53 protein-coding genes (2 of these 53 cut by a window edge) are annotated in these 56,274 nt (G+C 60.9%); 29 read left to right on the top strand and 24 right to left on the bottom strand.

Going from position 1 to position 56,274, the window contains the following annotated elements:
* The 5 genes from F7R20_RS06305 to F7R20_RS06325 all read right to left on the bottom strand — a co-directional run.
* Positions 1–1,062, bottom strand: partial view of a nucleoside recognition domain-containing protein gene (locus F7R20_RS06305; RefSeq protein WP_003196256.1) — the 5' portion only. The gene continues 168 nt to the left of window position 1, outside the view; 1,062 of the gene's 1,230 nt are visible here — the first part of the coding sequence; its start codon is at positions 1,060–1,062; its stop codon lies off the left edge, out of view.
* Positions 1,063–1,378: 316 nt separating this feature from the next.
* Positions 1,379–2,710, bottom strand: coding sequence for a glutamate/aspartate:proton symporter GltP (gltP, locus tag F7R20_RS06310; RefSeq protein WP_003196253.1), 1,332 nt, complete (start codon positions 2,708–2,710; stop codon positions 1,379–1,381).
* A 701-nt stretch (positions 2,711–3,411) separates the two neighbouring features.
* Positions 3,412–3,876: an inhibitor of vertebrate lysozyme family protein gene (locus F7R20_RS06315; RefSeq protein ID WP_003196251.1), complete on the bottom strand. Its 465-nt coding sequence runs from the start codon at positions 3,874–3,876 to the stop codon at positions 3,412–3,414.
* 2 nt (positions 3,877–3,878) lie between these two features.
* The gene (locus tag F7R20_RS06320) at positions 3,879–4,043 is read right to left on the bottom strand and encodes a DUF1328 domain-containing protein (RefSeq protein WP_003177151.1); all 165 of its coding nucleotides are present in this window, start codon (positions 4,041–4,043) and stop codon (positions 3,879–3,881) included.
* 81 nt (positions 4,044–4,124) lie between these two features.
* Positions 4,125–4,445, bottom strand: a complete 321-nt coding sequence (locus tag F7R20_RS06325) for a hypothetical protein (RefSeq protein ID WP_003196249.1) — start codon at positions 4,443–4,445, stop codon at positions 4,125–4,127.
* A 438-nt stretch (positions 4,446–4,883) separates the two neighbouring features.
* Here F7R20_RS06325 and algB point away from each other — a divergent pair, with 438 nt between their 5' ends.
* Positions 4,884–6,230, top strand: coding sequence for a sigma-54-dependent response regulator transcription factor AlgB (gene algB / locus F7R20_RS06330; RefSeq protein ID WP_003196247.1), 1,347 nt, complete (start codon positions 4,884–4,886; stop codon positions 6,228–6,230).
* Positions 6,231–6,240: 10 nt separating this feature from the next.
* Positions 6,241–8,031 (top strand): ATP-binding protein, encoded by a 1,791-nt coding sequence (locus F7R20_RS06335; protein ID WP_003196245.1) that lies wholly within the window; start codon positions 6,241–6,243, stop codon positions 8,029–8,031.
* Positions 8,032–8,050: 19 nt separating this feature from the next.
* Here the strand turns inward: F7R20_RS06335 and F7R20_RS06340 are convergent, their stop codons facing one another.
* The 7 genes from F7R20_RS06340 to F7R20_RS06370 form a co-directional block, all read right to left on the bottom strand.
* Positions 8,051–9,664: an EAL domain-containing protein gene (locus F7R20_RS06340; protein ID WP_003196243.1), complete on the bottom strand. Its 1,614-nt coding sequence runs from the start codon at positions 9,662–9,664 to the stop codon at positions 8,051–8,053.
* A gap of 75 nt (positions 9,665–9,739) precedes the next feature.
* A complete protein-coding gene (locus F7R20_RS06345; protein ID WP_003196241.1) occupies positions 9,740–10,519 on the bottom strand; it encodes an N-acetylmuramoyl-L-alanine amidase in 780 nt (259 codons plus the stop codon).
* Positions 10,520–10,622: 103 nt separating this feature from the next.
* Complete coding sequence (locus tag F7R20_RS06350) at positions 10,623–12,713, bottom strand: GGDEF domain-containing protein (protein ID WP_003196239.1); 2,091 nt, start codon at positions 12,711–12,713, stop codon at positions 10,623–10,625.
* Entirely contained in the window at positions 12,710–13,588 is an 879-nt protein-coding gene (locus F7R20_RS06355) for an endonuclease/exonuclease/phosphatase family protein (RefSeq protein WP_003196237.1), read from the bottom strand. The genes F7R20_RS06350 and F7R20_RS06355 overlap by 4 nt, the downstream gene beginning before the upstream one ends.
* 15 nt (positions 13,589–13,603) lie before the next feature.
* Positions 13,604–14,245 carry a thiol:disulfide interchange protein DsbA/DsbL gene (locus tag F7R20_RS06360; protein WP_003196235.1) on the bottom strand — a complete coding sequence of 214 codons (642 nt, stop codon included), beginning with the start codon at positions 14,243–14,245 and terminating at the stop codon, positions 13,604–13,606.
* 198 nt (positions 14,246–14,443) lie between these two features.
* Entirely contained in the window at positions 14,444–15,055 is a 612-nt protein-coding gene (locus F7R20_RS06365) for a c-type cytochrome (RefSeq protein WP_003196233.1), read from the bottom strand.
* 46 nt (positions 15,056–15,101) lie between these two features.
* Positions 15,102–15,392: a c-type cytochrome gene (locus tag F7R20_RS06370; RefSeq protein ID WP_003196231.1), complete on the bottom strand. Its 291-nt coding sequence runs from the start codon at positions 15,390–15,392 to the stop codon at positions 15,102–15,104.
* A 191-nt stretch (positions 15,393–15,583) separates the two neighbouring features.
* On the opposite strand from F7R20_RS06370, the gene yihA reads away from it, so the two are divergent.
* The gene (gene yihA, locus F7R20_RS06375; RefSeq protein WP_003196227.1) at positions 15,584–16,225 is read left to right on the top strand and encodes a ribosome biogenesis GTP-binding protein YihA/YsxC; all 642 of its coding nucleotides are present in this window, start codon (positions 15,584–15,586) and stop codon (positions 16,223–16,225) included.
* Between the two features lie 423 nt (positions 16,226–16,648).
* On the opposite strand, the gene polA is transcribed toward yihA, so the two are convergent.
* A complete protein-coding gene (gene polA, locus F7R20_RS06380; protein ID WP_003196225.1) occupies positions 16,649–19,417 on the bottom strand; it encodes a DNA polymerase I in 2,769 nt (922 codons plus the stop codon).
* A gap of 74 nt (positions 19,418–19,491) precedes the next feature.
* On the opposite strand from polA, the gene F7R20_RS06385 reads away from it, so the two are divergent.
* Together F7R20_RS06385 and F7R20_RS06390 are read left to right on the top strand one after the other, a co-directional pair.
* Positions 19,492–19,779 (top strand): DUF2782 domain-containing protein, encoded by a 288-nt coding sequence (locus F7R20_RS06385; protein WP_013691951.1) that lies wholly within the window; start codon positions 19,492–19,494, stop codon positions 19,777–19,779.
* 59 nt (positions 19,780–19,838) lie between these two features.
* Positions 19,839–20,789, top strand: a complete 951-nt coding sequence (locus F7R20_RS06390; protein ID WP_003196221.1) for a homoserine kinase — start codon at positions 19,839–19,841, stop codon at positions 20,787–20,789.
* Between the two features lie 138 nt (positions 20,790–20,927).
* Here F7R20_RS06390 and znuA read toward each other — a convergent pair whose 3' ends face one another.
* Positions 20,928–21,857 (bottom strand): zinc ABC transporter substrate-binding protein ZnuA, encoded by a 930-nt coding sequence (znuA, locus tag F7R20_RS06395; RefSeq protein WP_027912884.1) that lies wholly within the window; start codon positions 21,855–21,857, stop codon positions 20,928–20,930.
* Positions 21,858–21,923: 66 nt separating this feature from the next.
* Between znuA and zur the strand changes: the two genes are divergently transcribed.
* The 4 genes from zur to F7R20_RS06415 are packed head-to-tail and all read left to right on the top strand — an operon-like array spanning position 21,924 to position 24,720.
* A complete protein-coding gene (zur, locus tag F7R20_RS06400; RefSeq protein ID WP_003196217.1) occupies positions 21,924–22,406 on the top strand; it encodes a zinc uptake transcriptional repressor Zur in 483 nt (160 codons plus the stop codon).
* The gene (znuC, locus tag F7R20_RS06405) at positions 22,406–23,188 is read left to right on the top strand and encodes a zinc ABC transporter ATP-binding protein ZnuC (RefSeq protein WP_003196215.1); all 783 of its coding nucleotides are present in this window, start codon (positions 22,406–22,408) and stop codon (positions 23,186–23,188) included. The genes zur and znuC overlap by 1 nt, the downstream gene beginning before the upstream one ends.
* Positions 23,181–23,969: a zinc ABC transporter permease subunit ZnuB gene (gene znuB, locus F7R20_RS06410; protein ID WP_003196213.1), complete on the top strand. Its 789-nt coding sequence runs from the start codon at positions 23,181–23,183 to the stop codon at positions 23,967–23,969. Before znuC ends, znuB begins: the two co-directional genes overlap by 8 nt.
* 37 nt (positions 23,970–24,006) lie before the next feature.
* Entirely contained in the window at positions 24,007–24,720 is a 714-nt protein-coding gene (locus F7R20_RS06415; protein ID WP_003196211.1) for a PA5502 family lipoprotein, read from the top strand.
* 106 nt (positions 24,721–24,826) lie between these two features.
* Here the strand turns inward: F7R20_RS06415 and katE are convergent, their stop codons facing one another.
* Positions 24,827–27,031 (bottom strand): catalase HPII, encoded by a 2,205-nt coding sequence (gene katE, locus F7R20_RS06420; protein ID WP_223524051.1) that lies wholly within the window; start codon positions 27,029–27,031, stop codon positions 24,827–24,829.
* A gap of 197 nt (positions 27,032–27,228) precedes the next feature.
* Between katE and F7R20_RS06425 the strand changes: the two genes are divergently transcribed.
* The 3 genes from F7R20_RS06425 to F7R20_RS06435 all read left to right on the top strand — a co-directional run bounded on the left by F7R20_RS06425 (position 27,229) and on the right by F7R20_RS06435 (position 29,763).
* Positions 27,229–28,236, top strand: a complete 1,008-nt coding sequence (locus F7R20_RS06425) for a methionine ABC transporter ATP-binding protein (protein ID WP_003196206.1) — start codon at positions 27,229–27,231, stop codon at positions 28,234–28,236.
* The gene (locus tag F7R20_RS06430; RefSeq protein WP_003196204.1) at positions 28,236–28,910 is read left to right on the top strand and encodes a methionine ABC transporter permease; all 675 of its coding nucleotides are present in this window, start codon (positions 28,236–28,238) and stop codon (positions 28,908–28,910) included. Before F7R20_RS06425 ends, F7R20_RS06430 begins: the two co-directional genes overlap by 1 nt.
* Positions 28,911–28,989: 79 nt before the next feature.
* A complete protein-coding gene (locus F7R20_RS06435; protein ID WP_003196203.1) occupies positions 28,990–29,763 on the top strand; it encodes a MetQ/NlpA family ABC transporter substrate-binding protein in 774 nt (257 codons plus the stop codon).
* A 102-nt stretch (positions 29,764–29,865) separates the two neighbouring features.
* Here F7R20_RS06435 and F7R20_RS06440 read toward each other — a convergent pair whose 3' ends face one another.
* Positions 29,866–30,225 carry a DUF6124 family protein gene (locus F7R20_RS06440; RefSeq protein WP_003196201.1) on the bottom strand — a complete coding sequence of 120 codons (360 nt, stop codon included), beginning with the start codon at positions 30,223–30,225 and terminating at the stop codon, positions 29,866–29,868.
* A gap of 528 nt (positions 30,226–30,753) precedes the next feature.
* On the opposite strand from F7R20_RS06440, the gene F7R20_RS06445 reads away from it, so the two are divergent.
* The 11 genes from F7R20_RS06445 (at position 30,754) to F7R20_RS06495 (ending at position 41,665) form a co-directional block, all read left to right on the top strand.
* On the top strand, positions 30,754–31,620 hold the full coding sequence (locus F7R20_RS06445; RefSeq protein WP_003196199.1) for a LysR family transcriptional regulator: 867 nt from the start codon (positions 30,754–30,756) through the stop codon (positions 31,618–31,620).
* Between the two features lie 147 nt (positions 31,621–31,767).
* The gene (locus tag F7R20_RS06450; protein ID WP_003196197.1) at positions 31,768–32,808 is read left to right on the top strand and encodes a putative 2-aminoethylphosphonate ABC transporter ATP-binding protein; all 1,041 of its coding nucleotides are present in this window, start codon (positions 31,768–31,770) and stop codon (positions 32,806–32,808) included.
* Positions 32,808–34,517, top strand: a complete 1,710-nt coding sequence (locus F7R20_RS06455; protein WP_003196195.1) for a putative 2-aminoethylphosphonate ABC transporter permease subunit — start codon at positions 32,808–32,810, stop codon at positions 34,515–34,517. Before F7R20_RS06450 ends, F7R20_RS06455 begins: the two co-directional genes overlap by 1 nt.
* Positions 34,518–34,534: 17 nt before the next feature.
* On the top strand, positions 34,535–35,362 hold the full coding sequence (gene phnX, locus F7R20_RS06460; protein WP_003196193.1) for a phosphonoacetaldehyde hydrolase: 828 nt from the start codon (positions 34,535–34,537) through the stop codon (positions 35,360–35,362).
* Between the two features lie 44 nt (positions 35,363–35,406).
* Positions 35,407–36,426 carry a putative 2-aminoethylphosphonate ABC transporter substrate-binding protein gene (locus F7R20_RS06465; RefSeq protein ID WP_003196191.1) on the top strand — a complete coding sequence of 340 codons (1,020 nt, stop codon included), beginning with the start codon at positions 35,407–35,409 and terminating at the stop codon, positions 36,424–36,426.
* 150 nt (positions 36,427–36,576) lie between these two features.
* The gene (locus F7R20_RS06470; RefSeq protein WP_003196189.1) at positions 36,577–37,734 is read left to right on the top strand and encodes a TIGR03364 family FAD-dependent oxidoreductase; all 1,158 of its coding nucleotides are present in this window, start codon (positions 36,577–36,579) and stop codon (positions 37,732–37,734) included.
* Positions 37,731–38,300: an HD domain-containing protein gene (locus F7R20_RS06475; protein ID WP_003196187.1), complete on the top strand. Its 570-nt coding sequence runs from the start codon at positions 37,731–37,733 to the stop codon at positions 38,298–38,300. The genes F7R20_RS06470 and F7R20_RS06475 overlap by 4 nt, the downstream gene beginning before the upstream one ends.
* A 297-nt stretch (positions 38,301–38,597) precedes the next feature.
* The gene (locus F7R20_RS06480) at positions 38,598–38,972 is read left to right on the top strand and encodes a lysozyme inhibitor LprI family protein (protein ID WP_003196186.1); all 375 of its coding nucleotides are present in this window, start codon (positions 38,598–38,600) and stop codon (positions 38,970–38,972) included.
* Between the two features lie 322 nt (positions 38,973–39,294).
* The gene (locus F7R20_RS06485) at positions 39,295–40,419 is read left to right on the top strand and encodes a GGDEF domain-containing protein (RefSeq protein WP_003196184.1); all 1,125 of its coding nucleotides are present in this window, start codon (positions 39,295–39,297) and stop codon (positions 40,417–40,419) included.
* Positions 40,420–40,921: 502 nt separating this feature from the next.
* Positions 40,922–41,341, top strand: coding sequence for an organic hydroperoxide resistance protein (locus F7R20_RS06490; RefSeq protein WP_003196182.1), 420 nt, complete (start codon positions 40,922–40,924; stop codon positions 41,339–41,341).
* Between the two features lie 33 nt (positions 41,342–41,374).
* Positions 41,375–41,665, top strand: coding sequence for a hypothetical protein (locus tag F7R20_RS06495; RefSeq protein WP_003196180.1), 291 nt, complete (start codon positions 41,375–41,377; stop codon positions 41,663–41,665).
* A 116-nt stretch (positions 41,666–41,781) separates the two neighbouring features.
* Here F7R20_RS06495 and F7R20_RS06500 read toward each other — a convergent pair whose 3' ends face one another.
* The 3 genes from F7R20_RS06500 to F7R20_RS06510 all read right to left on the bottom strand — a co-directional run bounded on the left by F7R20_RS06500 (position 41,782) and on the right by F7R20_RS06510 (position 44,820).
* Positions 41,782–42,570 carry an SDR family NAD(P)-dependent oxidoreductase gene (locus tag F7R20_RS06500; protein ID WP_003196178.1) on the bottom strand — a complete coding sequence of 263 codons (789 nt, stop codon included), beginning with the start codon at positions 42,568–42,570 and terminating at the stop codon, positions 41,782–41,784.
* A gap of 164 nt (positions 42,571–42,734) precedes the next feature.
* Positions 42,735–43,088: a VOC family protein gene (locus F7R20_RS06505; RefSeq protein ID WP_003196176.1), complete on the bottom strand. Its 354-nt coding sequence runs from the start codon at positions 43,086–43,088 to the stop codon at positions 42,735–42,737.
* A gap of 175 nt (positions 43,089–43,263) precedes the next feature.
* Entirely contained in the window at positions 43,264–44,820 is a 1,557-nt protein-coding gene (locus tag F7R20_RS06510) for a methyl-accepting chemotaxis protein (RefSeq protein WP_028237747.1), read from the bottom strand.
* A 754-nt stretch (positions 44,821–45,574) separates the two neighbouring features.
* Between F7R20_RS06510 and F7R20_RS32255 the strand changes: the two genes are divergently transcribed.
* Entirely contained in the window at positions 45,575–45,799 is a 225-nt protein-coding gene (locus F7R20_RS32255; protein WP_149632578.1) for a helix-turn-helix domain-containing protein, read from the top strand.
* Between the two features lie 22 nt (positions 45,800–45,821).
* Here the strand turns inward: F7R20_RS32255 and F7R20_RS06525 are convergent, their stop codons facing one another.
* The 3 genes from F7R20_RS06525 to F7R20_RS06535 all read right to left on the bottom strand — a co-directional run bounded on the left by F7R20_RS06525 (position 45,822) and on the right by F7R20_RS06535 (position 48,643).
* On the bottom strand, positions 45,822–46,871 hold the full coding sequence (locus F7R20_RS06525) for an NAD(P)/FAD-dependent oxidoreductase (protein WP_003196171.1): 1,050 nt from the start codon (positions 46,869–46,871) through the stop codon (positions 45,822–45,824).
* Positions 46,872–47,154: 283 nt separating this feature from the next.
* Entirely contained in the window at positions 47,155–48,042 is an 888-nt protein-coding gene (locus tag F7R20_RS06530) for a lysophospholipid acyltransferase (RefSeq protein WP_003196168.1), read from the bottom strand.
* 43 nt (positions 48,043–48,085) lie between these two features.
* Entirely contained in the window at positions 48,086–48,643 is a 558-nt protein-coding gene (locus F7R20_RS06535) for a DNA-3-methyladenine glycosylase I (RefSeq protein WP_003196165.1), read from the bottom strand.
* Positions 48,644–48,724: 81 nt separating this feature from the next.
* Between F7R20_RS06535 and glyQ the strand changes: the two genes are divergently transcribed.
* From glyQ to F7R20_RS06555, 4 genes are all read left to right on the top strand, one after another.
* Positions 48,725–49,678 (top strand): glycine--tRNA ligase subunit alpha, encoded by a 954-nt coding sequence (gene glyQ / locus F7R20_RS06540; protein ID WP_003177094.1) that lies wholly within the window; start codon positions 48,725–48,727, stop codon positions 49,676–49,678.
* Complete coding sequence (glyS, locus tag F7R20_RS06545) at positions 49,675–51,726, top strand: glycine--tRNA ligase subunit beta (protein WP_003196162.1); 2,052 nt, start codon at positions 49,675–49,677, stop codon at positions 51,724–51,726. The genes glyQ and glyS overlap by 4 nt, the downstream gene beginning before the upstream one ends.
* A 4-nt stretch (positions 51,727–51,730) precedes the next feature.
* Positions 51,731–52,270: a D-glycero-beta-D-manno-heptose 1,7-bisphosphate 7-phosphatase gene (gene gmhB, locus F7R20_RS06550; RefSeq protein ID WP_161796653.1), complete on the top strand. Its 540-nt coding sequence runs from the start codon at positions 51,731–51,733 to the stop codon at positions 52,268–52,270.
* 80 nt (positions 52,271–52,350) lie between these two features.
* Complete coding sequence (locus F7R20_RS06555) at positions 52,351–53,130, top strand: lysophospholipid acyltransferase family protein (protein ID WP_003196158.1); 780 nt, start codon at positions 52,351–52,353, stop codon at positions 53,128–53,130.
* 177 nt (positions 53,131–53,307) lie between these two features.
* Here F7R20_RS06555 and F7R20_RS06560 read toward each other — a convergent pair whose 3' ends face one another.
* Positions 53,308–54,825, bottom strand: coding sequence for a sensor histidine kinase (locus F7R20_RS06560; protein ID WP_003196157.1), 1,518 nt, complete (start codon positions 54,823–54,825; stop codon positions 53,308–53,310).
* A gap of 222 nt (positions 54,826–55,047) precedes the next feature.
* Here F7R20_RS06560 and F7R20_RS06565 point away from each other — a divergent pair, with 222 nt between their 5' ends.
* Entirely contained in the window at positions 55,048–55,782 is a 735-nt protein-coding gene (locus F7R20_RS06565; RefSeq protein ID WP_003196155.1) for a response regulator transcription factor, read from the top strand.
* A 65-nt stretch (positions 55,783–55,847) separates the two neighbouring features.
* Here the strand turns inward: F7R20_RS06565 and gabP are convergent, their stop codons facing one another.
* Positions 55,848–56,274, bottom strand: partial view of a GABA permease gene (gabP, locus tag F7R20_RS06570; protein WP_003196152.1) — the 3' portion only. Its footprint extends 968 nt past the window's final position; 427 of the gene's 1,395 nt are visible here — the last part of the coding sequence; the start codon falls outside the window, past its right edge; it ends in the stop codon at positions 55,848–55,850.

Raw genomic sequence — 56,274 nt, forward strand, 5'->3', positions numbered from 1 at the left:
CAGGGCCGGGAAGCTGTCCACGCCAGAGGTCTTCATGGTCTCGATCAGCATCGCCCGGGCGGCGCTGCCGGAGAACGGCTTGACCATGGCGGTCGGCAAGGCATCGACGAAGCGCGTGTCCCAGCCGGCCCACTGCACCAGGTGCCGGATGCCGTCCAGGCCGAAATCAAGCGCTCCCGAAGCCCGCAGCACGCCCACGGCGCAAAGCATGGCTACCAGGTATGGCAGCAACGTCTTGGCGACGTCGAAGCCCTCCTTGGCGCCCTCGATGAAGGCTTCATACACCTTGACCTTGCGCAGGGCACCCACCACCAGGAACACAATGATCAAGCCGAACAACGTCAGGTTGCCCAGGATCGATGACAACCCCGCCAGCGCCGTGGCCGAGAGCGTCGCCAGCAGCGCCATGAAACCGCCCAGCGCCAGCGCGCCCGGGATCAGATAAGCCAGCACCACCGGATCCCACAACCGCAGGCGCTGCATGAACGCCACCGACAGCAGCCCCATCAGGGTCGAGGCGCTGGTGGCGAGCAGGATCGGCAGGAACACAAGGGTCGGGTCGGGCGCGCCTTGCTGCGCGCGGTACATGAAGATGGTCACCGGCAGCAGCGTCAGCGACGAGGCGTTGAGCACCAGGAACAGAATCTGCGCATTGCTGGCGATGGTCGGGCTGGGGTTGAGGTCTTGCAGGGCGCGCATGGCCTTGAGGCCGATGGGGGTGGCCGCGTTGTCCAGTCCCAGGCCGTTGGCGGCGAAGTTGAGGGTGATCAGGCCGATCGCCGGGTGGCCGGCAGGCACTTCCGGCATCAAGCGCAGGAACAGCGGCCCTAGGGCCTTGGCCAGCCAGTCGACGATGCCGGCTTTTTCAGCGATGCGCAGGAAGCCCAGCCACAGGGTCAGGGTGCCGAACAGCAGGACCATCACCTCCACCGACAGCTTGGCCATGGCGAAAATGCTTTCCACCATGGCCGCGAAGATCCCGGCATTGCCGCCGATCAACCACTGCGCCAGCGCCGACACGGCAGCCACGATAAAGAAGCCAAGCCACAGGCCATTGAGCATCGGTCAAATCCCCCGGAAGATGCCGCGAATGATAGCGGGGCTGGCAGAAACGACAAACCCCGGATTTCTCCGGGGTTTGCTTGGCACTGCGCAGATGATCAACGAACACCCTGTGGAAGACCCTGTGGGAGCCGGGGTTGTTCAGAATCTTTGCGCCTGACAAAAATTCCTGTGGGAGCCGAGCTTGCTCGCGATGACGTCGGATCAGTCAGCATTGATGTTGGCAGACACACCGCAATCGCGAGCAAGCTCGGCTCCCACAATGGCCGGGGTTGTTCAGGCTCTTTGCTGCTGGCCCGAACTCCCACAATGGATCTCAACGGCTGGAAGTTTCCCCCGCCGGCAGCGGCTCTTTGCTGCGCCAGTGCGGCAGGGAGTTCCAGTAGCGCTGGCCCTTGGCATCGTCGTACATGCCTTCCCAGCGGGAGATGACCAGCACGGCCAGGGCGTTGCCGATGACGTTCAGGGCGGTACGGGCCATGTCCATGATGCGGTCGACACCGGCGATGAAGGCCAGCCCTTCCAGCGGAATGCCCACGCTGCCCAAGGTCGCCAGCAGCACCACGAACGACACGCCCGGCACGCCGGCGATGCCTTTGGAGGTGACCATCAAGGTCAACACCAACAGCAATTGCTGGCTGATGGACAGATCGATGCCGTACAACTGGGCGATGAAAATCGCCGCGATGCTCTGGTACAGGGTCGAACCGTCGAGGTTGAACGAATAACCGGTGGGCACCACGAAGCTGCAGATGGCTTTCGGCGCGCCGTAGGCTTCCATCTTCTCGATCACGCGCGGCAGCACGGTTTCGGAACTGGCGGTGGAATAGGCCAGCACCAGCTCATCCTTGAAGATGCGCATCAGCTTGAGCACCGAGAAGCCGAACAGGCGGGCGATCAGGCCCAGCACCACGAAGGCGAAGAAGGCGATGGCGACGTAAACCAGGATCACCAGTTTCGCCAGAGGCAGCAGCGACGCGAAGCCGAAGTTGGCGACTGTCACCGCGATCAGGGCGAACACGCCGATCGGGGCGTATTGCATGATCATGTGGGTGACCTTGAACATGCTTTCCGACACGCCCTGGAACATTTTCACCAGCGGATCGCGCAGGTCCGATTGCAGGCTGGACAGGCCCAGGCCGAACAATACGGAGAAGAAAATGATCGGCAGCATCTCGCCACGCGCAACGGCGGCGAAGATGTTCGACGGGATCAGGTTGAGGATGGTCTGGATGAACGCATGCTCATGCTGGACTTCCGCGGCCGTGGCCTGGTACTTGGAAATATCCACAGTGCCCAGGGTGCTCATGTCGATACCGCTGCCCGGCTGGAAGAAGTTGGCCAGCAGCAGGCCGACGACGATGGCGATGGTGGTGACGACTTCGAAGTAAAGGATGGTCTTGAGACCGATGCGCCCGAGCTTCTTGGCATCACCGACCCCGGCAATGCCGACGATCAGCGAGGAAATCACGATCGGGATCACGATCATCTTGATCAGACGGATAAAGATATCGCCCGCCGGTTGCAGCACATTGCTGATCCACCAGGCCTTCTCGGCACTGAAATGGTTGAGCAGCGCGCCCAATGCAATCCCGAGCACCAGACCGATGAGGATCTGCCAGGCGAGGCTTAGTCGTGCCTTCTTCATATTGTTACCCTTACTTCAGTTGGACTCGGACAGTGGCGCGAACGGATCGTCGATGACGAAAAACATTCATGCCCCTGCCCCCGTATAAGGTCACCCCGAGCGCGTTAGCGGCTTACTGGCAGGCGAAAAAAGGCGCAACTATTGCGATGCAAGGGGGGCTCGTCTAATGCCGTAAACGCCTACCCTATGCCGAATCGGCATGAGATTTTTCAAACGAAACCCGCCTTTCACGCGGTTCGAATACGACATTTATGCAGGCATAAGTGCCGTGAACCGGCCATTTCAGCGTAGCTGGGCTTTCTCTCGCAAGTGTGGGGAACCGATGAAACGGCAGCGAATCGAGACGCGGCCCATGGGAGAAATTGCCTCGGCATTCTCCGATATACGGTCAACAAATGGGGGATAAATCGGCGGGAGGAGACAAAATGCCGCATCGCGGAGCGCATTGCAGCGGCCAATCGACCAACCGCTCTGACCCGCGTCTTTGCGTCACGAAGCTCTACGCAAGTTCGCCAAGCCGTGATGACTTTGCGAACTTGCGTCGCAGCTTTTACCTGACCCGGCCCTTTCGCAGGCACCCCTTGTGCCCGTAGGTCACTCCGACTTTCATCAGTCAGAACGTCCCAGCCCCCTGGTCATGCACTGGCCCTCCTCGGGCTGTGCAGCAGAGAAAAGCAGGGCTGCTTTTCCCATTTTCAGAATCAGTACCAGTTCGGATCTTTCTTGAGTTGTTCCATTAACAGTTTCTGCATACCTTCATCGGGCTTGCCGAGGAAACGGTAGTCGGCATGCCGCGTCGGAGACTTGTCGGCCGGCAGCCCGGCTGGGACTTCCACCAACATGGCATAGGCCTCGTCCTTGTCGAAACTGAAGGCAACGATCAGGCGCTTGCTGCGACACGTTGCCTGGGTTTCACACAGCGGTCCCACCAAATACTTGTCGCCATCTTCCTCGACAGCATTCATCTGGTCCGAATCGCCCGACAGGTTCATCACCCATTCGGGCAGGCGTTCTTCTTTTTTCACGACGTGCTGCCAGGTCTCGCGGTATTGCGGGTCGGCCTCCAGCAACTGGTTGACGCGCATCTGCCCGTCATTGGCAGCCATTGCCATGGCACTGCCGCCCAGCAACAGGGCGGCGGCCAGTCCTTTGAATGAAACGCTCATGGTCAGCCTCGGCCACGACGGCCAAAGAAGAAGGAAGCGATGAACATCACCAGGAACACAACAAAGAGAATCTTGGCGATGCCCGTGGCGGTGCCTGCGATACCACCGAAGCCCAGTACGGCGGCGATGATGGCAATGATCAGGAAGGTAATTGCCCAGCTCAACATGGTGATTCTCCTTACGCTTTTCTATTTAGTGAAGGTCTTGCGGTGATGGTTCCGGCGCAATGGACGACCGGTTCATCGGGGTTAAAACACCCAGCGCTCTTCACGCGGCATGGCGTTCAATGGCTGAGCCTGGTCGACATCCATCATGCGCATTGAAGCGGACGCTTCTTCAAGGCTGCTGACGGCGCTGAAATGGGTTTGAGGGGCACGGTGAATCGACACCTGCGGTGCTTCGGGCTGTTGGCTTTCATGCCAGAGCAACCATTGCTGGCCCGTTACGAGGGTAACCAGCAGCGCCAGGGCAGCCCATACGCCCTGCTGGAAATGCAGGGAAGAGAGGCGCAATTGGACGGCACTTTTAAAGTGGGCGGGGCCAAATTGAGCGACACTTTGACGATTCATCCTGGAATTCCTCCCCACCCGAGTGCGGTGATCTGGTTGAGGCGCACTAACGCCACGTTGACCAGAGCATTGCAGTCGCCGTGCCAGGATTTTTTATTAGATAAACACCTTTAAAATCAATAAGTTAATTAATGCATGCAACGTACCGGGAGCGCATCCTGCACGATGACGCAAGCGGCAGTCGTGCGTATTGCACGAATACCGGAGAAAAGGCGTAAGGTGGTTTTGGAATTTCCTGTCAGACACAGCCGTCGGAATCAGCGATGCGAACCGTCCGAACCGGACGAATCATAAAAAAAGGAACTCAAATCAGTCTTTTAGGAGTCAGACGTCCACAGGGCCATTCTCGGTGAGTAATATCCCCTCAGAATCGACCATGCAACTTGCCCGATTTTTCTGACACTAACCAACATCATTCATTAAAGGAGCGTAGGAAAAATGGAATCCGCCACTGAGCACCAAGGCCGCATTCTGCTGGTAGACGACGAGTCCGCCATCCTGCGTACGTTCCGATACTGCCTGGAAGACGAAGGCTATAGCGTCGCCACCGCCAACAGCGCCGCCCAGGCCGATGCACTGCTGCAACGCCAGGTGTTCGATCTGTGTTTCCTCGATCTGCGCCTGGGGGAGGACAACGGCCTGGATGTCCTGGCACAAATGCGTATCCAGGCACCCTGGATGCGCGTGGTCATCGTCACCGCCCACTCGGCAGTCGATACCGCGGTCGATGCGATCCAGGCCGGGGCGGCCGACTATCTGGTCAAGCCTTGCAGCCCCGATCAATTGCGCCTGGCGACCGCCAAGCAATTGGAAGTACGCCAGCTGTCGGCAAGGCTCGAAGCCCTTGAAGGGGAAGTGCGCAAACCCAAGGACGGCCTCGACTCTCACAGCCCGGCGATGAAAGTCGTCCTGGAAACCGCGCGTCAGGTCGCCAGTACCGACGCCAACATCCTGATCCTCGGCGAGTCCGGCACCGGTAAAGGCGAGCTGGCCCGGGCGATCCATGGCTGGAGCAAGCGGGCGAAAAAGTCCTGCGTCACCATCAATTGCCCGTCACTGACCGCTGAACTGATGGAAAGCGAATTGTTCGGCCATAGCCGTGGGGCTTTCACAGGCGCCAGCGAGAGTACGTTGGGTCGGGTCAACCAGGCCGACGGCGGTACGCTGTTTCTCGACGAGATCGGCGATTTTCCCCTGACGTTACAACCCAAGTTATTGCGTTTTATCCAGGACAAGGAATATGAGCGGGTAGGGGACCCAGTCACCCGTCGTGCCGACGTGCGGATTCTCGCAGCGACCAACCTCAACCTCGAAGACATGGTGCGCGACGGACGTTTTCGCGAAGACCTGCTATATCGCCTGAACGTCATCACCCTACACCTGCCGCCATTGCGAGAGCGCGCCGAAGACATCCTGACCCTGGCCGACCGCTTCCTGGCCCGCTTCGTCAAGGAATACGCGCGCCCGGCCCGGGGCTTCAGCGACGAAGCGCGCGAAGCGCTGCTAGGCTATCGCTGGCCGGGCAACATCCGGGAACTGCGCAACGTGGTCGAGCGCGCCAGCATCATCTGCCCGCAGGAAAAAGTCGAAATCAGTCATTTGGGCATGGCCGAGCAACCGGTCAACAATGCGCCGCGCATCGGCGCCGCACTGAGCCTCGACGAATTGGAAAAAGCCCACATCGGCGCGGTGCTGGCCACGGCCGACACCCTCGACCAGGCGGCCAAGACCCTGGGTATCGATGCCTCCACGCTGTACCGCAAACGCAAGCAGTACAACCTGTGAGCGAGACTTTATGAAACTGGCGATGAAGCTGCGCACACGACTGTTTCTCAGCATCTCGGCCCTGATCACCGTGGCCTTGCTGGGATTGGTGCTTGGCCTGGTCAGCGTGATGCAGATGGCCAACACCCAGGAACAATCGGTACGCGACAACTTCATCCTGCTGGACCTGGGCCTCAAGCTGCGCCAGACCCTCGGCGATCAGTTGATGATCATGCTCGACGACAAGCCCGACCTGGCGGCGCTGGAGGCCTCCAAGCAGCAATACCTGGCGCTGATCGACGAGGGCATCGCCCACGAACAGGGGCTGGACGATGCGGCAGTCAGCTTCAGCAAGGCCAAGGCCGACTACATTGATTTTTTTGACGCCTTCACCGCGTCTCGCCAGCAGCCGAACCAGCTCACGAACATCAAGGAGCTCACCGAAAAATTCAACGTGCTGCGTAATGGACTGATCGAGGGCTATCGCCAGGCCCTGACCAACATCAGTGAAACCCAGAATCGCGCCCGTGAACGCGCGATGTGGATTTCCGGACTGCTGGGGTTGGTGGGGTTTGCGGTGCTGATCATCGGGTTTATCACGGCCCATGGCATTGCCCGGCGTTTCGGCGCGCCGATCGAGGCACTGGCCGCAGCGGCGGACGACATCGGCCAAGGTAATTTCGAGGTCACGCTACCCGTTTCCTCGGCCGCTGAGTTGAATCTCCTGACCCGTCGCTTCGGGGTCATGGCCGAGGCCTTGCGTGAGCATCAGGCCACCAACGTCGATGAGCTGCTCGCCGGCCAGCAACGTTTGCAAGCGGTGCTCGACAGCATCGACGACGGCTTGCTGATGATCGACCGCCAAGGCCAGCTGGAGCACCTCAACCCGGTAGCCCAGCGTCAATTGGGCTGGGATGAGGAACGCCTGGGCCAAGGGCTGGGCGAGGCGCTGGGACGCCTTGAACTGGATGAAGAATTGCACCTGGTCCTGCGCGGTGGAAGCCTGGAGCGCGCGCCGGAAGATCTGAGCATCGAAGTGGATGGCGAGTCGCGGGTGCTCACCTACAGCCTCACCCCCGTCAGCCATACCCAGGGCCACATTCTCGGCGCGGTCATGGTGCTGCATGACGTCACCGAACAACGCGCCTTCGAACGGGTGCGCAGCGAGTTCGTCTTGCGTGCTTCCCATGAGCTGCGCACGCCCGTGACGGGCATGCACATGGCCTTCGGCCTGTTACAGGAGCGCCTGCATTTTTCAGAGGAGTCGCGCGAGGCCGACCTGCTCAACACCGTCACCGAAGAAATGCAGCGGCTGATGCAGCTCATCAATGACCTGCTGAACTTCTCTCGCTACCAGAACGGCCTGCAGAAGCTGACCCTGGCGCCTTGTTCCATCGACGAGCTACTGGAAGCGGCCCGGCTGCGGTTTGCCGAGCAGGCCCAAACCAAGGGTATCGAGCTGCTCGTGGCGATCCAGGGCCCGCTCCCGCGCCTGCATGCCGACGCAGCGCAACTGGATCGCGTGCTCGATAACCTGATCGATAACGCCATGCGCCACACCGCCGAAAACGGCCAGATCCGCTTGCAGGCCCGGCGCCATGGCGAGCGGGTGATCATCAGCGTCGAAGACAACGGTGAAGGCATTGCCTACGGCCAGCAGGGACGAATCTTCGAGCCTTTCGTCCAGGTCGGACGCAAGAAGGGTGGTGCTGGCCTCGGCCTGGCGCTGTGCAAGGAGATCGTCCAGCTCCACGGCGGGCGCATGGGCGTTTATTCAAGGCCGGGGCAGGGCACACAGTTCTACATGGCGCTGGCAGTCTGAGCTCATGGCCTGAGCAGACTCAGGCTTCATCATCAAGACGGCGGCCACGCAGGCGCCGGCCACGGGTAATCAGTTCAATGAGCTGAACCGCGCTGAGGGCATGGGCGAACAGCCAGCCCTGGCCGAACCTCACCCCTTCGCTGCTCAAATAGGAAGCCTGGGCTTCATGCTCGATGCCTTCGGCTATCACCTTGAGTTGCAGCGCATGGGCCATGCGAATGATGTGCGGGGCCACACCGCTGCTGGCGGCATCGTGGCCCAAGGCATCGATGAAGGCCTTGTCGATTTTCAGGCAGTCCACCGGCAGGGTTTGCAGGTAGGCCAGGCTGCAATAACCGGTGCCGAAATCGTCGATCAACACTTGGTGCCCGACGTCGCGCAGCGATTGCAGGTTATCCCGGGCGACCAACACATCGACCAGCCCACGCTCGGTCACTTCGAAGGCAATCTGGTGCGCCGACACGCGATGCAGCGCCAGCAGGCGGGCGATCACTTCGCCAATACGCGGCACCATCACATCGCAGGCCGCCAGATTCACCGAGATATACAGCTGCGGATTGGCCCGCAACACCTGGCCCAATTGATCGAACAGCCGCTGCAGCACGAAATCGGTGATCTGGCGAATCTGCCCGGTGTTCTCGGCCATCGGGATAAACAAGTCCGGGCTGGTCAGGGTGCCGTCCGGTCGTCGCCAGCGCAGCAAGGCCTCCGCCCCGACACAGTTGCGGCTGCTCAGGTCGAAAATCGGCTGGTAAAGCACCTGCAATTCACCACGCCGGATGGCCCCGTGCAGTTCAGCGTCCATGGACTGGCGCTGGCGCGCCAGCAGAAACACCTGGAAACCAATCCCCAAGCCCAGCATCAGGCTGATGGGCAGCATCCACCAGGCATTGGCCGGAACCTGAAAACCCTTGCGCGGGGCGATCAGCACCAGTTGATAGACCGGGCTGTCGGTCGGCATCCGATAGATCAGCCGGTTCTGCGTCACTTGCAAGGCATTGTGGCTTTTCGGTGGCCAAGGCTCGACCGGCGGCCAGTGTTGGTCCGTCCCGAGCACGGGAATGGCCCGTTTACCGTTATCCAGGACCACCAGCAGGCTGCTGCCCGGTGGTAAATCGACCACATCGGTCAAATGCCCGCGGGACGTGGCCACCCGAAAGTTGCCGCGGCCCAGCATCAAGGCGGCGCGGTCTTCGTCGGGCTCTGTGGTGGTGTTGAGCCAGTAATTGTAGGTCGGCCCGCGGATGTCGGGCGGGCGGGTCACTGACAAGCCGCTCTGGCGTGGACGATTGGAGCAGACGCCGCTGCCATCGATATACACCGCCTCGTAGACAAAACGGTAGTTGAAGCTGACCTGTTGCAATGTAGCGATCATGTCGTCGTTGCATCCGCGCAACGGCTGGTTTTGCAGGTCGTCGAGGCTTTCACGCAGTTGCCCGAAAAGCTGTTCCAGGCGCTGCAGAAAGCGCTCGCCCTGGGCATTCATCTGGTCGCTTTCGCGCTGCTGGATCTGCTGCACGACCACGAGCAGACTCCCCGCCAGCAGCAGGACGGTACTTAGGGCAGTAGCCACCATCGCCAGGAAAACGGGGCGATGGAGCCAGCTGTGGAGGGTTTCGCGGGCAGCCGTCATCATGGGTAATCCGAAAGTTACCAATGAGTTATAGCTTCTGATTTGGATTTGGCCCGATTCGTCAGACGGGCGTCATTATTTTGTCTGGTTGAGCACCTGCAGGATCGCCGCGCTTTGCGCATCCGGCATGCCATCGAAGCGGGTCGGTCGGTAGTGCATCTGGAAGGCGGCCAGCACATGGTGGGTGGCCACGTCCCACTCGCCGGTCTGGGGCGTTGGGTAACCCAGGCGGGCCAGCTCGGCCTGGAACCAACTGGCAGGCGGCAGCTGTGGCGCGAAGACGGCCTGCTGGCGGGCGACGGCCTGTTCGTCTGGCCAGACTCCTAAACCAGCTTGCGCCAGGCGCTTCCAAGGGAACAGCGGGCCCGGATCGAGCTTGCGCAGGGGCGCGATGTCGCTGTGGCCGATGATGCTGCGCGGGTTGATGCCGTTGCGCTGGATGATGTCCTTGAGTAATACGATCAAGGCCTGGACCTGGGCTTCGCTGTAGGGATACCAGAGGCGGCCGGTGGGTGTGTCGACAAAACCCGGATTGACGATTTCGATGCCGATGGAGCTGGAATTGAGCCAGGTCCGGCCTTCCCACTCACTTTCCCCGGCGTGCCAGGCGCGTCTGCCTTCATCCACCAGTTTGTAGATGGTCGCGCCTTTATCGTCGCCGATCAGGTAATGGGCACTGACTTCGCCATGGGTCAGCAGGGCCAGTGAGCGCTCCAGGGAAGCCGAGGTGTAATGCACCACCACGAATTGGATGCGGTTGTCATGGTTGACGGAGGGGTGACTGGTGTCGAGCCGCGGGCCGCTGGTGCAGCCGGCCAGGATAAATAAAGACACAATGAGCGAGAAAAATTTCATGGCGGAAGGCAATACGCACTGGGAGTAATGCAACAGTGTAACGTATTGCCTCGCGATGATCCGGTGCGCGCGGCGATATTAAACAAATTGGAACAATTAGCCCTTAGCCCAATTCCACATGGTTGCGCCCGGAATTTTTTGCCCGATAAAGCGCCTGATCGGCTCTTTTAAGCACCAAATCGCTATGTTCGCCAGGTTTGAAGGCGGTCAGGCCAATGGATACCGTCACCGTCACCGGCTCGCCCTTGAAATGAAACGGACAGGCTTCGATGGCCAGGCGCAGCGCCTCGGCCAGCTTGGCGCCGGCCACCAGGGGAGTGTTGGGCACCAGCAGAACAAACTCCTCGCCACCAAAACGCGCAATGAAATCGCCGCCACGCAGGCGTTTACGCAGGACCGAGGCGATGAGTTTCAACACCCGGTCACCGGCCAGATGGCCATAGTTGTCATTGATGCGCTTGAAATGATCGAGATCGAGCATGGCCAGCAGCAAGCTGTTGCCGTGTTGCTGCCACTGGGCGACTTCATGCTCCAGGCGCTCGGACCAGGCGGCGCGGTTGGGCAGCCCGGTGAGCGGGTCGATCAGGGCTTTTTGCCGCTGCTCCTCGAGATTCTCCCGCACGACCTGGGCATCCTGCTCCATCAGCGCAACGCGATCGGCCAGGCTTTTCAGGCGGGTCGAAACCTCCTGCTCGCGTTGATCACGTTGCTGGCGGTGGTGGTCCATCGTACCGAGCAAGCCTTCGAGGTGATTCTCGAGCACCTGCTTGAGGCTTTCCAGGTCATCGGCTTCCTTCACGCTGCTTTGCAGGCCGTCCACCTGTTCACGAATCTGGGTGTCCATTTCCCTGGAGGCCGACAGGTTTTCGGCGTGGTCTTCACTGGCGGCCTGCAGGCTGCTCTGGAATGACTCGAGCCGATCGTTGAGGCGCTGCAGGTACGCTTCGAATTCATGCTGGCCGGTGTCCGTGATGGCCAGCATCAGCACGGCCAGATCATCGAGGATCGGCAGCAATTCGTACCAGTTCAAGCCATTGCGCAGACGCTCACACATGGCTTCGGCTTGTGGTCGATGACGCTCGGGCAAGGTCAGGTCGCCCAAGAGGCCCAACAGCGTGTCTTCGATATGCTTGGCGACCGAGCTGTAGGACGGCTCCGGCGAGTCGGGCAGGGCGTATTGGGCGTCAGCCACATCGACGCCTTCCAGGGGCTCGTCGAGCTCCGCAGGCGGCAACGAGGGGGCGGGCAGGGCCTGGGTAGGCTCCTCGGGCATCAGCTCGTCGGGATTCTCGAGTGCGGGTGCCACAACCGGGCGTTCTTCGGCGACCGGCGTCGGCGGCGGCGCGGGCTCGGTCGCCTGGTCGTCCGGTTCAATGGCGGGCTGAACCACTTCGGCTGCAGGTGTTGGAGCGGGTGCTGGAGCGATCTCGAGCTGCGGCGCAGTCAGGGCAACCGGTTCGGGCGTCGTCTCCAACGCTGGCGCTTGCTCCGCCACCGATGGCTGCGGTGCTGGTGCTGGTGCTGGTGCTGGTGCTGGTGCTGGTGCTGGTGCTGGTGCGACGGATTCTGCGGCCATGGCCGGCGCCACGGCTACGGGCAGGGCAGTTTCCGACGCAGGTGCCACGCTGGCCTGGGCAGGCTCGTGGGGCCGTGGCGCCGCGTCCTCATGGCCTAGGCCACCAAACAGCCGTTGCAGCAGGCCGGGGCGACTCGGTTCGACAGGGGCATCCAGGGCACTGAGTGCCTTGCCTTGCAAACCGCTCAATTCGCTGAGCAACAGCGGAATCTCCCGGGCCTGGCCGGCCCGATCCTCCAGTTGCTTGGCAAACTTCTTCAGCGACCGGCTGACTTCTTTGGGCAGCGGCAGGCTCTGCAACTGGGCAACCAGGGCGATCAACGCGGTGCTCGTCTGTTCGACCCGGGTTTCGCGGCGCTGTTCGGAATCGAGTACGGCTTTCTCCAGGCGCGGCAGCAGGGCAGCGAGGCCGGCATCCATGTCATTGGTGCGCACCACCTCGCGCATCTCTTTCATGCATTGATCGACAGCCCGGTCAGTGCCCTCGGCGGCCAGGGTGCTGCGCACCAGGCCACGACGCAGCAAGTCGAGCCGAGCCTCCCAACGGCGCTCAAGCTTTTCCTGCTGTTCGATACTCTTGAGGTACTTCTCTCTCCAGCGTTCAGCGTCGTCGCTCATTCATCGGATCCGCGAGGGGCAGGACTCAGCGCGGGGAATGCATCGGCCGTGAGCGAACCTGGCAAACGAATTTCTACCGCGACCGGCAGGTGATCGGAAATGGGTTGGGCCAGCACCTCGACGCGTTCGAGGGTCAGGGTCGGGCTCAACAGGATATGGTCCAGGCAGCGCTGGGGGCGCCAGCTGGGGAATGTCGCTTCCAGTTGTGGGGCGAGCAGGCCGAGATCGCGCAGGGGCGAAGTCTGCAGCAAATCGGTGGCATGGGTGTTCATGTCGCCCATCAGCACCTGGTGCTTGTAGCCGCCGATCAGCTCGCGAATGTACGCCAGTTGCATCGTCCGGGTACGCGCTCCGAGCGCCAGGTGCATCATGACCACGACCAGCGCCTCGGGACCTTCGCCGAAACGCGCGAGGATCGCCCCGCGGCCCTTGGGGCCCGGCAGCGGATGGTCTTCGATCGCCCACGGGCGCAAGCGGCTCAACACACCATTGCTGTGTTGGCCGAGACGTCCGAGGTTGCGATTGAGTTGCTGGTACCAGTAGGGAAAGGCGCCCAATTGGGCCAGGTGTTCCACCTGGTTGACGTAGCCTGAGCGCAAGCTTCCGCCGTCGGCCTCTTGCAGGGCCACCAGGTCGAAGTCCTTGAGCAGGTCGCCGATTTTCTGCAGGTTACCGGCACGCCCGGTGTGCGGCAGCAAATGTTGCCAGCCGCGAGTCAGGTAATGCCGGTAGCGCTCGGTGCTGATACCCACCTGGATATTGAAACTGAGCAGCCGCAAGCGGCTGTCGCCAGGCAAGCCCGTGGACATGACATGATGCTCGTTGACCCGCGGCTCATGCAGGCCAACGATGCGTTCGGTGCTCCAGCGGGCCATGGGCGTGGGCCGCGCTTAGTTGGCAGCAGCCTTGGTGGCCGCTCGCTCTTTGGCGATCAGCTGGTCGGCCAGCTGCAGCGCTTCATTTGCGCCACCGGCGGAGCCGATGTCAAAGCGGTACTTGCCGTTGACGATCATGGTCGGTACGCCAGTGATTTCGTATTTCTTCGCCAGTTCCTTGGCCTTGTTGATCTGGCCCTTGATGGCGAAGGAGTCGAAGGTCGCCAGGAACTTGTCCTTGTCGACACCCTGGGTGGCGAGGAAATCCGCCATCTCTTCTTTCTTGACCAGCTTCTTGCCTTCTTTCTGGATCGCGTTGAATACCGCCGCGTGAACCTTGTGCTCGACGCCCATGGATTCGAGGGTCAGGAACATCTGGCCGTGGGCGTCCCATGGGCCGCCGAACATGGCAGGAATGCGTACGAAGTTAACGTCTGACGGCAGCTTCTCGACCCATGGGTTGATGACCGGCTCGAAAGCGTAGCAATGCGGGCAGCCGTACCAGAACAGCTCCACGACTTCGATCTTGCCAGGTGCCGCCACCGGAACGGGGTTGGTCAATTCGACATAGGGTGCGGCGGGCTTTTCAGCGGCTTGGGCAGTTACGCCGAACAGGCTGGCGGCGACGAGCGCGGCGCTGATGATCAGATTACGCATGCTTTACTCCTGGACAATGAGGGGGCCTCGCAGGACCTGTTTCTAAGACAGACCGTGGCGGGTTCAAGTTCTCTAGTGTAACGGCAGCGGCCACAAAAAAGGGCGGCCAAAGCCACCCTTTTGATGCTCGCATCGACAGATTAATCGAGCGTTAACGTTGCAAGGGATGTACGCCCCTCGCAACGCCAGCCAAAGGCCTCAGTGCAGGCCCTGGATGTAGCTGGATACCGCGGCGATATCTTCGTCGCTCAGCTTTTTCGCAATGCTCTGCATCGGCTTGGTATCGCCGTCGTTGGTCCGGCCACCGTCTTCTTTGCGGAAGTCGGTCAGCTGCTTGCCTACGTACTGGGCATGCTGGCCGCCCAAGTGCGGGAAGCCGGCTGCAGCGTTGCCTTTGCCGTCAGGCGAGTGGCAGCCGGTGCAGGCTGGAAGCCCTTTGTCCAGGTTGCCACCGCGAAAGAGCGCTTCACCACGGGCCACGAGCTTGGGATCGGCGGCGCCAACGCTGCCTTTCTGGCTGGCGAAGTAGGCGGAGATATCAGCCAGGTCCTCATCGCTCAGGTTGGTCAGCAGGCCGGTCATTTCCAGCACCGTGCGCTTGCCGGACTTGATGTCGTGCAGTTGCTTGTTCAGGTAACGTTCGCCCTGGCCCGCCAGTTTCGGAAAGTTGGGCGCCATGCTATTGCCATCCGGGCCGTGGCAGGCTCCGCATACGGCCGCCTTCGCCTGACCGGCAGCGGCATCGCCAGCGGCGTGGGCTACGCCGGATATCCCCAAGGTCAACAGCAGACTCACGATCAGTTTGTTCATCAGCTAATCCAACTACGGCTAAGGGTTAAAGAGTTATGGACCGGGTTCACTCGCTCATCCACTGGATGATGGCTCGGTAATCCTCGGCACTGCAGTCCATGCACAAACCACGCGGCGGCATCGCCTTGAAACCCTGGGTCACGTGTTGCACCAGCGTCTCCATACCTTTCGCCAACCTCGGCGTCCAAGCTTCCTGATCGCCCTTGCGGGGCGCCATGGGGAGTTGGCCGGAATGACAGGCACCACAAACACGGTTGTACACAGCTTCCGGATCCTGTGTAGCCTGAGCGCTGTAAAGCGGCATCAAGACACCGGCAGCTAGCAGCCATTTCGTCATAAAACGACCTTTTCAGGGTTGGGAACGAGCTGCGTTCTAACGCGCAATTTCGGTCGGTCGCTCCCGTGAACTTCATCCTACGCTGGGACAAAGCGCACACAAAATCTGCGGCATTATATACTGGCGTCACTGAAACGGAAACGACACAGCTTGCCGCGTCCATTCCCGACGCCGCCCACATCGGAAATCCCATGCAACTGAAGAACCCCATCCTCGGCCTGTGCCAACAGTCCACCTTCATGCTCAGCGCCGCCAAAGTCGATCAATGCCCAGACGACGAAGGCTTCGAAGTGGCTTTTGCCGGGCGTTCCAATGCCGGCAAATCCAGCGCGCTGAACACCTTGACCCACGCAAGCCTGGCACGCACCTCGAAAACCCCCGGTCGCACGCAGCTCTTGAACTTCTTCAAGCTAGACGATGAACGGCGTTTGGTCGACCTGCCCGGCTACGGCTACGCCAAAGTACCGATCCCGCTCAAGCAACACTGGCAGCGTCACCTGGAAGCCTACCTGGGCAGCCGCGAAAGTTTGAAAGGCCTGATCCTGATGATGGACATTCGCCATCCGATGACCGACTTCGACCTGTTGATGCTCGATTGGGCGGTCGCCAGCGGCATGCCGATGCACATCCTGTTGACCAAGGCCGACAAGCTCACCTACGGCGCGGCCAAAAATACCTTGCTCAAGGTGCAGTCGGAAATTCGCAAGGGCTGGGGCGACGCGATCACCATCCAGCTGTTCTCGGCGCCCAAGCGCATGGGCCTGGAAGAAGCCTACACGGTGCTGGCCGACTGGATGGAATTGGCGGACAAGGGCAGCGAAGAGGCCGAATAAGCCAAATCGCAGGCAAAAAAAACCCCGGACTTCTTATGGGGAGGGGGAAGTTCGGGGTCCAAGTTCCGGACCGCTAGGGCGGGGTCCAGATATCTGCCAACACTTAACACAACATAGGAGCATTGAAGGGCTTCACCAGCCTTTCAAAATCTCTGAGTGGCAATTCACGGGTTTAGTTCAGATTATTTTTGGAAATAACTGTAGGAATCTTCAGAGCTAATGAAGCCGTGCCTGGATTTTCGGTGACTCGGTGTGGCATGGGTTGGCTGGGCTGACGCCATCGCGAGCAAGCTCGCCCCCACAGGGTGTTGAGCTCGATATCCGGCTCGACACAAAACCCGCGTGGGAGCGAGCTCGCTCGCGATGACAATCGTCCATTCCCCGCAGCCCTATCAGCCGACACCAATTCCCTGTGCTAGGGAATCAGTGCGCCTCGTCCCAGTTATTGCCCACGCCCACTTCCACCAGCAGCGGCACGTCCAGCGTGGCGGCGGCGCTCATGTGCTGGCGGATTTCGTCGCGTACCTGGTCGACCAGGTCTTCACGCACTTCCAGCACCAGTTCGTCGTGTACCTGCAGGATGACCTTCGCATCCAGCCCGGACGTTGTCAGCCAGCGGTCCACAGCCACCATGGCTTTCTTGATGATGTCAGCCGCCGTGCCCTGCATCGGCGCATTGATGGCCGTGCGCTCGGCGCCTTTGCGCAGGGCCGGATTTTTCGCGTTGATGTCCGGCAGGTACAACCGGCGACCGAAAATGGTTTCGACAAAACCTTGCTCGGCCGCCTGGGCGCGGGTGCGTTCCATGTACGCCAGCACACCCGGGTAGCGGGCGAAGTAGCGGTCGATGTAAGCCTGGGACTGCTTGCGATCGACGCCGATCTGCTTGGCCAGGCCGAACGCGCTCATGCCGTAGATCAAGCCGAAGTTGATCGCCTTGGCGCTGCGGCGCTGGTCCAGGGTGACGGCTTCCAGCTCAACGCCGAACACCTCGGCAGCGGTGGCCCGGTGCACATCCAGGTTATGGCGAAACGCATAAAGCAGGCCTTCGTCCTTGGCCAGGTGCGCCATGATCCGCAGTTCGATCTGCGAGTAGTCCGCCGCCAGCAGCTTGTAGCCTTTCGGCGCAACGAACGCCTGGCGGATACGTCGGCCTTCGGACGTGCGGATCGGAATGTTCTGCAGGTTCGGGTCGATGGACGACAGGCGCCCGGTCGCGGCGACGGCCTGTTGATAATTGGTATGGACGCGGCCCGTGCGGCTGTTGATCTGCTCCGGCAGGCGATCGGTGTAGGTGCTCTTGAGCTTGCTCAGCGAGCGGTACTGCATCAGCACCTTGGGCAGCGGGTAATCCTGCTCTGCCAGCTCGGCGAGCACCGCTTCGGCGGTGGACGCCTGGCCCTTGGCGGTTTTGCTGAGCACCGGCAAGCCGAGCTTTTCATACAGGATCACACCCAATTGCTTCGGCGAGCCCAGGTTGAATTCCTCGCCGGCGATGGCAAACGCCTCACGCTCCAGCGCCACCAGTTTCTCGCCCAACTCGACACTCTGCACACCCAGCAGGTTGGCATCGACCAAAGCCCCCTGGCGCTCGATGCGCGCCAGGACCGGCATCAGCGGCATTTCGATGTCGTTGAGCACCGTGCCCAGGCTTGGCGTGACGGCCAGCTTTTCCTGCAAAGCCTGATGCAGGCGGAAGGTCACGTCGGCGTCTTCGGCGGCGTAAGGGCCGGCCAGTTCCAGGGAGATCTGGTCGAAAGTCAGTTGCTTGACCCCTTTGCCCGCAATGTCCTGGAAATCGGTCTTGCTTTGGCCCAGGTACTTGAGCGCCAGGCTGTCCATGTCGTGGCGGGTCGCGGTGGAGTCCAGCACGTAGGATTCAAGCATCGTGTCGAAGGCGATGCCCTGGACCAGGATGCCGTTGTTCTGGTCGCCACCGATGGCGCAGTTGGCCAGGATGTTGGTTTCGAACTTGGCGTGCTGGCCGACCTTGAGCTTGTTCGGGTTTTCCAGCAGCGGCTTGAGCGCCTTGAGCACCGTGTCGCGGTCCAGTTGCTCCGGCACGCCCATGTAGGAGTGGGTCAGCGGGATGTAAGCCGCCTCGAAAGGGGCCACGGCGAACGACAAACCGACGAGTTGCGAATGCTGGGCATCGCCGCCGTTGGTTTCGGTGACGAAGGCAAACAGCGGCGCTTTGTCCAGTTTGGCCAGCCACGCGTCGAAGCGCGCCTGATCGAGGATGACCTCGTACTTGGCCTCGGCAGCGCCGGGCTGTTCTTCGGCAACTTCGACGATCTCCTGGCCGGCACGCTTGGCGTCCCGCTGGTTCTCTTCGAACCAGCTCTTGAATTCCAGCAGCGTGTACAGCTCGGCGAGTTTCTCGTGATCGGGCGTGCCCATTTGCAGGTCGTCGAGGCCGACATCCAGCGGTACGTCGGTCTTGATGGTCGCCAGCTCGTAGGAAAGCAACGCCATTTCCTTGTGCTCTTCGAGCTTGGCGGCCAGGGTCTTGGCGCCACGGATCGGCAAGGTGGCGACGATGTCCAGTTGCGCATACAGCTCGGTCAGGCCGCCATTGACGCCCACCAGCAGGCCGGAAGCGGTCTTCGGTCCGATACCCGGAACGCCCGGGATGTTGTCGGAAGAATCGCCCATCAACGCCAGGTAATCGATGATCTGCTCGGGAGCGACGCCAAACTTCTCCTTCACGCCAGCCACGTCCAGGGCGCTACCGGTCATGGTATTGACCAAGGTAATGTGCCCGTCGACCAACTGCGCCATGTCCTTGTCGCCAGTGGAGATCACCACCGGACGGTCGGCCGCCGCGCTGCTGCGGGCCAGGGTGCCGATCACGTCATCGGCTTCGACGTTGTCCACGCATAGCAGCGGGAAGCCCAGGGCCTTGACGCTGGCATGCAACGGCTCGATCTGCACGCGCATGTCGTCGGGCATGCTCGGGCGGTTGGCCTTGTATTCGGCGTACAGCGCATCGCGAAAAGTCCCACCCTTGGCGTCGAAGACCACGGCGAACGGACTGTCTGGATACTGCTTGCGCAGGCTCTTGAGCATGTTCAGTACGCCCTTGACCGCACCGGTCGGCAGGCCTTTGGACGTGGTCAGCGGTGGCAGCGCGTGAAAGGCGCGGTACAGATAAGAAGAACCGTCCACCAGGACGAGGGGGGCTTGGCTCATGAGCAGGATCAACCTTTTCGGCGGGTCCGGGGCTAGAATAGCGGGACCGTTGACGACAAAGGGACAAGGTTATCATGCGTACACTAAATCGCCTGTTACTGGCTGGCTTGTTTGCAATCACCCCGTTGGCCGTCATGGCGGCGGATGACGCCCCCTCGGCGGACCCGGACGTCACCATCCGGACCGAAGGAGATAAAACCATTCAGGAGTATCGGCAAAACGGATTTTTGTACGCGATCAAGGTCACGCCCAAGCACGGCAAGCCTTATTTCCTGGTACGCGCCGATGGCACTGATGCAAACTTCATCCGCTCGGACCAGCCGGATATGCTGATCCCTTCGTGGAAAATCTTTGAGTGGTAGTACCGCTCTGCACTTCAACCGGCGCCCGCTGAAGGGCGCCCGTACTGGCAGTTTTAACCATGTCTGTGTTCACGCCCCTGGCTCGGCCCGAGCTGGAAACCTTTCTCGCCCCTTATGGGCTTGGCCGCCTGCTTGATTTCCAGGGGATCGCCGCCGGCAGCGAAAACACCAATTTCTTTATCAGCCTGGAGCAGGGCGAATTCGTCCTGACCCTGGTCGAGCGCGGTCCGGTGCAGGAAATGCCGTTCTTCATCGAACTGCTGGACGTGTTGCATGACGCCGACCTGCCGGTGCCCTACGCCTTGCGCACCACCGACGGCGTCGCGCTGCGAGAACTGGCGGGCAAGCCGGCACTGCTGCAACCGCGCCTGGCCGGCAAGCACATCAAGCAGGCCAACGCCCAGCACTGCGCCCAGGTCGGCGAGTTGCTGGCGCATCTGCACCTGGCGACTCGCGACAACATGATCAAGCGCAAGACCGATCGCGGCCTGGACTGGATGCAGGAGGAGGGCGCCAAGCTGCTCTCGCACCTCGACGCCGAGCCGCGTCGGCTGCTCGAGGCGGCGCTGGATGAAATCGCCCTGCAGAAGGTCGGCATCCTGGCGCTGCCGCGCGCCAACATCCATGCCGATCTGTTCCGCGACAATGCGATGTTCGAAGGCACGCACCTGACCGGGCTGATCGACTTCTACAACGCCTGCTCCGGGCCGATGCTGTATGACGTGGCCATTGCCTTGAATGACTGGTGCTCGGACGACGACGGCATGCTCGATGGCCCCAGGGCGCGAGCGCTGCTGGGCGCCTATGCGGCGCTGCGACCGTTTACCGCCGCTGAGGCGCAACTGTGGCCGACCATGCTGCGCGTGGCGTGCGTGCGGTTCTGGCTGTCGCGGTTGATCGCCGCTGAATCCTTTGCCGGGCAGGATGTGTTGATTCACGATCCGATGGAGTTCCAGCAGCGCTTGGCGCAGCGGCAGACGGTTCACACGGTGTTGCCTTTCGCCCTTTAAACAGCATCGCGAACAAGTCTTGCTCCCACAGCAGTAAGCGACTGTTCCTGTGGGAGCAAGGCTTGCCCGCGATGAAGGCGATGAAATCTTTCAGAAATCGAGTCGCCTATGTCGCGAGCAAGCTTTGCTCCCACAGGGTTACAACGACTCCAGACACCCCGCCAGATCATTCCCCAATTTCTCCAACAACTGCTCATACCCCTGCGCCGTCGCCGGGGTATAGCCGCCCAGTGCATCGAGCTCCGCCAGCTTCACCGGCAACCCGGCCACCAGGGTTTCGGCCAGGCGCGGGCGCAGGGGCGGTTCGCTGAAGACGCAGGTCTTGCCCACGGCCTGCAAGCGCGTGCGCATTGCCGCCACATGCTGGGCACCGGGCTGGACTTCGGCGGCCACGGCGAACACCCCGGCGTGCTTGAGGCCGTAGTTGTCTTCGAAATAGTCGAACGCCTCGTGGAAGACGAAATACGGCTTGCCCGCGACCCCGGCCAGACGCGCCTTGAGGCGTGTGTCCAAGGCATCGAGGCGCTGGTTGAAGCCCTTGAGGTTGCTCTGATAGCGGGCCGCGTTGGCCGGATCCGCCGCGCTCAGGTCAGCCGCCATCTTGGCAGCAATCACCCGCGCATTGAACGGCGAGAGCCACAGGTGGGCATCCACCGTGCCGGGGCGATGGTCGTGATCGTGTTCATCGGCGTCATGGTCATCATCTTCGTGGGACGCGCTGTCCTGGGCGAAATGACGCAACTTGAGCCCCGGCAAATCCTGGATGGCGACGGAGGGCTGCGTGCGACCGTTCAACACGCGCGGCAGAAAGCCCTCCATATCGGGGCCGATCCAATACAGCAGGTCCACCGACTGCACCTTGCGAACATCCGATGGCCGCAACGCATAGTGATGCGGCGAAGCCCCTGGCGGCAGCAACACCTCTGGAACGGCCACGCCGTCCTGCACGGCGGCGGCAATCAGTTGCAGCGGCTTGACGCTGGTGAGCACCTTGACGTCGGCCTGGGCCGGGCCAATCAGTAGAAAACTTGCGACAAAAACGACAAAGAGCGAAAAAAATCGGGACACGATGACCACTCGTAGAGGCGAGAACGGGTAACATAATAACGTCTCTCACTAAACTCGTCGCTGCCCATGCCTATTACACCCCTTGCCAGTCGCCCTCACGATCACTCCCACTGCGTGCACAGCGCGCTGTCCGAGGCCGACGCCATCTGCGCGCGCCAAGGGGTGCGCCTGACCGCCCTGCGTCGGCGTGTGCTGGAATTGGTCTGGCAAAGCCACAAACCACTGGGTGCCTACGACATCCTCGCGGTGCTCAGCGAGCAGGACGGCCGCCGCGCCGCGCCGCCAACGGTCTACCGGGCACTGGATTTCCTCTTGGAAAACGGCCTGGTGCATCGCATTTCGTCACTGAACGCCTTCGTCGGTTGCAACCATCCGGAGCACGCCCACCAAGGCCAGTTCCTGATCTGCCGCGAATGCCACGCCGCCATCGAGCTGGAACAGAAGTCCATCAGCGATGCCATCATCGCCAGCGCCAAAGAGGTCGGTTTCGTGGTCGACACCCAGACCGTCGAAGTGGTCGGTCTCTGCTCCGGCTGCCAGGGGGCCTGATGAGCAATGCGTTGATCCGCCTCGAACAGGTGGCCGTGACGTTCGCCGGGCAGAGCGTGCTGGACAACATCCAGCTGAGCGTCGAGCCGGGGCAGATCGTGACCTTGATCGGACCCAACGGCGCCGGCAAGACCACCCTGGTGCGCGCCGTGCTGGGTTTGCTCAAGCCCGACAGCGGCAGCGTCTGGCGCAAGCCGAAGCTGCGGGTCGGCTACATGCCGCAAAAACTCCACGTAGACCCGACGCTGCCACTGTCGGTGCTGCGCTTCCTGCGCCTGGTGCCTGGCGTGGACCGCACCCGCGCCTTGGCCGCGCTCAAAGAAGTCGGCGCCGAACAGGTGATCGACAGCCCGGTGCAAAGTGTCTCCGGTGGCGAGATGCAGCGCGTATTGCTGGCTCGCGCCCTGCTGCGCGAGCCTGAGCTGCTGGTGCTCGACGAGCCGGTGCAAGGGGTCGATGTGGCGGGGCAGGCCGAGCTGTACAGCCTGATCACGCGCCTGCGCGACCGCCACGGTTGCGGCGTGCTGATGGTCTCCCACGATTTGCACCTGGTGATGAGCACCACCGATCAGGTGGTCTGCCTCAATCGCCATGTCTGCTGTTCCGGGCATCCCGAGCAGGTCAGTGGCGATCCGGCCTTCGTCGAATTGTTCGGAAAAAACGCACAAAGCCTGGCGATTTATCACCATCACCATGACCACGCCCATGACCTGCATGGTTCGGTGGTCAGCGCCCCTTCTGCTTCCAATCATGTTCATGGAGATGGCTGCAAGCATGGCTGATTTTCTGTTGTACGCCCTGCTCGCAGGCTTGGCACTCGCCCTGGTAGCCGGCCCCCTGGGTTCGTTCGTGGTCTGGCGGCGCATGGCCTATTTCGGCGACACCTTGTCCCACGCAGCGTTGCTCGGCGTGGCCTTGGGATTTCTGCTGGACGTCAGCCCGGCGGTGGCGGTGACCGTTGGCTGCCTGTTGCTGGCAGTGGTGCTGGTGACCTTGCAACACCGCCAGCCGCTGGCGTCCGACACACTGCTGGGTATTTTGGCGCCGAGCACCCTATCCCTCGGGCTGGTGGTACTAAGCTTCATGCATGACGTGCGGATTGACCTGATGGCCTATCTGTTCGGCGACCTGTTGGCGATCAGTCCGACGGACCTGTCGTGGATCCTCGGCGGTAGCGCGGCGGTGCTGCTGTTGCTGGTGGCGCTCTGGCGGCCCTTGCTGGCCGTCACCGTGCACGAGGAACTGGCCCGGGTCGAAGGCCTGCCCGTGCTGGGCTTGCGCCTGGCGCTGATGCTGCTGATTGCAGTGGTCATCGCGGTGGCGATGAAAATCGTCGGGGTGTTGCTGATCACTTCATTGCTGATCATTCCGGCGGCTGCGGCACAGCGTCACGCTCGCTCACCCGAGCAGATGGCCCTGGGCGCGAGCCTGCTGGGCATGCTCGCGGTGTGTGGCGGCCTGGCACTTTCCTGGTTCAAGGACACCCCGGCCGGCCCATCGATCGTGGTCAGCGCCGCCGCGCTGTTTCTGCTGAGTTTTGTCCTGCCTCGTCGAGGGGTGTAGACTTGCTCGCTTTTTGCGCAAATAGAGAGTCGCAGGAATGAAGCCGTTCGCCTCCCGTTATCTGCTCCTTGTCGCATTTTCCCTGCTGCTGGGCGCCTGCCAGAGTACACCGCCGGTCACCCAGGCCCCCGATACGCGGGGCCCGGCCATCGCGCAGCTCGAGCAAAGCCTTGCCAGCAATGAGCTGGCCACCGCCGAAGACCAGTTGGCCGCCTTGCAAGCCCAATCGCCCGAAGACCGCTCGCTGGAACCCTACCAGCGGCAACTGGCCGAGGCGTATTTGCGCCGCAGCCAGATCGATCTGCAAAAAGGCGACGTCAACGCCGCTGCCACCGCCCTGAGCCGTGCCCGAGCCTTGATGCCCAAGGCCCCGGCGCTCACCGGCGAGGTCAACAGCGCCATTGCCGAAGCCCGCAAGGCCGACCTGGATAAAGCCGAGGCCGACCTCAAGGCCGCCGAAGCCAAACCGGTCGCCAAAGTGATCGACCCGAGCGCACCCAGCACCACGGTTGCGCTCAACCTCGCCGATATCCAGCAAATGCGTCGACAACTGGACGCCATCGCCGCCGACGTGGTGAATTATCAGTGTGACGTCAGCATCCAGGCGCCGCGCACCGATGATTATCCGTGGCTGGCGACGTTGCTGACCAAACGGGTCAAGAAACTGGACCCGGGGTTTGATTTGAAGCTGCAGAAGCAGATTTTGCGCAGTGTGCCGGCGCAGATGGTGCTGACACCGCGTAAGCCCTAAAAGCATCGCGAGCAAGCTCGCTCCCACAGGGGTTTTGTGTCGATTACAACACCCCATGTGGGAGCGAGCTTGCTCGCGATAGCGCCCTACCAGACAACAAATCTCTTTAGGCTGGAACCGCCTTGGCCTTCGGCTCCCGCGCCCAAACCCGATGCTGAGCAATCGCCGCGAAAAACCGCGAAAAACCGCTCGCATCCGCATCTTCGATCAACCCCGCATCCACCTCCAGCTTCAACTCCACCAACAACTGCCGGGCCTCACTATGAAGCCCAATGGCCTTCAGATGCTTGTAGGCCTCCAGCACGTAATGCAAAGCCACGCCGTCGCGACTCAAGGCCTTGATCGACTCCGCGCCACCGGGCACGAACACCGCGTCAAAGGCAATCGACGGCAAGCCTTCCATGGACGCATCCACCGCCAGCGTTTTCCCATCGGCCGTGGTTACCGGCGCGGAGGTCGGCCCCAACACTTTGGCGTGGGCGCCCTCGGCCTTCAGGGCCTTCTTGAGCGCATCGATGATCGCCCCGTCGACACCGTTAGCCACCAACACCGCCACTTTTCGCGTTTTGATGTCGCCGGACAGCAGGTTCGCCTGGCTCAAGGCCGGAGACTGCTCCAGCGATGGCGTTGGTACATCGACGGTGCCAGCGGTGGGCGCCGGCAACCCGAGGTTTTTCGCCACTCGCCCGGCCAGTTCCAGGTCGATATTGGCGAGGATCTCATTGACCTGCCGCGCCCGGATGAACTCACGCTCCACCTTGCCCAGCTCGAAGCTGTAGGCAGCGATGATGTGCTCCTGCTCATGAGGGCTCATGCTCTTGTAGAACAACCGAGCCTGGGAGAAATGATCACCGAACGAATCGCTGCGTTGGCGGATCTTGTAGGCGTCGATGCGCTCTGGATAACTTTCGAAGCCGCCGTCTTCCGGTCCAGGCGGGGTTTCCTTCGGCCAGCCGCCGTCGATGGAGTTCGGCTCGTAGGACGCACGGCCCTTGTCGATGGTGGTGCGGTGCATCGCATCACGCTGACCGTTGTGTACCGGGGTGATCGCCCGGTTGATCGGCAGCTCATGAAAATTCGGCCCACCGAGTCGGCTGATCTGCGTATCGGTGTAGGAAAACAGCCGCCCTTGCAGCAACGGGTCATTGGAAAAGTCGATGCCCGGCACGATGTGCCCTGGGCAGAACGCAACTTGCTCGACTTCGGCGAAGAAATTGTCCGGGTTGCGGTTCAGCACCATCTTGCCCAGGGGGGTGATGGGCACGAGTTCTTCAGGGATGATCTTGGTCGGGTCGAGCAGGTCGAAGTCAAACTTGTGCTCGTCTTCCTCGGCGACAATCTGCACGCCGAACTCCCATTCCGGGTAGTCGCCCATCTCGATCGACTCCCAGAGATCGCGACGGTGGTAGTCCGTATCTTTACCCGCCAGCTTCTGGGCTTCGTCCCATACCAACGAGCAGGTGCCGACGGTAGGGCGCCAGTGGAATTTGACGAAGCTGCTTTTGCCTTCAGCGTTGATCATGCGGAAGGTGTGCACACCAAAACCCTGCATTGCACGTAGGCTTTTTGGAATGGCCCGGTCAGACATCGCCCAGATCACCATGTGAGCCGATTCCGGCACCAGCGAGACAAAATCCCAGAACGTGTCGTGGGCCGAGCCACCTGTAGGAATTTCGTTATGGGGCTCGGGTTTTACCGCGTGGACAAAGTCCGGAAATTTCACCGCGTCCTGAATGAAAAACACCGGCATGTTGTTGCCCACCAGATCGAAGTTGCCTTCGTCGGTGAAGAACTTCACCGCAAAACCACGCACGTCCCGCACGGTGTCGCCGGAGCCGCGTGGGCCTTGCACAGTGGAAAAACGCACGAACACCGGGGTTTTCTTGCTCGGATCTTGTAGGAAACCGGCCTTGGTCAATGCCGAATGCGCATCGTAGCTCTGAAAATAACCATGGGCGCCGGTCCCACGGGCGTGGACGATGCGCTCCGGGATACGCTCATGGTCAAAGTGCGTGATTTTTTCACGCATGATGAAGTCTTCCAGCAACGAAGGGCCGCGGGGGCCGGCGCGCAGGGTGTTCTGGTTATCGGCGATCTTCACGCCCTGGTTGGTGCGCAACGCCTGTTCGGTGGCGTCGGAGCGAAACTGTTCCAGGCTCTCGAGCTTGGCGTTGGTGTTACCGCGATCCAGCGTGTCGGTCCCGGCCAGTTGGCTCTTGTTGACCGTGGGCTTCTTGGTACTCATCAGGCATGACTCCTCTTTGCGTTCCTCGCCGTGGCCAGGAATCTGAGTTCGATACCGCAGGTGCATGACCCCGGCATTTCGAGTGGCTTAATGAGTGACCGACGCCGTTTGGCCGTGTTCCTTTTTTATGGCCTTTGATCGCGTTATTGCCAAATGACAGGTCTGATCGCAAATAAATGCTAAGAACCTCTATACGGACAGGCTAAAATGCGCGCCCGGCTAACCGCTGACCCTTTTCCAACGCGCCCCACAAGGTTCGCTACGTGATCGAGTTTCAAGACGTCCATAAAACCTACCGAGTCGCCGGTAGGGATATCCCCGCCCTGCATCCGACCAGTCTGACGATTGAGAACGGTCAGGTCTTCGGCCTGATTGGCCATTCCGGTGCGGGAAAAAGCACCTTGCTGCGCCTGATCAATCGCCTGGAAGATTCCACGGGCGGCAAGATCATCGTCGACGGCGAAGAAGTCACCGCCCTGGACGCCAGCGGCCTGCGCCGCTTCCGCCAGCAAGTCGGGATGATCTTCCAGCACTTCAACCTGCTGGCGTCCAAGACCGTGGCCGACAACGTGGCGCTGCCACTGACGCTGGCGGGCGAATTGTCCCGCAGCGCAATCGACCAGCGCGTTGCCGAGTTGCTGGCGCGGGTGGGCCTGTCCGACCACGCTCGCAAATACCCGGCGCAACTGTCCGGCGGCCAGAAGCAGCGCGTTGGCATCGCCCGCGCCCTGGCGACCAAACCCAAGATTTTGCTGTGCGACGAGGCCACCAGCGCCCTCGACCCACAGACCACTGCCTCGGTGCTGCAACTGCTGGCGGAAATCAACCGCGAGCTGAAGCTGACCATCGTGCTGATCACCCATGAAATGGACGTGATCCGCCGCGTTTGCGATCAAGTGGCCGTGATGGACGCCGGCGTGATCGTCGAGCAAGGCCCGGTGGCCCAGGTGTTCCTGCACCCCAAGCACCCGACAACCAAGCGTTTCGTCCAGGAAGACGAGCAGATCGACGAAAGCGAACAGCGCGACGATTTCGCTCACGTCCCAGGGCGCATCGTGCGTCTGACGTTCCAGGGCGAAGCGACCTACGCGCCATTGCTCGGCACCATCGCCCGGGAAACCGGCGTGGACTACAGCATCCTGGCCGGTCGTATCGACCGCATCAAAGACACCCCCTACGGGCAACTGACCCTCGCCATCACCGGCGGTGACATGGAGGCGGCGTTTGCCCGCTTCACCGCGGCCGATGTCCACATGGAGGTGCTGCGCTAATGGAACTGTTGAGTTCGTTCTTCTCCAACATCGACTGGCTGGAAATCTGGCTGGCGACGGGCGACACCTTCCTGATGCTGTTCGGTTCGCTGCTGTTCACCGTCCTGCTCGGCCTGCCGCTGGGGGTGCTGTTGTTCCTGTGCAGCCCGCGCCAGCTGCTCGAAGCCCGTGGCGTTTATGCGCTGCTGTCGCTGATCGTGAACATCCTGCGTTCGCTGCCGTTCATCATCCTGTTGATCGTGATGATCCCGTTCACGGTATTGATCACCGGCACCTCCCTGGGCGTGGCCGGCGCGATCCCACCGCTGGTGGTCGGCGCCACACCATTCTTCGCCCGCCTGGTGGAAACCGCCCTGCGCGAAGTCGACCGCGGCATCATCGAAGCGACCCAGGCCATGGGCGCGACCACCCGACAGATCATCGTCAACGCCTTGCTGCCGGAAGCCCGCCCAGGCATTTTTGCAGCGATTACGGTGACAGCGATTACGCTTGTGTCCTACACGGCCATGGCCGGTGTGGTCGGCGCCGGTGGTTTGGGCGACCTGGCAATCCGGTTCGGTTACCAACGTTTCCAGACCGATGTGATGGTAGTCACGGTGGTATTGCTGCTGGTGCTGGTGCAGGTCCTGCAGACCGTGGGCGACAAACTGGTTGTGCATTTCTCTAGAAAATAAGGCCTCGCGGCCAATAAACCATGAGCCGGCCATTCGCTGGCAGGCGCCAAGAGCAGGCGCCCCACAAGGAGTTAGCTGAATGAAAAAACTACTGGTTGCCTTCGCTGCCGCCGCAGCGTTTTCCGCCCACGCCGCCGACACCCTGACCGTCGCGGCCACCCCGGTCCCGCACGCGGAAATCCTCGAATTCGTCAAACCGGCATTGGCCAAAGAAGGCGTGGACCTCAAGGTCAAAGTCTTCACCGACTACATCCAGCCGAACGTACAAGTCGCCGAAAAGCGCCTGGACGCCAACTTCTTCCAACACCAGCCGTACCTGGATGAGTTCAACAAAGCCAAGGGCACGAACCTGGTGAGCGTGGCCGGTGTGCACCTGGAACCACTGGGCGCGTATTCCAGTAAGTACAAGACACTCGCCGAATTGCCAGGTGGTGGCAACGTGGTGATCCCGAACGACGCCACCAACGGCGGTCGTGCGCTGTTGCTGCTGGCTAAGGCTGGGGTGATCAAGTTGAAGGATTCGAACAACATCCTGTCGACGACCAAGGACATCACCGAGAATCCGAAGGATCTGAAATTCCGCGAGCTGGAAGCGGCGACCATTCCACGGGTGCTGACCCAGGTGGATCTGGCGTTGATCAATACCAACTACGCGTTGGAAGCCAAGCTTGATCCTTCCAAGGATGCGCTGGTTATCGAAGGTAACGACTCGCCTTATGTGAACATCCTGGTGGCTCGCGAGGATGATAAGGACAGCGAGGCGATGAAGAAGCTGGTGGCGGCGCTGCATACGCCGGAAGTGAAGGCTTTCATTCTTGAGAAGTACAAAGGTGCGGTTTTGCCGGCGTTCTGATCTGATCAGGTGGTGAAAAAACGGGGCTGCGTGGGAATGCAGACCCGTTTTTTTTATGCTCGAAAATGTGTGGCGTCACGGAAAGACCCGCAAGATCACGGGCTATCGCGGATCAACGTTATTCAACACCCGATTCGCCAGCAATGAACTCAATTCGATCAATTGTTGGATGCCGAGAAGGATGTGACGACGCGGGCCTTCCAGGTCGAAGGCCAGGTTGCTGACCATCGCGTCGGCTGCCGCCAGGGTTTCGCTGAGGTTGGCGAGGAGGGATTCGTTGTCGGCGTTTTTGGCGACGGTGAAGAGCTGACCCGGTTGGGACGTATCTTCGGACTTTTCCGGTTTTGGTAGCAGGTAGTAATCCAAGGCACGATTGGTGGCTTCGTCGTGTTTCTTGGCTTTGGATTTGGTTCGCGGGGAAGCTTGGTCCGCCTCTGGCGGATTCGGTGTAGGTTTGAACATGTACTAAGTCCTATAGGTGACGCCGCAACCCTCTAGCTACTAAACAAGGGGTGGCAGCTGTACGCAGGTTAGTAGACCGGGGACTTAGCAAGCCGGCGCGCCCGAGGGCGCCCTGCGCACAGCCGCCATCAAATACAGGCATGGAAATACCTGACTGATAGAGCTTTGCACCTTACTAAATACCTCGGGCTACTAAACCCGACCACTGATGGGCAGTGGCAGGGAAACGATAGAACCCAGGGACAAGGCGCACAAGCGGGCGGATTCTGGCGTAGTTGTAGGCAATGGCGCAAGGATTCGTAGCTTGATGGAAGGGTGGCTGTTGCGGAATAAACAAAGCTTCGTTTTGCCTTGAAATTCGGAGCCAGAGGGCAGGTTTTAGCTATGGAACCTGACGTTGTCGTAACGCATCACAAAACGCTGCAAGTCGATCTGCCCGTCATGCTTTACTGACGTTCTGTCACTTCCAAGCTGTAACGTATGCTCACGCGCCTTCAAGGGTGATCCGTACCGAGAGCCGTATACATAATGTCCTTCGCTGAGCTGAAATCCTTCCACATGGTCGCCCGCCTGGGCAGCATCACCCAGGCGGCGAAAAAGCTCGGCCTCAGCCAGCCCACGGTCACCACGCAAATCCGCAGCCTCGAAGGGCAGTACGGCGTCGAGCTGTTCTACCGGGGTGGTCGGCGTCTGACCCTGAGCGATGAAGGCGTACGCCTGCTGCCCATGGTGCAGCAGTTGCTGCAACAGGAGGCCGACATTGAGTTCTTCTTGCGCAACTGCGGCCAGGTACAAGGTGCCCTGCGCATCGGCGCCACTGCGCCTTACTACATGCTCGACCTGGTTCGGCGCTTTCGCGAGCAACTGCCGCAATGCGAGGTGACCCTGGAGATCGGCAACTCGCAGCAGGTGATCGAAGCGCTGGAAGACTACCGCGTCGACCTTGCCGCCTCCTCGCTGTTGGTCGAAGACCCGCGACTGACCCGCCTGCTGTTGGGCCACGATCCACTGGTGTTGGCCGTACACCGTAGTCACCCGCTGGCCGCGCGGGAACGCGTGCCGCTCGCAGCCCTGGCCGGGCACTGCCTGCTGATGCGCGAGAAAGGTTCGACCACTCGCGTGCTCACCGAACAGTTGCTGCGCGACGCTGGCGTGGCGCTGGGCTCGTTGTTGGAGATTGGCAGCCGCGAGTCGATCCACGAAGCGGTGCTGCGCAATATAGGCATCAGCATCACCGCTCGCCACGAAGTGCCGGCCAGCGCCGAGCTGCGGGTGATCGAACTGGAAGGCGCGCCGCTGATTGCCGAGTACCTCTACTGTCTCAAGGAGCGCCGCAGTGCGCGCCTGCCGGCGGCCTTTCTTGCGCTGGCGCGGGAAGCCGTGAGCACCTCGTAAGGCGCCTCGCTGCCCTCCCGCCGGGGCGCAAACACATCCCTACACAAATCCACCGATGCCACTATCGGCAGTTTTTGCCCAACTGCCATAAAGCCTTAGCACCCTGTGTCCAGGATGGACCTCGTATTCCACCGACGAGGTTCCGCCATGGCTACGGTCAGCTTGCAACTGCGCGATATCCACAAGGCCTTCGGCGCCTTTCAGGCGCTGGACGGGGTGTCGCTGGACGTCTCTGCCGGCGAGCTGGTGTGCCTGCTCGGCCCCTCGGGCTGCGGCAAGACCACCCTGCTGCGCTGCATCGCCGGGCTGGAGCGCCAGGACGGCGGCAATATTTTCTTCGGCAAGCGTGATGTCTCCACGCTGCCACCGCAGGCGCGCGACTACGGCATCCTGTTCCAATCCTATGCGCTGTTTCCCAATCTCACGGTGGCGCAAAATATCGGTTACGGCCTGGCCGGCAATAGCCGCGAGAGCCTCCGTGCACGGGTCGCCGAGATGCTTGAGCTGGTCGGCCTCAAGGGCAGCGAGCAGAAATATCCCGGCCAACTCTCCGGCGGCCAGCAACAGCGCGTGGCCCTGGCCCGCGCCCTCGCGCCGGCACCCAAGCTGCTGCTGCTGGACGAACCGATGTCGGCCCTCGACGCTCGCGTGCGCGAACACCTGTGTGGTGAGCTGCGCCAGTTGCAGAAGAGCCTGGGCATCACCACCGTGATGGTCACCCACAATCAGGACGAGGCCATGCTCATGGCCGACCGTATCGCGGTGATCAACCACGGTCGGGTCGAGCAATACGCCACGCCCCAGGAGATCTATCGCGCGCCCGCCACGCCCTTCGTCGCCGAGTTCGTCGGCCAGGGCAACTGGCTGCCCTACGAGCGCGACGGCGAGCACGCCCGGGTTGGCGAGCTTAGCCTGCGTCTGCACGGCGTCCGGCCGGCCGAACGCGGTCGCCTGTTCTGCCGGCCCGAGGCGGTGGTGGTCAACCCGCCGGTGCACGAAGACAACCTGTTCAGCGCACAGATGCGCGAGATCACCTTCCTCGGCAATCGCTGCCGCCTGAGTTTCGAGCTGGACGCCCTGCCGGGTCATGCCCTGCTTGCCGAGCTGGCGCCGGACGCCATGCCGCGCCTGGGCGCCCCGCATATCTGGGTGGCCCTGCCGCCGCGCAGCCTGCAAGTGTTCGTCTGATGGAACAGGTATTGCTGAGCAAGCCCCAAGCCGGCGCGCGGCGCATGCCGGCCGACCTGGCCGACCGGATATTCGTCCTCGGTGGCCAGTGGTTGCTGTTGGTGTTGCTGGTGCTCGCCGTGCTGCTGCCGCTACTGGCCATGCTTTGGCGCGGCTTTGCCAGCGAGCCCGGGCAGGGCGGTGGGCTGACGGCGGCGGCCGAACTGTTCACCAGTGCCAACTTCCGCTGGCTGCTGGGCAACAGCCTGACGGTTTCGCTGACCGTGGCCGCCATCGTCGTGCCGCTAGCCTACGCCTTCGCCTATGCGCTGCAGCGTACCTGCGTGCCGGCCAAGGGCCTGTGGCGCGGCATTTCCCTGCTGCCGCTGCTGGCACCGTCGATATTGCCGGGCATCGCGCTGATCTACCTGTTTGGCAACCAGGGCGCGCTCCGGCACCTGCTCACGGACAATATCTATGGCTTCTGGGGCATCGTTATCGGCGAAGCCATCTACACCTTCCCCCATGCGCTGATGGTGCTGCTTTCAGCCCTGGCCCTGGCCGATGCGCGCCTGTTCGACGCGGCCTCGAGCATGGGTGCGTCACCGTGGCGGGCATTTCGCAGCATCACTTGGCCGGGCAGCCGACAGGGCGCATTCGCCGCCTTCTGCCTGGTGTTCACCCTGTGCATCACCGATTTCGGCGCGCCGGTGGTGGTCGGCGGCGATTATCAGGTGCTGGCGCTGGAGGCCTACAAAGCAGTGGTTGGGCAACAGCAGTTCGGCCGCGGCGCGCTGATCGGCATGGTCCTGCTGCTGCCGGCGCTGTTGAGCTTCGCCGTCGACCTGTGGCTACGCCGGCGTCAGCGCGAGGCAATGAGCGGTCGCGCCCAGGTTTACCAGCCGCAACCGTCGCGCCGCCGCGACCTGGCCTTCCTTGCCGTGGTGCTGCTGATCTGCGCGGCGCTGCTCGGTGTGTTCGGCATGGCGATGTACTCGTCGCTGGTCAAGTTCTGGCCCTACGACCTGTCGCTGTCGCTGCACCACTACACCTTTTCCGAACTCCCCGGCGGCTGGCAGGTGTACCGCAACAGCCTGCTGCTGGCCGGCTGCACGGCCGTGTTCGGCAGCCTGCTGACCTTCACCGGCGCCTACCTGCTGGAGAAGACCCGGCAGAGCCCGCTGACCCAGGCCCTGCGTCTGCTCAGCTTCGTGCCGATGGCGGTGCCGGGGTTGGTGCTGGGCCTGGGCTACGTGTTTTTCTTCAACTTGCCGGGCAATCCGCTGCACGGTCTGTACGGCAGCCTGACCCTGCTGGTGGCGTGCACCATCGCGCACTTCCTGACCACTGCGCAGTTGACTGCCAGCGCCGCGCTGCGCCAGCTCGATGGCGAGTTCGAGGCCGCGGCGCTGTCGCTGAAGGTGCCGCTGCTGCGCCACTTTTTGCGCGTCACCCTGCCAATTTGCCTGCCGGCGTTGCTCGACATCCTGCGCTACCTGTTCGTCTCGGCGATGACCACGGTGTCGGCGGTGATCTTCCTCTACAGCCCGGACAGCCTGCTCGCCGCCATCGCCGTGCTGAACATGGACGACGCCGGCAACGTCGGCGGCGCCGCCGCCATGTCCACCCTGATTCTGCTCACCTCGGCCGCGGTTTCGCTGCTGCTGGCGGGGGCCTCACGCGGTGTGCTGCGTCGGGCCCAAGCCTGGCGCACGACCGCCGGCCATTGATTACCCTGGAGACTGCCATGCACTACCAACACCCCGACCGCCTGCACGCCGCCATTCTCGACTGGGCCGGCACCGTGGTCGATTTCGGCTCCTTCGCGCCAACCCGCATCTTCGTCGAGGCCTTCGCCAGTTTCGACGTCGAGATCAGCCTGGAGGAGGCGCGCGGGCCGATGGGCATGGGCAAATGGGACCATATCCGCGCCCTGTGCAACCTGCCGGCGATTGCCGAGCGCTACCAGCGTCGCTTCGGCCGTCTGCCGAGCGATGAAGATGTGACGGCAATTTATGAGCGCTTCATGCCCTTGCAGATCGCCAAGGTCGGCGAGCACTCGGCGCTGATCCCCGGCGCGCTGGCGTGTATCGCCGCGCTGCGCGAGCGCGGCCTCAAGCTCGGCAGCTGCTCCGGCTATCCCAAACAGGTGATGGACAAGGTGGTCGAGCTGGCCGCCGCCAATGGCTATAGCCCGGACCATGTGGTCGCCACCGACGAGGTGCCCAAGGGTCGGCCGAGCCCGGCCCAGGCGCTGGCCAACGTCATCGCCCTCGGCCTCGACGACGTGGCTGCCTGCGTCAAGGTCGACGACACCGAGCCGGGCATCCTCGAAGGCCGCAGCGCCGGCATGTGGACCGTGGCGCTGCGCTTCTCCGGCAACTTTCTGGGCCTTGACTGGGCGCAGTACCAGGCCCTGACGCCCGCGCAGCGCGAAGCCGAGCGCACGCGCATCGACGCGCTGTTCGCGCCGAGCCGGCCGCATTACCTGATCGACACCCTCGCCGAACTGCCGCCGGTGATCGACGCGATCAACGCTCGCCTGGCCCGGGGCGAGAGTCCGCAAGCCAGCTGAATTCGAATAGCCAACGCCACGCAATGCCAACCAAGGAGCTCTTCATGTTCAAACGCACCGCTCTGGCCGCCGGCCTGCTCGCCGCTTGCGCCATGCAGGCCCAGGCCAACACCGAGCTGACCGTGTACACCGCCCTCGAAGTGGAACAGCTGGCCGCCTACAAGAGCGCCTTCGAAAAGCTGCACCCGGATATCGAGATCAAGTGGGTACGCGACTCCACCGGTATTGTCACCGCCAAGCTGCTGGCCGAGAAGGATCGTCCGCAGGCAGACGTTGTCTGGGGCCTGGCTGGCTCGAGCCTGGCTGTGCTCAAGCAACAAGGCATGCTCGAAGCCTACGCCCCGGCCAACCTGGACAAGATCGGCGCCAACTACCGCGACACCGCCAACCCACCGGCCTGGGTCGGCATGGACGTGTGGGCTGCGACCATCTGCTTCAACACCATCGAGGCCGAGAAGCAGGGCCTGCCCAAGCCGACCAAATGGGAAGACCTGACCAACCCGGTGTACAAGGGCAAGATCGTCATGCCGAACCCGGCTTCGTCCGGCACCGGCTACCTCGACGTCAGCGCCTGGTTGCAGACCTTCGGCGAGCCCCAGGGCTGGGCCTACATGGACAAGCTGCACCAGAACATCGGCCAGTACACCCACTCCGGCTCCAAGCCGTGCAAGCTGGCCGCCGCCGGCGAGTTCCCCATCGGCATCTCCTTCGAGTACCCGGCTGTGCAACTCAAGCGCAAGGGTGCGCCGCTGGACATCGTCCTGCCGAAGGAAGGCCTGGGTTGGGAGATCGAGGCCACCGGCATCATCAAGGGCACCGAGCAGCTGGAAGCGGCGAAGAAGCTCGCCGACTTCTCCGCCAGCCGCGAGGCCATGGACCTGTACAAGGCGAATTTCGCCGTGCTGGCCCAGCCGGGCATCGCCGAGCGCTTCCAGGAACTGCCCGCCGACTACGAGCAGCGCCTGATCAAGAACGACTTCGCCTGGGCCTCGGAAAACCGCGACAAGATCCTCGCCGAATGGCGCAAGCGCTACGACGGCAAGTCCGAACCTGTCGCCCAGTGACGTGGCCGGCAGAATCCTGTTGGCGGTGTGACGCGGGTCTGCTGTACGGCTCGCCCGCCAGCCTTGCCAGAGGGGTTCTGCCAATCGGTGCTGCACGTTGATTCATCCGGCTGCGTTGGCGGCCGCCTTTTTCGTTCCAGGAGTTTCCCCATGAGTCAGCACGACTGCGATCTGTTGATCGTCGGTGCCGGCATGCTCGGCCTCGCCCATGCCTGGGCCGGCGCCAAGCGCGGCCTCAAGGTACGTGTGTTCGAGCGCAGCCACACGCCGCTCGGCGCCTCCATCCGCAACTTCGGCCAGGCCCTGGTCACTGGCCAGGCACCCGGCGTGATGCTCGACCTGGCCCGCCAGTCCCGCGGCCTGTGGGCCGAACTGGGCCAGGCCGCCGGCCTGCAGCTCAAGCAACAGGGCTCACTGCTGTTTGCACGCAGCGAAGCCGAAGAAGCCTTGCTCGAAGCCTTCTGCGCGGGCCGCGCTCGTGAGCAGGGCTACCGCGTCGAGCTACTGCGCGGCGCCGCCCTGAATGGGCTGTACGGCGGACGTTTCGCCCACCATCGTGCCGCCCTGCATGGCCTCGACGACCAGCAGCTGTATTCCCGTGAGGCGCTGCCGCAGATCGTCGATTACCTGCGCGGGTTGGGCGTGCAGTTCCACTTCTCCACCCTGGTGCGTGACGTCGAACCAGGTAGCGCCCTGACCAGCGCCGGAAGTTTCAGCGCCAGGCACATCGTGGTCTGCTCCGGACACGATTATCAGACCTTGCTGGCCGAGCCGCTGGCCGCACTCCAGCCTTCGGTGTGTCGCTTGCAGATGCTGCGCGCCCGCCTGCAACAGCCGCTGGACCTGCAGCACGCGGCGCTCACCGGACTCAGCTGCGTGCATTACGGCGCTTTCGCCGATCTGCCGGAAGCCGAGGCCATTCGCGCGCAGATCCGCCGCGAGCAGCCGGAACTGGAAACCCACGGCATCCACCTGCTGGTCAGCCCGACGCCCCATGGCGAGTTGATCATCGGCGACTCCCACGACTACGGCAGCGACGCCTCGCCGTTCAATGCCGAGGCCGTGGACGACCTCATGCTGGCGCTGGCCGAGCACACCCTGGGCGGCAAGCTGCAGGTGCTGGAACGCTGGCAGGGCGTATACGGCTCGCGCGGGCCCGGCCCGTTCAGCGTGGTGCAAGCCGGAGCAGGTGTCAGCGCCGTACTGATGCACACCGGCCTGGGCATGAGCGTCGGCCTAGGCCTCGGCGAGCGCAGCCTGGCGGCGCTGCTCGGCGAAGAAGAATGGCCGCAGGCGTGCGTCGCATGAGCGCGGAGCAGGCGGTGGCCGAACTGTTTGCCCTGTGCCGCCAGCAGGCGCAGGCGGACTACATCGGCGAGGCGGTCAGCCAGCTCGAACACATGGTCCAGGCCGCCGAGCTGGCACGTGACGAAGGGGCAGACGAGGAGTTGGTGCTGGCCGCTTTCTGCCACGACGTCGGGCACTTCTGTGCGCCGCTGACGACGGAAAACTCAATGGCCGGCCTGGGCCGTCGAGGCCACGAGCGGGTGGGCGCAAACTGGCTGTTGGGGTTGGGCTTCTCCCAGCGCCTGGCGGGGCTGGTGGCGCGGCATGTTGACGCCAAGCGTTACCTGAGCTGGCGCGAACCGGCTTATCTGGCAGGGTTGAGTGAGGCCAGCCGGCAAACGCTGCACTGGCAGGGCGGACCGATGACGCCCCCTGAGGCCGAAGCTTTCGAGGCCGACCCGCTGTTTGCCGACAGCCTGCGTTTGCGCCGCTGGGACGAGGCGGCCAAGGTCGCCGGGAGACCTTCAACCGATCTCAGCGATTTGGAGCAGCTTGCGATACGTGTTCACCAGGCTGCGATACCTTGAGAGGTCCTCAGGTGCAGGTCGGTCAACAATAGCGATGCTTCCTGCTTCTCGGCCTGGTTATCACCTCTATCGGAAAGGACCGACCGGTAGGTGAAATAAAGCAAACCCGGCGCACTCGAAGGCGCCTTGCGCACAGCCACCATCAAGTGCGGGCAAACGCCTGACTGGATGACACTCGCATTTGCCCCTTGTTCAGGCCGAACGAACCCTAGGATCTGCTTCATTGTTCTACAACCCGCATGATAAATTCCCCGCCGCGACCTCTAATCAATAGAGGGCATTCAGGGAGAGAAGTAAGTGATCAAGTCTTTGTTGGTTGGGACATTGCTGGCAATGGCATCAGCATCGGCATCTGCGATGAGTTGCGATAACCCTAGAAACGCCTATGACAGAACCTATTGCGCATCGCTGAAAATGGTTCAGTCGGATCAGGACATCAATGATCAATACAAGAAGACGATGAGTGCGCTGAACCCGGATCAAAAGAAAAAAGTGAAAGCCGCTCAAATCCAGTGGATCAAAAATCGTGACAGCGCCTGTTCCAACGATGGCCTGCTCTACCTGGACTGTGCCAACGAGAAGACCGAGGCGCGTATCGTCATCCTCAAAGCTGTCGAGCGCGAGTGCCGTGCCGCCGGTTGCGACGACGCCAAGCTGTCGCAAGTCGAGTAAGCCGTAAACAACTTGCCCTCGCTGAAAAACCCGACGTAAAACGTCGGGTTTTTCTTTGGCGGGTTCACCCGCTATCGCGGCTCAACGCTATTCAACACCCGATTCGCCAACAACGACTCAACTCGCCCTTGCCCCTTTTTTCATGCCTGGTGCAGGCCACACACTCTTCAGGCTCGGGGAGTTACGCCAGCGAGGCGAAGATCCCAGCGGGCGGGACAGCGAGATGTTTCGCTAAATCTCATCTTCACAGTAATTCAGTTGTTTGCATTGGTGGCAGGGTGCCACAATCGTTTTTTTGTTGCGTCATAACCAGGTGGTTCAAATGTATGGCCCAAGATTGCGCAATGGCCAGGATTTTGTAATAGCCGAGCAGGTTCGAACTGACCGATTGCAGCAACTGTTTCGCCAATCCGTTTCTGCGGTTTTGGGTAGTTACCTGGCTGCCATCATGCTGAGCTGGCTGTGTTGGGATCGTTTTGAGCACAGCGCTATTTTTTGGTGGCTGGCCATCCTGACCGCATCGACGCTGGTGCGTATCGCGATGTTCGTTGCCTATTTCCGCAGCGACGAAAGTCAGCGCACGCCTCAACATTGGGAACGCAAATACTGGGTCACGCTGGTGCTGTCAGCCAGCATCTGGGGCGGTGGGGCGTTTGTGCTCATGCCGGCGGACGATTTGTTGTCGCAGGCGTTGGTCATGCTTTTTACGGTCGGGATGTCCGTCAGTGCGGTGTCCTGCTACTCGGCCTATCGCGATATGACACTGGTTTCCATCGGCGTGGTGTTGTTGCCGTGCACGATCTGGCTGCTGTTTCAACCGTCCCCGATCCAAGTCGGCATGGCCCTTTCGATTTTGGTATTCACGGCATTTGCGGCCCGCGCCACGCACAAAATGTCTCAGGCACTGGAAATCGCCTTTCGACTCACCCGTGAAATGGAACAGGCGAACAGCATTTCAACCCGCGCCGCACAAACCGATGAACTGACCGGCCTGAAGAGTCGACGGGCATTTTTCGAGCATGCCCAGCAGCTTTACAACGAGTGCAAGGCCAAGCGGCAAGGGTTGTGCGCGGTCATGTTGGACATGGATCACTTCAAGCACATCAACGACACCTACGGCCATCAGGTCGGCGATCAGGTTTTGCGCCAGATGGGGACGGTCATCAGTTCGTCGTTTCGGGCAACCGATATCCACGGTCGGCTCGGGGGCGAAGAGTTCGCCATTCTGCTCCCGGACACTTCCATTGAGGTTGCTACCCAGATTGCAGAACGGCTCATCGATACGATTGCAGGTTTGACGATCGAGCCTGTTCACCATATCTCAGCCAGCCTTGGCGTCGCATCGACGGAGGCTTGTAATAAGGATCTTCACAGCTTGATGAACGATGCGGATAAAGCCCTGTATCGAGCGAAGGCGTTGGGGCGTAATCGAGTGGCGGTTGCTTAGTCGGGTTGGCTTTGCCCTGCGCGAAACCAAAAAAACCGCCAATTCGGCGGTTTTTTTTACTTTTCCCTGATCCCGCGTTTGATCGTGCCCTCGCTCTGCGTGGGTATGCATCCCGTGACGCTCTGCGTCACTTTCCAAAAGCGGAACGCGGAGCGTCCCTGGCGGCGTTCCCACGCAGAGCGTTGGGACGATCGAAACCCAACATTCTGCTTATGAATTTCCCTCTCTTTGAAGGCCTGCAATTGCGCTGGTCCTGCTGATCCCCCCTAGCACCTCCTTCCCCTTGGCTCACCTCGCGGCTCACGCGGGCTGGCGATATTGCAGGGCCTAAAAATAAATTTCTTTTTAGATCAATTAGTTAATTCTGGATTAGCAATTTTCTCAAAATTTATCTTGCGCGCTAATTATTCATCCGTTAACTTTATCGCAACTGGTTAGCGCGCAAACATTTAGCGCAAACCAAAAAACATTGATCAGACCAATCAGCAAAAGAGGAAACACGATGAACGTTCTCTACACCGCAGTCGCAACCTCCACCGGTGGCCGTGATGGCCGTGCTGTTTCCAGCGACAAGATTCTCGACGTGAAACTGGCTACTCCAAAAGCCTTGGGCGGCGCCGGTGGTGAAGCCACCAACCCTGAGCAGTTGTTCGCTGCCGGTTACTCCGCCTGCTTCATTGGCGCATTGAAGTTTGTCGCCAGCCAAAGCAAACGCAGCATTCCTGCTGACGCTTCAATCACGGCACATGTCGGTATCGGCCAGATCCCTGGCGGTTTCGGCCTGGACATCGACCTGCACATCAACTTGCCAGGTCTGGATCAAGCCGATGCTCAAGCGCTGGTCGATGCGGCTCACCAGGTTTGCCCGTACTCCAACGCGACACGCGGCAACGTCGATGTCCGTTTGCACGTCACCGTCTAACTCACTTCATCTACGAATAAAAAGGATCAGGACATGAACACTCTCGGCAAAACTCTTGTTGGCTCGCTTCTGGCACTGTCGCTCGGCAATGCGTTCGCGACTTCTTCTGTTCAACCTACGTTCGCCGAGGGAGGTTCGGATCGCCTGATCGAAAGCCGTGTGGCTGAAGGCGGCTCCGATCGACTCATCGAAAACCGCGTAGCTGAAGGCGGCTCCGATCGACTCATCGAAAACCGCGTAGCTGAAGGCGGCTCCGATCGACTCATCGAAAACCGCGTAGCCGAAGGCGGCTCCGATCGCCTGATGGAAAACAGAGTGGGCTGAACAATCCCTTCACCGCTCCGAAAACCGGTCGAATCACCCCATGTTGCTTCCAAAAGAAAAAACGCCGCTTATCTCTCATGAGGAAGCGGCGTTTTTTTGCAACGTGTCCCAGGATCCTAAACGATACTATCCACCACCCCACCATCAACACGAAGCGCCGCTCCGGTGGTGGCCGAGGCCTGTTCCGAGCTGGCGTAGATGATCATGTTGGCGACTTCCTCGACGCGCGCCGCGCGCTGGATGATCGAGGTGCTGCGGTGCTGGTTGACGAAATCTGCCGCGACCTTTTCCAGGCTGTCCCCGGTGCGCTCGACGTCTGCCTGGAGCATCTGGGCAACGCCTTCGGAAAGCGTCGGCCCCGGCAGCACCGAGTTCACCGTCACGCCCGTGCCGGCGAGGCGCTTGGCCAGGCCGCGAGCGATTGAGAGTTGGGCGGTTTTGGTGAAGCCGTAATGGATCATGTCAGCGGGAATGTTCACGCCGGATTCCGACGAGACAAACACAATCCGCCCCCAACCGCGCTCGACCATGCCCGGTGCGTAGGCCCTGGAAACACGCACGCCGGACATCACGTTGGTTTCAAAGAAGCGCAGCCATTCGCTGTCCGGCGTCTCGAAAAAGTCTTCCAGTTTGAAAATGCCCAGGTTGTTGATGACGATATCGAAGCGTGGGTATTTGGCGATCAGTGCCTGGCAGCCCGGCGCGTTGCTCAGATCGCCAACAAAGCCATCGGCCCTTGAAGCGAGGGCGCCCAAGCGCTGCAACGCATCCTCCACGCTGCTTGCGCTGCGACCGTTGATAACCACTTGGGCGCCGGCTTCCAGGAAGCCTTTGGCTGTCGCAAACCCAATACCGCTGGTGGACCCAGTGACCAACACGTGACGGCCGGTGAAGTCGATGTTCATGAGGGGGACTCCTTGATTAATGAACCAGAGGAAGTGCGATATTTCTGACTGGACGGTAGTCCGACGGATTTAGAGATGGCTGTGCATCCCAACGTCGCCGATATCGCAGGCCCTTAATCATGGACACGATTGAGGCTTTGCGCCTCCTCGTGATCAATCAACCATCAGGAAGCCGACCACACGGCCAGTTCATAGCCATCCGGATCGATAAAGTGGAAACGTCGGCCCCCCGGGAACGCGAACACTTCACGGCTGATGGTCGCTCCTGTGGCCTTGAGCCTGAGTTGGGTAGCCTCAAGGTCATCCGCATACAAGATGATCAACGGGCCGCCCGGGCGCACAGGTTCGCCAGTCGTGAAGCCACCGGTCAGGCGACCGTCGCTGAATTCGGTATAGGTCGGGCCGTAGTCGACGAAACTCCAGCCGAACACGCTTGCATAGAAGGCTTTGCTGCGGGCGATGTCGCTGACATTGAACTCGATGTTATCGATCTGACGGTCTTTACCTTGAATGCCCATTGTCGCTTCCTTGGCTGATTTGGGAGTAAGCGAGCTTAGGCCATTTCTCTCTCACCGAGCTTGGAAAAATCGATCCGGACGGCAGGGGTTGAGGGCAGAGAAGGAACACAGCTGGCGCCGGTACCCGTGATACCTGAGGTATTGCGGGTGCAAAACGGCGCCATCTCTGCCACGTCTACACTTTAAAGCGTCCTACCAGCCTTTCCAGTTCATGACCCAGCCGTGCGAGTTCGGTACTTGAAGAAGCAGTTTCCTCGCAAGTGCTTGCCGTCTGCTCAGAGATGTCGCGAACGTTGATGACACTGCGGTTGATTTCCTCGGCGACTGCGCTTTGCTGCTCCGCTGCAGTGGCGATTTGCTGATTCATGGCTTGAATGATCGATACTTTACTCGTGATGTTTTCCAAGGCGCTTACCGCACGATGGGTAAATTCCACGCTGCTTTCGCTCAACAGCTGGCTGCTTTCCATGCCTGAGGCAACGGCATGAGTACCACTCTGTACACCGGCCACCAGACTTTCAATTTCTTCAGTGGAACGCTGGGTGCGTAAGGCAAGACTGCGCACCTCGTCTGCTACCACCGCAAAGCCACGGCCAGCCTCGCCGGCGCGTGCGGCTTCAATGGCCGCGTTCAGCGCCAGCAGATTGGTTTGCTGGGCCACCGCCTTTATCACATCGAGCACCCCGCCGATTTTTTCGCTTTGTTCCTGGAGATGGCGTACAGCATCAGCCGACTGATTGAGCTCTTCGGCCAAGCGCTTGATCTGCGCAATGGCCTCGCTCACGATTCGCTCTCCCTCATAGGCTTGCTGATCCGCGGCGGACGCGGCAGTTGAGGCCTCTTCAGCATTGCGAGCGACGTTTTGCACCGTTGCGGTCATTTCGCTCATCGCGGTGGCGACATGATCCGTTTCGTTTTTTTGATTATTGACGCCCGCATTGGTTTGCTCGGTGACCGCCGACAGCTGTTCGGCGGCACTGGCAACCTGAATGACGCCGGATCGAATGCCCTCGATCAGCTCATGAAGGTTGAGCATCATCTGCTGAAGACCTGATTGCAGCTGACCCAACTCATCACGCCGATTGACCTGCACGGGCTCACTCAAATCCCCCCTGGCAATACGATTCACGGCCTGTAGCGTGTACTGCAGTGGGTTAACGATTTGTTGGGTAATGATCCACGCTGCGAGTGCACCCAGTAGCAACGTCAAGGCAGCGACAAGACTCAGCAGAACCTTGGCAGACGCGGCGTCGGCATCGCGCTTGGTATTTTGCGAGTCAATGAGCTTTTGCGTCGTATCAAGCAACAGATCACCCAGTTGCCCCATACGTTTATAGATGGACACTTGGTCGGCATTGGGTTTGGCCAGATCAAGCAGCAGTTGTCCGTATTCTCTGACGGATGTGTTCTGTTGTTGAATCAGCTCTTGGTCAATCGGGGAAGTGAACTGGTCCCTGATGCTTTGCAGATGGGCTGCCAGATTGTCCAGAATTTTCTGCAGCGGTTGATAGGCATCTGGTTGAGGGTTTGCACCTAGACGTAAACGACTGATTCGCAGGTCTTTGGTGTAATCGCTGATTTGAGCAATTTTTTCGATTTTAACGCCGCGGTCGGTCAACGTCGCAATGGCGTACCAACCCGTGGAAGCGAGTAACAACGCAAGCCCTAGTACCAGGCCGAAGCCCAAGCTTAATTTCGCGCTGACACGGATGTTGCTGATCCAGTCAAACATAAAGACTCCATTTGTAACTCAGATGGATTGGAAATGGCGTCCTGAGTGTCGACCATGTACCTGAATGCTTTAGTTTTTAGAGTGGCAACCGAAGTGCTCTGGAGCACAACTCGTCCTCAAATGTAGAAAATATAGTGATATCCAGGGCTATTGGGCTAAAGCATGGCTGAAAGGATACAGCGCCCAGCCTGTCGGCGTTTCAAGAGTGGTCTATTTCGAAACTAAGGGGTAGTTTTCAAACACCAAAAAACTGTCTAGTTCTTTAGTCGAATGTTCACGATCGTTCAATTCTGGTGGACCCGCACCTATGTTGCGAGCACTGGAAACCGTACAGTGTGTAACGGAAGATTCAGATCTGGATGACTTGCTTTAGATAAAGAAACAGCCGGTCTTGGCAGGCTCTGTATCGGACTTCGAGGCCCTCGACCTCCCACATCCGAGCAAGCCATACCTCATCACATGACGCGTCAATATCATTGACGGTGACGCTCCATACGGTCTGAGCGTGTTGCGTGGCCCGTAGTAGTTGCAACAACTCCTCAGTGATTGGAAGCGCTTTAGCCTTAACTCTTTTTAGCGACATCTAAACTATCCAGGATCAATTCAAGGTCGAGATTGTTTTTGCGTCGCGCACTATAAGGCTCAGTTCATGAAGGCTGTATTCGACTTATGGCTAGCAAGACAGCGCAGAAATAGACTGCTCTTGGCAGTAGTTATTCATTGGGTTTATGACGCTTTAATTACTGACTGCTTTATGGTGAGGGGTGGGTATGACGGGCCTGTATTCAAGGTCGGGTCGTCAACAAAACCTATTAATCTTTCACAAGAAGAGCTAGCAGCTATAGCGGGAATACCCCGAACTTACGTTAGTCAAATTGAACGCGAATTAAAGTACATCAACGATGCCCAGTCTAATGAACGAAAGGTTTTGGTCAACGCTTTCAGGAATTTGACGCGTCCTTGGCTGATTTGGGAGTAAGCGAACTTAGGCCATTCAACCCTCACCAAGCTTGGAAAAATCGATCCGGACGACAGGGGTTGAGGGCCGAGCAAGCCTTGTCGCCGACGATCTCTTCACTGGCAAGACGACCCACGATCGCGGCCAGGGTTACGCCGGGGTGCATGACGCACACGTATACACCGCCAACCTGCGGAAGATAACCAATGATGGGGATGTCATCGGCAGGCATTGGTCTGTATCCGACACGAGCCGATTGCAGATCCAGGGAGACAACGCCGTGAAGCTCGCTTTTTATGGCGTTGGCGGTGCGCAGCGCGATCTCCGACGGTTGGTTTTCCAAGGCGTCGTCCAGGTAGTCTTCGGCCGCCAGCAACGCACCCTCTGGGGTTTGCCTCACTTCCATTTCAGGGCTGGAGATGAGGCTGCGTACCAGGTTGGGTGGCGAGGTGTAGCGGATGAAAATTGCCGGGGAGGCGTCGATGGGCAGGCAGACTTCAAGCAGGTCGGCCAGCTTCGTGATGCCTGTGCCGGCTGCCAATACGACGATATCGGCTTCAATGACGCCCGTGGTGGTTTCAACGCCCCACACGCTGGAACCCTGGGTTTTAAAGCCGAGAACCGGCGTTTGAGTGAGCACTTTCGCGCCGTTGGCCTGGGCGCCGGCGATCAGCGCATGGGTTGCTGCTACGGCGTCCAGCGCTCCTTCTTCCGCCGCATACGAAGCTTGTTGAGGAGGATTCTTGAGGTTTGGCTCAAGTTCACGGATCTGTGATTGGGATATCCGGCTTGCCGACGCTGTTGAACTCGGGCCGTAAGATAGGGCGCCAGTCCAGCGGATCTTCAGGCCGGGCAGTTGCGTTTCGAGTCGGCGGTATTCCTGGATGGCAGCACCGCGCAATGGCGCAATGGGGTCGGGTTCGCCATGGGAGGTGTTGATCCAGGCGAATGAGCTGCCGGTCACGCCTGACGCGATGCCTTCGGCCTCGACCACCGTGACTTTCGCGCCTTTGGTCGCCAGATGGTAGGCCAGGGATGCGCCTACGATGCCCGCACCGATGACGATGACGCGTTTGCCGGGAGCGTTATCCATTCGGTCTCCGTCGGGTTTGCCTGGGGGAATACGTTAGCCCGGTTGGGGCTGCTAGCAGTTCAATATGCGGCGCCTGTCAGGCCGCTATCGCGAGCAAGCTCGGCTCCCACAGTTGTTCCGGATTGCTCACAGATATCGCATTCATCACAAATCCCTGTGGGAGCCGAGCTCGCTCGCGATGGCGGTGGGTCTGCTTGCATCGATGTTGAATGTGCCGCTCGGCCCCCACAGGGGTTCTTGGGTGTTTACGATCAAGCATTCACCACACCCAAGCAACAGGCCTTCAGTACCACCGCGCCTCGCCCGGCGGGCGTTTCTTGAAGCGTTTCATGCTCCACATGTACTGGCTCGGGTAGGCCCGTACGTAGCGCTCCACCACTTGGCTCATGGCGGCGCAGGCCGTTTCGGTGTCGGTGCTGTACATGGCCTCCGGCGCGGCTTCGAGGATGACTTTGTAGCCGGAGCCGTCCGGCAGGCGCAGGGCGTGGAGGAAGACGCCGACCGCTTTGCCGCCGGCGAGCATGTTCGGTACGAACTTGCTGGTCAGGGCCTGGGTGGCGAAGAAGGGCACGAAGATACCGGCGGATTCGGCCGGTTCCGGGTCGGCAGGGATGCCCACCTGGCCGCCCTTGCGCACTTCCTTGATGACGCTGAGGATGCCTTCCTTGGTGGATGCTGCGACTTTGTTGCCCAGTTGCACGCGCTGTTTGCGCAGCAATTCATCCACCGCCTTGAGCTTGGGCGGACGGTAGAAAATGATCGGTTTGCACTGGCTGCAATAGAAGTGGTTGAGCACTTCCCAGTTGCCCAAATGGCTGGTGATGCCGACCACGCCCTTGCCGGAGGCCAGCGCTTCTTTCAGCACCTCCAGGCCTTCGACTTCACGCACCAGGTCGATGGAGCGTTGGGCCGGCCAGATCCAGGCGCAGGCGCTTTCGGTCAGGGATTTGCCGATGTCCTTGAGGCTCTGGCCAACGAGGCGTTCGCGCTCGGCCGGGTCCATCTCGGGAAAACACTTGGCGAGGTTGATCCGCACCACGTCGCGGGAGCGGTTGGGCAGCTTCCACATGAACCAGCCAATGGCCGAGCCCACCGCTTGCACCGCCCGCCAGGGCAGCAGCGCAAACAACCGCAGAGCGCCGACCAGCAAGGCGCCTTTCAACTTATCCACAGGTCACTCCTGAATGTATGGGCCGTGTTGCGAGCCGGCTATTCTAACCGCCGTTTACCAACTCGGCGTAGCGGTCGCAATCCTGGGTGTGGTCCATGACCATGCCCGAGGCCTGCATCAGCGCATAACAAATGGTCGGTCCGACGAAAGTAAATCCAGCTTTCTTCAGGCCTTTGCTCATCGCCAGCGCCTCGGGCGTGATGGCCGGCACTTCGGTGCGGTCCTTGAAATGGTTGATGATGGGTTTGTCGCCCACGAACGACCAGAGGAACGTCACCGGGTCTTCCAACGCCAGCCAGGCCTGGGCGTTGCGGCGGGCGGCCTTGAGCTTGAGGCGGTTGCGGATGATGCCGGGGTCGAGCATCAGTTCATCGATTTCGGCGTCGCTCATCTGCGCTACCCGCTGTACATCGAAGCCGTACAGCACCTCCCGGTAACGCTCGCGTTTGCGCAAAACGGTGATCCAGGACAACCCGGCCTGGAACCCTTCGAGCAAAAGCAACTCGAACAAACCCTGCGCATCGCGCAGCGGCGTGCCCCACTCCTGATCGTGATAAGCCATGTACAACGGATCGTCAGAACACCAAAAGCAGCGTGGCATAAGGCTCCAGGGGGCGTGCGCACGAACGAATCGGGTATACTCCCGCTCTTTAAATCGCAGCCCAAGAAACAGGTGAATTTCGTGAGCCAGCCTACGCCAGCCGTGCGTACCTTCCAAGACTTGATCCTCGCCCTCCAGCAATACTGGGCCGAGCAAGGTTGCGTGGTACTTCAGCCCTACGATATGGAAGTAGGCGCCGGCACTTTCCACACTGCCACGTTTCTGCGTGCCATCGGCCCGGAAACCTGGAACGCCGCTTATGTGCAGCCCAGCCGCCGCCCGACTGACGGCCGCTACGGCGAAAACCCGAACCGTCTGCAGCACTACTATCAGTTCCAGGTCGTGCTGAAGCCGAACCCGGAAAACTTCCAGGAACTGTATCTGGGCTCGCTCAAGCACGTGGGCCTCGACCCGCTGGTGCATGACATTCGTTTCGTCGAAGACAACTGGGAATCGCCAACCCTGGGCGCCTGGGGCCTGGGCTGGGAAGTCTGGCTCAACGGCATGGAAGTGACCCAGTTCACCTACTTCCAGCAGGCGGGTGGCATCGAGTGCTACCCGGTCACCGGCGAAATCACCTACGGTCTGGAACGCTTGGCCATGTACCTGCAGGGCGTGGATTCGGTCTACGACCTGGTGTGGGCCGACGGCCCGTTCGGCAAAGTGACCTACGGCGACGTGTTCCACCAGAACGAAGTGGAACAGTCGACCTACAACTTCGAACACGCCAACGTCGAGAAGCTGTTCGAACTGTTCGATTTCTATGAAAGCGAAGCCAAGCGCCTGATCGAGCTGGACCAGCCGCTGCCGTTGCCGAGCTATGAAATGGTGTTGAAGGCGTCCCATACCTTCAACCTGCTGGATGCACGCCGGGCGATTTCCGTGACCGCGCGCCAGCAATACATCCTGCGTGTGCGCACCCTGGCGCGTTCCGTTGCGCAAGCCTACCTGCTGGCCCGTGCCAAGCTGGGCTTCCCGATGGCGACCCCGGACCTGCGTGATGAAGTGTTGGCTAAGCTGGAGGCTGCACAATGAGTGCTCAAGATTTTCTGGTTGAACTGGGCACCGAAGAACTGCCACCCAAAGCCCTGAACACCCTGGCCGATGCGTTCCTGGCCGGTATCGACAAAGGCCTGCAAGCCGCCGGCCTGGGCTACGAAGCCAAACAGGTGTACGCCGCGCCGCGCCGCCTGGCCGTGCTGATCACCGCACTGGCGACCCAGCAGCCGGACCGCAGCATCAACCTCGACGGCCCGCCACGCCAGGCCGCGTTCGATGCCGACGGCAACCCGACCCAAGCTGCCCTGGGCTTCGCCAAGAAGTGCGGCGTGGACCTGAGCGAAATCGACCAGAGCGGCCCGAAGCTGCGCTATAGCCAAAGCATCAAGGGCAAGCCGACCGCCAGCCTGTTGCCGACCATCGTCGAAGATTCCCTCAATGACTTGCCGATCCCCAAGCGCATGCGCTGGGCCGCGCGCAAGGAAGAGTTCGTGCGCCCGACCCAATGGCTGGTGATGTTGCTCGGTGACCAGGTCATCGACTGCACGATCCTGGCCCAGAAGGCCGGTCGCGATTCCCGCGGTCACCGCTTCCATCATCCACAGAGCGTGCGCATCACCTCGCCGGCCAACTACCTGGCCGACCTGCGTGCCGCCTACGTGCTGGCCGACGCCAACGAGCGCCGCGAGTTGATCAGCAAGCGCACCGAAGAGCTGGCCACCCTGCAGGAAGGCACCGCCATCGTGCCGGCCAACCTGCTGGACGAAGTGACCGCGCTGGTGGAATGGCCGGTGCCGCTGGTGTGCTCGTTCGAGGAACGTTTCCTTGAAGTGCCGCAGGAAGCCTTGATCACCACCATGCAGGACAACCAGAAGTACTTCTGCCTGCTGGACGCCGAAGGCAAGTTGCTGCCGCGCTTCATCACGGTCGCCAACATCGAAAGCAAGGACCCGCAGCAGATCATCGCCGGTAACGAAAAAGTCGTTCGCCCGCGCCTGACCGATGCCGAGTTCTTCTTCAAGCAAGACAAGAAGCAGCCCCTGGAAAGCTTCAACGAGCGCCTGCGCAACGTGGTGTTCCAGGAAAAACTCGGCAGCGTCTACGACAAGGCCGAGCGCGTGTCGAAACTGGCGGCGTTCATCGCTCCACGCATCGGCGGTGACGCCCAGCGCGCGGCCCGTGCCGGCATCCTGTCCAAGTGCGACCTGTCCACCGAGATGGTCGGTGAGTTCCCGGAGATGCAAGGCGTCGCCGGTTACTACTACGCCCTCAACGATGGCGAGCCGCAAGACGTGGCCCTGGCACTGAACGAGCAGTACATGCCGCGCGGTGCTGGCGCAGAGCTGCCGACCACCCTGACCGGTGCGGCCGTGGCGATCGCCGACAAGCTCGACACCCTGGTCGGCATCTTCGGTATCGGCATGCTGCCCACCGGCAGCAAAGACCCTTATGCCTTGCGTCGTGCGGCGCTGGGCGTGTTGCGGATCCTGATCGACAAGCAGTTGGACCTGGACCTGAACGACGCCGTGGCGTTCGCCGTCAACGCGTTCGGCAGCAAGGTCAAGTCTGCCGGCCTGGCCGATGCGGTGCTGGAATTTATCTTCGACCGCCTGCGTGCGCGTTATGAAGACGAAGGTGTCGAAGTCGCGACCTACCTGTCGGTGCGAGCCCTGAAACCAGGTTCGGCCCTGGACTTCGACCAGCGCGTACAAGCGGTGCAGGCGTTCCGCAAATTACCGGAAGCGGCAGCGCTGGCGTCGGTGAACAAGCGTGTGTCGAACCTGCTGAGCAAGGCCGAGCCTTCCGTCAAAGCCGTTGAAGCACGCTACTTTGATAATGCCGCCGAGTTTTCGCTCAACTCGGCGATTCAACAGGCGTATGCGTCGGTGCAACCGCTCATGGAAAAACGCGATTATGCCGAGGCACTGGCGCGCCTGGCGGCACTGCGCGAGCCGGTCGATGCGTTCTTTGAAGCCGTGATGGTGAATGCGGACAACGAAGACGTTCGCAAGAATCGTTATGCATTGCTGGCACGCCTGCGCAGCCTGTTCCTCAATATTGCCGATATTTCCGTGCTGGGTTGAGGAGCTGCTGTTGAAACTGCTGATTCTCGATCGGGACGGGGTGATCAATCACGACTCCGACGCTTACATCAAATCGGTGGAGGAGTGGTTGCCGCTACCCGGTTCGATCGAAGCCATCGCGCAGTTGAGCAAGGCCGGCTGGACGGTGGCGGTTGCCACCAACCAGTCGGGCATTGCCCGCGGTTATTATGACCTCGCCGTGCTCGAAGCCATGCACGAGCACCTGCGTGCATTGGTGGCGGAGCAGGGCGGGGAAGTCGGGCTGATCGTCTATTGCCCCCACGGGCCGGACGAAGGTTGCGATTGCCGCAAGCCCAAGCCGGGCATGTTGAAAACCATTGCCGCGCATTATGGCGTGGCGCTGGCGGGTGTGTGGTTCGTCGGCGACAGCCTCGGTGACCTGGAGGCGGCCAAGGCCGTCGATTGTCAGCCAGTTTTGGTAAAGACCGGGAAAGGCGAAAAGACTCTGGGCAAGACCCTACCGGTAGGCACCTTGATTTTTGACGACTTGGCGGCGATTGCCGCTGAACTTATCCACAATTAGAGCTCCCAAGACAACCTGATCAAGGATTGTTCGGGAAGCGCTTGAACAGGCGGGCATTGCCCGCAACGGTAAATGCCGCTATGTCGATATTGCAGGCCATCAGAGCCTTTCTCTTTTACCTGCTGTTGGGCACCAGTTCCTTGCTGTGGTGCTCCCTGAGTTTTTTCATCGCGCCTTTCTTGCCGTTCAAGGCGCGCTACCGTTTCATCAATGTGTACTGGTGCCGCTGCGCGCTGTGGTTGAGCAAGGTGTTTCTTGGCATCAGCTATGAAATCAAAGGTGCCGAGAACGTGCCTGACCGGCCCTGCGTGATCCAATCCAACCACCAGAGCACCTGGGAGACGTTCTTTCTCTCGGCCTATTTCGAACCGTTGAGCCAAGTGCTCAAGCGTGAACTGTTGTTCGTGCCGTTCTTCGGCTGGGCCATGGCGATGCTGCGCCCGATCGCCATCGATCGCGACAACCCCAAGGCGGCCCTCAAGCAGGTCGCGAAGAAGGGCGACGAACTGCTCAAGGATAACGTTTGGGTGCTGATCTTCCCCGAGGGCACCCGTGTTCCTTATGGAACTGTCGGCAAATTCTCCCGCAGCGGTTCGGCATTGGCCGTGAACGCCGATCTTCCCGTGCTGCCGATTGCACACAATGCCGGCAAATTCTGGCCCAAGGCTGGCTGGATCAGGAAACCGGGCGTCATCACCGTGGTGATTGGCGCGCCGATGTATGCCGAAGGCACTGGGCCCCGTGCCATCGCCGAGCTCAATGACCGCGTACAAGCCTGGAATGAACAGACACAACGGGAAATGGGCTCGCTGCCTCCGACCCCGACAACACCGGCCACCTCCGACCAGCTCGCTGTTTGAGATCTGTGGATAACCTGTGTACCGTTTTTTCGAAATCCGTTGCTTTTATGCTGTAGGTCTATGTTTTTAATACATATTTCCTAAACACATAAAACCCGCGATTAGGTGCATAAGTTTTTTATAGCACCAAAAGATCGCGGCCTTCGGCAGCTCCTACAGCCGAAGGCCGCGATCTTTTCAATCTGCCAATAACGGAAAGCGCAGGCTAAACGTCGTGCCTTTACCCACCACGCTACGGCACTCGATTTTCCCCTCGTGATGGTCAACCACGGCCTTGACCATCGACAGCCCCAAGCCAATTCCATCGACCCCGTGAGCCGAGGAAAACCGTCGGTACTGACTGAACAGGTCGGGTAGTTCTTCGGCGCTGATGCCTTTGCCCTGGTCGGCGACATTGCAGATCAACCAGCCCGGGGTGCAATGAACCTGCAGCGAAATGCAGGCGTCGGGCGCGCTGTACTTGATGGCATTTTCCAGCAGATTGAACAGAGCACGGGTCAGCAACGGTTGATCCGCCCTCACCATCGCCTCTTCATCCGCTATTTCATGAATCAACTGGATGCGTTTTGCCTGGGCGATGGGCAGCGCCTGGTCGAGTACATCCAGCACCAGCATGGCGAACAGCGTCGGCTGGAATTGATACGCCTCGGATTCGGCCTTGGCCAATTGCACGAAGCCCTCGGTCAGGTCCAGGGCGCGACGTACCTGGCGCTCGATCTGGTCGAACAGCGGATTGTCCCCACCGACCTGATGCCGTTGCACATCGAGCAATGCAAGGATCGCCGAGTGCGGGGCGCGCAAGTCGTGGGAGAGAAAACGCAGCATGACGCTGCGCTGTTCTTCAGCCTCACGTTCGGCGCTCAGGTCCGTGAGGCTCAACAACCAGCCAATCGGCGCGTCGCCATCAACCGGCAACAACGCCGCCCGTTCCAGGCGCAAGCTGCGCTCGCGAATGTCGCGAAACTCCACCAAGGGCAATGTGGATAACCGGTGATGGCCCCCATGCTCCAACCCTGGATAACCCAATTGCCCGAGATGCTCCAGCACGTCGCCGCCCGCCAGGCCATGACCGAACAGCTCGCGCGCCTTGCGATTGCCAAGCAACAGCTTGCCTTGAGGATCACTGATCATGGTCGCCACCGGCAGGTATTCCAGGCCATCGGCAATGAAACGCCGGGTGTCGCGGGTTCGACTCATGGCTTGTTCCAGGGCCATGATCTGACCCTGCAAGCGGTCACTGCCGGTGTAGGAGGCGCGGCGACGTTCCGGGAAAACCTTGGGCTCCGCGTCCAGGCGTGCCAGCTCCCAGCCGAAATAGGCCAACACCACGCTCAGGCGCCGCCAGTTCCAGATCAGGTAGCCGAACATAATGCCCAGCACACTTGCCATGGGCGACCACCACCAGCCTCGCGCGCCCAGCATGGCACTGATCAACAGGGCCAGGCTCATGCCGCCCACTGTTGTCCACAGGGCCAGGCGCGGGCGCAACAGCAACAAGCCCAATACACAGGCCACCAAACACACCGACAACAACACAGCGCCTGGATGGTTACCCGTCGATTGGCTGCTCAGTGACAGCAAGGCCGTCAGCGGCAACAGCAACAGACTTATCCACAGCCACTCCCGCACCAACTGACGAAACAACCGCTGGACCTGGGTTGGCTCACGACTTTCACGCCGACGTTGGTTACTCATAGGCCTCCTGGCCAAACTCAAGAACTGGGGATTTTTTCACAGGCCTGCAAAGCCCACGACTATAACGGGACTCGATGGGTGGCGCGCTGCTGCCTTTCCCTCTGTGCCGCGAGCCGGTATTGTCGCAGCCAGCGACAGGTCAATGACAACAAATCAGCCTCGGCTGCGTTTCATTGCCACCTGAAGATGTCCGTTACTCTCGAGATCAAGGAATCGCATTCCATGCGTGTCGCCATACTGGACGATGAACCGGCCGAGCTGCGCCGGGTAGAACAGACCCTGCAACAAATCCCCGGCAGGGGCGAGCAAGGCTGGACCCTGCACAGCTTTGAGCGAGGCGAGGACTTGTTGCGGCAACTGCGCCGGGAAACCTTCGACCTGTTGATCCTCGACTGGCAATTGCCCGACATCAGCGGGCTTTCATTGCTGCGCTGGACCCGCGAGCACATGGATTCGCCACCGGCCGCCATCATGCTGACCAGCCGCGACGGCGAGCACGACATCGTCCAGGCCCTCAACGCCGGCGCCGACGACTATGTGAGCAAACCCTTCCGGCCCAACGAGCTCAAGGCCCGGGTCACCGCTGTGCTGCGCCGTCACAACCTGCAGCGCGCGCCCGCCAGCGACGTGCTGGTGTTCAACGACCTGGCGTTCGACGACGCCGAGCTGACCATCACCCGCGCCGGCATTCCCATCAGCCTGACCGAGCGGGAATACCGCCTGGCCCGGTGCCTGTTCGCCAACCTGGGCCGGCCGCTGTCTCGGGAGTATTTCTACGAACGCTTCTGGACCCACGAGGAAATGACCTCGTCCCGCCCGCTCGACACCCATATCTATCGCCTGCGCAACAAGCTCGGCCTGACGGCAGATCGGGGTTGGCAATTGCTGACTATTTATGGGTATGGGTATCGGTTGGAGAGTGTGGCTGCGGGAAGCGAAGCGTCTGTCGCGAGTTAGCAAAAAAGGCCAACGCATGAACGTTGGCCTTTTTCGTTGGAGCGGATGAACCCAGGGTGATCAGCTCACCTGGCCATCTGTAGCCCTTTTCCTGCCTTGGCGATCCGACGGCGCTGCACCAGCAACCCGGACGCGACGACCAGTACGCTGAGCAGACCGGTCGCGAGGATTTCCACGCGGTGGGCTTCCTGGAACAGCATGATGGTCAAGGCTCCCACGATGAAGACGATCACCGCGTAGGTCAGGCCGGGGAACAGCCACATGCTGAAGGCGACTTTCTCACCACGCGCCATGCGCTGTTTGCGCATGCGCAGTTGCGAAATCGCGATGACCAGGTACACCAGCAACGCAATGGCGCCGGAGCTGGCCAGCAGGAATTCGAACACGGCGGCCGGAGCCACATAGTTGGCGAACACGGCGAGGAAGGCCGCCCCGGTCGACAGCATCACCGCCCAGTAAGGCGTACCGCTCTTGTTGGTGCGCTGGGAAACG

Source organism: Pseudomonas brassicacearum subsp. brassicacearum, from assembly GCF_008801605.1.
GTDB classification, from domain to species: Bacteria; Pseudomonadota; Gammaproteobacteria; order Pseudomonadales; family Pseudomonadaceae; genus Aquipseudomonas; species Aquipseudomonas brassicacearum.

What these genes read in the sequence shown, in the direction of transcription:
- F7R20_RS06505 (WP_003196176.1), bottom strand. Translation starts at nt 43,088, where the DNA reads ATGGGCATTCAAGGTAAAGACCGTCAGATCGATAACATCGAGTTCAAT.
- F7R20_RS06465 (WP_003196191.1), top strand. Translation starts at nt 35,407, where the DNA reads ATGTTCAAACGCACCGCTCTGGCCGCCGGCCTGCTCGCCGCTTGCGCC.
- F7R20_RS06430 (WP_003196204.1), top strand. Translation starts at nt 28,236, where the DNA reads ATGGAACTGTTGAGTTCGTTCTTCTCCAACATCGACTGGCTGGAAATC.
- phnX (WP_003196193.1), top strand. Translation starts at nt 34,535, where the DNA reads ATGCACTACCAACACCCCGACCGCCTGCACGCCGCCATTCTCGACTGG.
- F7R20_RS06355 (WP_003196237.1), bottom strand. Translation starts at nt 13,588, where the DNA reads ATGGCCCGCTGGAGCACCGAACGCATCGTTGGCCTGCATGAGCCGCGG.
- znuB (WP_003196213.1), top strand. Translation starts at nt 23,181, where the DNA reads ATGGCTGATTTTCTGTTGTACGCCCTGCTCGCAGGCTTGGCACTCGCC.
- F7R20_RS06470 (WP_003196189.1), top strand. Translation starts at nt 36,577, where the DNA reads ATGAGTCAGCACGACTGCGATCTGTTGATCGTCGGTGCCGGCATGCTC.
- F7R20_RS06350 (WP_003196239.1), bottom strand. Translation starts at nt 12,713, where the DNA reads ATGAGCGACGACGCTGAACGCTGGAGAGAGAAGTACCTCAAGAGTATC.
- F7R20_RS06335 (WP_003196245.1), top strand. Translation starts at nt 6,241, where the DNA reads ATGAAACTGGCGATGAAGCTGCGCACACGACTGTTTCTCAGCATCTCG.
- F7R20_RS06320 (WP_003177151.1), bottom strand. Translation starts at nt 4,043, where the DNA reads ATGTTGAGCTGGGCAATTACCTTCCTGATCATTGCCATCATCGCCGCC.
- F7R20_RS06495 (WP_003196180.1), top strand. Translation starts at nt 41,375, where the DNA reads ATGAACACTCTCGGCAAAACTCTTGTTGGCTCGCTTCTGGCACTGTCG.
- yihA (WP_003196227.1), top strand. Translation starts at nt 15,584, where the DNA reads ATGCAACTGAAGAACCCCATCCTCGGCCTGTGCCAACAGTCCACCTTC.
- F7R20_RS06315 (WP_003196251.1), bottom strand. Translation starts at nt 3,876, where the DNA reads ATGAGCGTTTCATTCAAAGGACTGGCCGCCGCCCTGTTGCTGGGCGGC.
- F7R20_RS06490 (WP_003196182.1), top strand. Translation starts at nt 40,922, where the DNA reads ATGAACGTTCTCTACACCGCAGTCGCAACCTCCACCGGTGGCCGTGAT.
- F7R20_RS06510 (WP_028237747.1), bottom strand. Translation starts at nt 44,820, where the DNA reads ATGTTTGACTGGATCAGCAACATCCGTGTCAGCGCGAAATTAAGCTTG.
- F7R20_RS06455 (WP_003196195.1), top strand. Translation starts at nt 32,808, where the DNA reads ATGGAACAGGTATTGCTGAGCAAGCCCCAAGCCGGCGCGCGGCGCATG.
- F7R20_RS06560 (WP_003196157.1), bottom strand. Translation starts at nt 54,825, where the DNA reads ATGAGTAACCAACGTCGGCGTGAAAGTCGTGAGCCAACCCAGGTCCAG.
- F7R20_RS06500 (WP_003196178.1), bottom strand. Translation starts at nt 42,570, where the DNA reads ATGAACATCGACTTCACCGGCCGTCACGTGTTGGTCACTGGGTCCACC.
- F7R20_RS06345 (WP_003196241.1), bottom strand. Translation starts at nt 10,519, where the DNA reads ATGAAATTTTTCTCGCTCATTGTGTCTTTATTTATCCTGGCCGGCTGC.
- F7R20_RS06365 (WP_003196233.1), bottom strand. Translation starts at nt 15,055, where the DNA reads ATGAACAAACTGATCGTGAGTCTGCTGTTGACCTTGGGGATATCCGGC.
- F7R20_RS06325 (WP_003196249.1), bottom strand. Translation starts at nt 4,445, where the DNA reads ATGAATCGTCAAAGTGTCGCTCAATTTGGCCCCGCCCACTTTAAAAGT.
- F7R20_RS06415 (WP_003196211.1), top strand. Translation starts at nt 24,007, where the DNA reads ATGAAGCCGTTCGCCTCCCGTTATCTGCTCCTTGTCGCATTTTCCCTG.
- polA (WP_003196225.1), bottom strand. Translation starts at nt 19,417, where the DNA reads ATGAGCCAAGCCCCCCTCGTCCTGGTGGACGGTTCTTCTTATCTGTAC.
- F7R20_RS06390 (WP_003196221.1), top strand. Translation starts at nt 19,839, where the DNA reads ATGTCTGTGTTCACGCCCCTGGCTCGGCCCGAGCTGGAAACCTTTCTC.
- F7R20_RS06535 (WP_003196165.1), bottom strand. Translation starts at nt 48,643, where the DNA reads ATGCCACGCTGCTTTTGGTGTTCTGACGATCCGTTGTACATGGCTTAT.
- F7R20_RS06525 (WP_003196171.1), bottom strand. Translation starts at nt 46,871, where the DNA reads ATGGATAACGCTCCCGGCAAACGCGTCATCGTCATCGGTGCGGGCATC.
- F7R20_RS06445 (WP_003196199.1), top strand. Translation starts at nt 30,754, where the DNA reads ATGTCCTTCGCTGAGCTGAAATCCTTCCACATGGTCGCCCGCCTGGGC.
- F7R20_RS06340 (WP_003196243.1), bottom strand. Translation starts at nt 9,664, where the DNA reads ATGACGGCTGCCCGCGAAACCCTCCACAGCTGGCTCCATCGCCCCGTT.
- F7R20_RS06450 (WP_003196197.1), top strand. Translation starts at nt 31,768, where the DNA reads ATGGCTACGGTCAGCTTGCAACTGCGCGATATCCACAAGGCCTTCGGC.
- F7R20_RS06440 (WP_003196201.1), bottom strand. Translation starts at nt 30,225, where the DNA reads ATGTTCAAACCTACACCGAATCCGCCAGAGGCGGACCAAGCTTCCCCG.
- znuC (WP_003196215.1), top strand. Translation starts at nt 22,406, where the DNA reads ATGAGCAATGCGTTGATCCGCCTCGAACAGGTGGCCGTGACGTTCGCC.
- algB (WP_003196247.1), top strand. Translation starts at nt 4,884, where the DNA reads ATGGAATCCGCCACTGAGCACCAAGGCCGCATTCTGCTGGTAGACGAC.
- zur (WP_003196217.1), top strand. Translation starts at nt 21,924, where the DNA reads ATGCCTATTACACCCCTTGCCAGTCGCCCTCACGATCACTCCCACTGC.
- katE (WP_223524051.1), bottom strand. Translation starts at nt 27,031, where the DNA reads ATGCACCTGCGGTATCGAACTCAGATTCCTGGCCACGGCGAGGAACGC.
- F7R20_RS32255 (WP_149632578.1), top strand. Translation starts at nt 45,575, where the DNA reads ATGGTGAGGGGTGGGTATGACGGGCCTGTATTCAAGGTCGGGTCGTCA.
- F7R20_RS06475 (WP_003196187.1), top strand. Translation starts at nt 37,731, where the DNA reads ATGAGCGCGGAGCAGGCGGTGGCCGAACTGTTTGCCCTGTGCCGCCAG.
- F7R20_RS06485 (WP_003196184.1), top strand. Translation starts at nt 39,295, where the DNA reads ATGTATGGCCCAAGATTGCGCAATGGCCAGGATTTTGTAATAGCCGAG.
- F7R20_RS06435 (WP_003196203.1), top strand. Translation starts at nt 28,990, where the DNA reads ATGAAAAAACTACTGGTTGCCTTCGCTGCCGCCGCAGCGTTTTCCGCC.
- F7R20_RS06565 (WP_003196155.1), top strand. Translation starts at nt 55,048, where the DNA reads ATGCGTGTCGCCATACTGGACGATGAACCGGCCGAGCTGCGCCGGGTA.
- F7R20_RS06360 (WP_003196235.1), bottom strand. Translation starts at nt 14,245, where the DNA reads ATGCGTAATCTGATCATCAGCGCCGCGCTCGTCGCCGCCAGCCTGTTC.
- glyS (WP_003196162.1), top strand. Translation starts at nt 49,675, where the DNA reads ATGAGTGCTCAAGATTTTCTGGTTGAACTGGGCACCGAAGAACTGCCA.
- F7R20_RS06370 (WP_003196231.1), bottom strand. Translation starts at nt 15,392, where the DNA reads ATGACGAAATGGCTGCTAGCTGCCGGTGTCTTGATGCCGCTTTACAGC.
- F7R20_RS06385 (WP_013691951.1), top strand. Translation starts at nt 19,492, where the DNA reads ATGCGTACACTAAATCGCCTGTTACTGGCTGGCTTGTTTGCAATCACC.
- F7R20_RS06555 (WP_003196158.1), top strand. Translation starts at nt 52,351, where the DNA reads ATGTCGATATTGCAGGCCATCAGAGCCTTTCTCTTTTACCTGCTGTTG.
- gltP (WP_003196253.1), bottom strand. Translation starts at nt 2,710, where the DNA reads ATGAAGAAGGCACGACTAAGCCTCGCCTGGCAGATCCTCATCGGTCTG.